The sequence below is a fragment of the Mesorhizobium vachelliae genome, from assembly GCF_033977325.1.
Classification (GTDB): domain Bacteria; phylum Pseudomonadota; class Alphaproteobacteria; order Rhizobiales; family Rhizobiaceae; genus Mesorhizobium; species Mesorhizobium vachelliae.
On the sequence record NZ_JAVIIR010000010.1, the window covers coordinates 54428 to 110732 of the forward strand.

Annotated in this window: 52 protein-coding genes and 1 pseudogene (2 of these 53 cut by a window edge); 32 read left to right on the forward strand and 21 right to left on the reverse strand. The window is 64.3% G+C overall.

Annotated features, from left to right (window positions below; all coding sequences use genetic code 11):
* Positions 1 to 215, forward strand: partial view of a PRC-barrel domain-containing protein gene (locus RFM41_RS21075; protein WP_320250714.1) — the 3' portion only. The gene continues 1144 nt to the left of window position 1, outside the view; the window shows 215 of its 1359 coding nt (coding positions 1145-1359); its start codon lies beyond the left edge, outside the window; it ends in the stop codon at positions 213 to 215.
* Between the two features lie 108 nt (positions 216 to 323).
* On the opposite strand, the gene RFM41_RS21080 is transcribed toward RFM41_RS21075, so the two are convergent.
* The gene (locus RFM41_RS21080; protein ID WP_320250715.1) at positions 324 to 1886 is read right to left on the reverse strand and encodes an alkaline phosphatase family protein; all 1563 of its coding nucleotides are present in this window, start codon (positions 1884 to 1886) and stop codon (positions 324 to 326) included.
* Between the two features lie 213 nt (positions 1887 to 2099).
* Between RFM41_RS21080 and RFM41_RS21085 the strand changes: the two genes are divergently transcribed.
* The 4 genes from RFM41_RS21085 to RFM41_RS21100 all read left to right on the forward strand — a co-directional run bounded on the left by RFM41_RS21085 (position 2100) and on the right by RFM41_RS21100 (position 5317).
* A complete protein-coding gene (locus tag RFM41_RS21085) occupies positions 2100 to 3032 on the forward strand; it encodes a VOC family protein (RefSeq protein ID WP_320250717.1) in 933 nt (310 codons plus the stop codon).
* A 4-nt stretch (positions 3033 to 3036) separates the two neighbouring features.
* Entirely contained in the window at positions 3037 to 3654 is a 618-nt protein-coding gene (locus tag RFM41_RS21090; RefSeq protein ID WP_320250719.1) for an alpha/beta hydrolase, read from the forward strand.
* A gap of 13 nt (positions 3655 to 3667) precedes the next feature.
* Positions 3668 to 3967 carry a GNAT family N-acetyltransferase gene (locus RFM41_RS21095; protein WP_320250721.1) on the forward strand — a complete coding sequence of 100 codons (300 nt, stop codon included), beginning with the start codon at positions 3668 to 3670 and terminating at the stop codon, positions 3965 to 3967.
* A gap of 291 nt (positions 3968 to 4258) precedes the next feature.
* Entirely contained in the window at positions 4259 to 5317 is a 1059-nt protein-coding gene (locus tag RFM41_RS21100; RefSeq protein ID WP_320250722.1) for a dipeptidase, read from the forward strand.
* A 6-nt stretch (positions 5318 to 5323) separates the two neighbouring features.
* Here RFM41_RS21100 and RFM41_RS21105 read toward each other — a convergent pair whose 3' ends face one another.
* From RFM41_RS21105 to RFM41_RS21120, 4 genes are all read right to left on the reverse strand, one after another.
* Positions 5324 to 5581 carry a hypothetical protein gene (locus RFM41_RS21105; RefSeq protein WP_320250724.1) on the reverse strand — a complete coding sequence of 86 codons (258 nt, stop codon included), beginning with the start codon at positions 5579 to 5581 and terminating at the stop codon, positions 5324 to 5326.
* Positions 5582 to 5583: 2 nt separating this feature from the next.
* Positions 5584 to 6822 carry an aminomethyl transferase family protein gene (locus RFM41_RS21110; protein ID WP_320250725.1) on the reverse strand — a complete coding sequence of 413 codons (1239 nt, stop codon included), beginning with the start codon at positions 6820 to 6822 and terminating at the stop codon, positions 5584 to 5586.
* 211 nt (positions 6823 to 7033) lie between these two features.
* Positions 7034 to 8608, reverse strand: coding sequence for a phytoene desaturase family protein (locus tag RFM41_RS21115; RefSeq protein ID WP_320250727.1), 1575 nt, complete (start codon positions 8606 to 8608; stop codon positions 7034 to 7036).
* Positions 8595 to 10214, reverse strand: a complete 1620-nt coding sequence (locus tag RFM41_RS21120) for a phytoene desaturase family protein (RefSeq protein ID WP_320250728.1) — start codon at positions 10212 to 10214, stop codon at positions 8595 to 8597. Before RFM41_RS21120 ends, RFM41_RS21115 begins: the two co-directional genes overlap by 14 nt.
* A 257-nt stretch (positions 10215 to 10471) precedes the next feature.
* Here RFM41_RS21120 and RFM41_RS21125 point away from each other — a divergent pair, with 257 nt between their 5' ends.
* The 5 genes from RFM41_RS21125 (at position 10472) to RFM41_RS21145 (ending at position 15642) form a co-directional block, all read left to right on the forward strand.
* Complete coding sequence (locus tag RFM41_RS21125; RefSeq protein WP_320250729.1) at positions 10472 to 11266, forward strand: class I SAM-dependent methyltransferase; 795 nt, start codon at positions 10472 to 10474, stop codon at positions 11264 to 11266.
* A gap of 6 nt (positions 11267 to 11272) precedes the next feature.
* Positions 11273 to 11959 carry a transcriptional regulator BetI gene (gene betI / locus RFM41_RS21130; RefSeq protein ID WP_320250730.1) on the forward strand — a complete coding sequence of 229 codons (687 nt, stop codon included), beginning with the start codon at positions 11273 to 11275 and terminating at the stop codon, positions 11957 to 11959.
* 111 nt (positions 11960 to 12070) lie between these two features.
* Positions 12071 to 13153: an ABC transporter substrate-binding protein gene (locus RFM41_RS21135; RefSeq protein WP_320250731.1), complete on the forward strand. Its 1083-nt coding sequence runs from the start codon at positions 12071 to 12073 to the stop codon at positions 13151 to 13153.
* A 117-nt stretch (positions 13154 to 13270) separates the two neighbouring features.
* Positions 13271 to 14347, forward strand: a complete 1077-nt coding sequence (locus RFM41_RS21140; protein WP_320250733.1) for an extracellular solute-binding protein — start codon at positions 13271 to 13273, stop codon at positions 14345 to 14347.
* Positions 14344 to 15642: a flavin monoamine oxidase family protein gene (locus RFM41_RS21145; protein WP_320250735.1), complete on the forward strand. Its 1299-nt coding sequence runs from the start codon at positions 14344 to 14346 to the stop codon at positions 15640 to 15642. Before RFM41_RS21140 ends, RFM41_RS21145 begins: the two co-directional genes overlap by 4 nt.
* On the opposite strand, the gene RFM41_RS21150 is transcribed toward RFM41_RS21145, so the two are convergent.
* The 3 genes from RFM41_RS21150 to RFM41_RS21160 are packed head-to-tail and all read right to left on the reverse strand — an operon-like array spanning position 15606 to position 18452.
* Positions 15606 to 16679, reverse strand: coding sequence for an ABC transporter ATP-binding protein (locus RFM41_RS21150; protein WP_320251041.1), 1074 nt, complete (start codon positions 16677 to 16679; stop codon positions 15606 to 15608). The two genes, RFM41_RS21145 and RFM41_RS21150, sit on opposite strands and share 37 nt — an antisense overlap.
* Positions 16680 to 16716: 37 nt before the next feature.
* On the reverse strand, positions 16717 to 17538 hold the full coding sequence (locus RFM41_RS21155; RefSeq protein WP_320250736.1) for an ABC transporter permease: 822 nt from the start codon (positions 17536 to 17538) through the stop codon (positions 16717 to 16719).
* Complete coding sequence (locus tag RFM41_RS21160) at positions 17535 to 18452, reverse strand: ABC transporter permease (RefSeq protein ID WP_320250737.1); 918 nt, start codon at positions 18450 to 18452, stop codon at positions 17535 to 17537. The genes RFM41_RS21155 and RFM41_RS21160 overlap by 4 nt, the downstream gene beginning before the upstream one ends.
* Before the next feature lie 290 nt (positions 18453 to 18742).
* On the opposite strand from RFM41_RS21160, the gene RFM41_RS21165 reads away from it, so the two are divergent.
* Positions 18743 to 20161, forward strand: a complete 1419-nt coding sequence (locus RFM41_RS21165; RefSeq protein WP_320250738.1) for an aminotransferase — start codon at positions 18743 to 18745, stop codon at positions 20159 to 20161.
* 167 nt (positions 20162 to 20328) lie between these two features.
* On the opposite strand, the gene RFM41_RS21170 is transcribed toward RFM41_RS21165, so the two are convergent.
* Positions 20329 to 21531 carry an aromatic ring-hydroxylating oxygenase subunit alpha gene (locus RFM41_RS21170; RefSeq protein ID WP_320250739.1) on the reverse strand — a complete coding sequence of 401 codons (1203 nt, stop codon included), beginning with the start codon at positions 21529 to 21531 and terminating at the stop codon, positions 20329 to 20331.
* Positions 21532 to 22010: 479 nt separating this feature from the next.
* On the opposite strand from RFM41_RS21170, the gene RFM41_RS21175 reads away from it, so the two are divergent.
* Positions 22011 to 22421, forward strand: coding sequence for a hypothetical protein (locus tag RFM41_RS21175; protein ID WP_320250740.1), 411 nt, complete (start codon positions 22011 to 22013; stop codon positions 22419 to 22421).
* A gap of 331 nt (positions 22422 to 22752) precedes the next feature.
* Here RFM41_RS21175 and RFM41_RS21180 read toward each other — a convergent pair whose 3' ends face one another.
* Both RFM41_RS21180 and RFM41_RS21185 read right to left on the reverse strand, forming a co-directional pair.
* Entirely contained in the window at positions 22753 to 24855 is a 2103-nt protein-coding gene (locus RFM41_RS21180) for an ATP-binding protein (RefSeq protein WP_320250741.1), read from the reverse strand.
* A gap of 252 nt (positions 24856 to 25107) precedes the next feature.
* Complete coding sequence (locus RFM41_RS21185; RefSeq protein ID WP_320250742.1) at positions 25108 to 25836, reverse strand: response regulator; 729 nt, start codon at positions 25834 to 25836, stop codon at positions 25108 to 25110.
* A gap of 93 nt (positions 25837 to 25929) precedes the next feature.
* On the opposite strand from RFM41_RS21185, the gene RFM41_RS21190 reads away from it, so the two are divergent.
* Positions 25930 to 26631, forward strand: coding sequence for a winged helix-turn-helix domain-containing protein (locus tag RFM41_RS21190; protein WP_320250743.1), 702 nt, complete (start codon positions 25930 to 25932; stop codon positions 26629 to 26631).
* Positions 26632 to 26703: 72 nt separating this feature from the next.
* On the opposite strand, the gene RFM41_RS21195 is transcribed toward RFM41_RS21190, so the two are convergent.
* Positions 26704 to 26868 carry a hypothetical protein gene (locus tag RFM41_RS21195; RefSeq protein WP_320250744.1) on the reverse strand — a complete coding sequence of 55 codons (165 nt, stop codon included), beginning with the start codon at positions 26866 to 26868 and terminating at the stop codon, positions 26704 to 26706.
* A gap of 32 nt (positions 26869 to 26900) precedes the next feature.
* Positions 26901 to 27233 (reverse strand): hypothetical protein, encoded by a 333-nt coding sequence (locus tag RFM41_RS21200; protein ID WP_320250745.1) that lies wholly within the window; start codon positions 27231 to 27233, stop codon positions 26901 to 26903.
* Positions 27234 to 27572: 339 nt separating this feature from the next.
* Here RFM41_RS21200 and RFM41_RS21205 point away from each other — a divergent pair, with 339 nt between their 5' ends.
* Positions 27573 to 28028 (forward strand): L,D-transpeptidase, encoded by a 456-nt coding sequence (locus RFM41_RS21205; protein WP_320250746.1) that lies wholly within the window; start codon positions 27573 to 27575, stop codon positions 28026 to 28028.
* A 184-nt stretch (positions 28029 to 28212) separates the two neighbouring features.
* On the opposite strand, the gene RFM41_RS21210 is transcribed toward RFM41_RS21205, so the two are convergent.
* Positions 28213 to 31296, reverse strand: coding sequence for an efflux RND transporter permease subunit (locus RFM41_RS21210; RefSeq protein WP_320250747.1), 3084 nt, complete (start codon positions 31294 to 31296; stop codon positions 28213 to 28215).
* Positions 31293 to 32576 (reverse strand): efflux RND transporter periplasmic adaptor subunit, encoded by a 1284-nt coding sequence (locus RFM41_RS21215; RefSeq protein WP_320250748.1) that lies wholly within the window; start codon positions 32574 to 32576, stop codon positions 31293 to 31295. The genes RFM41_RS21210 and RFM41_RS21215 overlap by 4 nt, the downstream gene beginning before the upstream one ends.
* A 148-nt stretch (positions 32577 to 32724) precedes the next feature.
* On the opposite strand from RFM41_RS21215, the gene RFM41_RS21220 reads away from it, so the two are divergent.
* Both RFM41_RS21220 and RFM41_RS21225 read left to right on the forward strand, forming a co-directional pair.
* A complete protein-coding gene (locus tag RFM41_RS21220) occupies positions 32725 to 33258 on the forward strand; it encodes a TetR/AcrR family transcriptional regulator (RefSeq protein ID WP_320250749.1) in 534 nt (177 codons plus the stop codon).
* 111 nt (positions 33259 to 33369) lie between these two features.
* Complete coding sequence (locus RFM41_RS21225; RefSeq protein ID WP_320250750.1) at positions 33370 to 34971, forward strand: inorganic phosphate transporter; 1602 nt, start codon at positions 33370 to 33372, stop codon at positions 34969 to 34971.
* 58 nt (positions 34972 to 35029) lie between these two features.
* Here RFM41_RS21225 and RFM41_RS21230 read toward each other — a convergent pair whose 3' ends face one another.
* The 3 genes from RFM41_RS21230 to RFM41_RS21240 all read right to left on the reverse strand — a co-directional run bounded on the left by RFM41_RS21230 (position 35030) and on the right by RFM41_RS21240 (position 38334).
* Positions 35030 to 35881, reverse strand: a complete 852-nt coding sequence (locus RFM41_RS21230) for a DUF8737 domain-containing protein (RefSeq protein WP_320250752.1) — start codon at positions 35879 to 35881, stop codon at positions 35030 to 35032.
* Positions 35882 to 36392: 511 nt separating this feature from the next.
* A complete protein-coding gene (locus RFM41_RS21235; protein WP_320250754.1) occupies positions 36393 to 37553 on the reverse strand; it encodes a patatin-like phospholipase family protein in 1161 nt (386 codons plus the stop codon).
* Positions 37546 to 38334 carry an acetoacetate decarboxylase gene (locus RFM41_RS21240; protein WP_320250755.1) on the reverse strand — a complete coding sequence of 263 codons (789 nt, stop codon included), beginning with the start codon at positions 38332 to 38334 and terminating at the stop codon, positions 37546 to 37548. The genes RFM41_RS21235 and RFM41_RS21240 overlap by 8 nt, the downstream gene beginning before the upstream one ends.
* Before the next feature lie 240 nt (positions 38335 to 38574).
* Between RFM41_RS21240 and RFM41_RS21245 the strand changes: the two genes are divergently transcribed.
* From RFM41_RS21245 to RFM41_RS21275, 7 genes are all read left to right on the forward strand, one after another.
* On the forward strand, positions 38575 to 39363 hold the full coding sequence (locus RFM41_RS21245; RefSeq protein ID WP_320250757.1) for a 3-hydroxybutyrate dehydrogenase: 789 nt from the start codon (positions 38575 to 38577) through the stop codon (positions 39361 to 39363).
* A gap of 178 nt (positions 39364 to 39541) precedes the next feature.
* Positions 39542 to 40360, forward strand: coding sequence for a chromate resistance protein ChrB domain-containing protein (locus tag RFM41_RS21250; protein ID WP_320250758.1), 819 nt, complete (start codon positions 39542 to 39544; stop codon positions 40358 to 40360).
* A complete protein-coding gene (gene chrA, locus RFM41_RS21255) occupies positions 40357 to 41745 on the forward strand; it encodes a chromate efflux transporter (RefSeq protein WP_320250760.1) in 1389 nt (462 codons plus the stop codon). The genes RFM41_RS21250 and chrA overlap by 4 nt, the downstream gene beginning before the upstream one ends.
* A 248-nt stretch (positions 41746 to 41993) precedes the next feature.
* On the forward strand, positions 41994 to 42203 hold the full coding sequence (locus tag RFM41_RS21260) for a hypothetical protein (RefSeq protein ID WP_320250762.1): 210 nt from the start codon (positions 41994 to 41996) through the stop codon (positions 42201 to 42203).
* Positions 42204 to 42219: 16 nt separating this feature from the next.
* Positions 42220 to 42792 (forward strand): sigma-70 family RNA polymerase sigma factor, encoded by a 573-nt coding sequence (locus RFM41_RS21265; protein ID WP_320250763.1) that lies wholly within the window; start codon positions 42220 to 42222, stop codon positions 42790 to 42792.
* A 67-nt stretch (positions 42793 to 42859) separates the two neighbouring features.
* Positions 42860 to 43726, forward strand: coding sequence for an anti-sigma factor (locus RFM41_RS21270; RefSeq protein ID WP_320319295.1), 867 nt, complete (start codon positions 42860 to 42862; stop codon positions 43724 to 43726).
* A gap of 95 nt (positions 43727 to 43821) precedes the next feature.
* Positions 43822 to 44712, forward strand: coding sequence for an adenylate/guanylate cyclase domain-containing protein (locus RFM41_RS21275; protein WP_320250767.1), 891 nt, complete (start codon positions 43822 to 43824; stop codon positions 44710 to 44712).
* Between the two features lie 41 nt (positions 44713 to 44753).
* Here RFM41_RS21275 and RFM41_RS21280 read toward each other — a convergent pair whose 3' ends face one another.
* A complete protein-coding gene (locus RFM41_RS21280) occupies positions 44754 to 45857 on the reverse strand; it encodes an ROK family transcriptional regulator (protein ID WP_320250769.1) in 1104 nt (367 codons plus the stop codon).
* A 47-nt stretch (positions 45858 to 45904) separates the two neighbouring features.
* Complete coding sequence (locus RFM41_RS21285) at positions 45905 to 46555, reverse strand: SGNH/GDSL hydrolase family protein (protein ID WP_320250771.1); 651 nt, start codon at positions 46553 to 46555, stop codon at positions 45905 to 45907.
* A gap of 440 nt (positions 46556 to 46995) precedes the next feature.
* On the opposite strand from RFM41_RS21285, the gene RFM41_RS21290 reads away from it, so the two are divergent.
* The 6 genes from RFM41_RS21290 to msuE all read left to right on the forward strand — a co-directional run bounded on the left by RFM41_RS21290 (position 46996) and on the right by msuE (position 53084).
* Entirely contained in the window at positions 46996 to 48021 is a 1026-nt protein-coding gene (locus RFM41_RS21290) for an ABC transporter substrate-binding protein (RefSeq protein ID WP_430691549.1), read from the forward strand.
* Between the two features lie 79 nt (positions 48022 to 48100).
* Positions 48101 to 49630, forward strand: a complete 1530-nt coding sequence (locus tag RFM41_RS21295; RefSeq protein ID WP_320250775.1) for a sugar ABC transporter ATP-binding protein — start codon at positions 48101 to 48103, stop codon at positions 49628 to 49630.
* Positions 49627 to 50589 (forward strand): ABC transporter permease, encoded by a 963-nt coding sequence (locus tag RFM41_RS21300; protein ID WP_320250776.1) that lies wholly within the window; start codon positions 49627 to 49629, stop codon positions 50587 to 50589. The genes RFM41_RS21295 and RFM41_RS21300 overlap by 4 nt, the downstream gene beginning before the upstream one ends.
* Positions 50590 to 51543, forward strand: coding sequence for an ABC transporter permease (locus tag RFM41_RS21305; RefSeq protein WP_320250777.1), 954 nt, complete (start codon positions 50590 to 50592; stop codon positions 51541 to 51543).
* 55 nt (positions 51544 to 51598) lie between these two features.
* The gene (locus RFM41_RS21310; protein ID WP_320250779.1) at positions 51599 to 52279 is read left to right on the forward strand and encodes an SGNH/GDSL hydrolase family protein; all 681 of its coding nucleotides are present in this window, start codon (positions 51599 to 51601) and stop codon (positions 52277 to 52279) included.
* Positions 52280 to 52520: 241 nt separating this feature from the next.
* On the forward strand, positions 52521 to 53084 hold the full coding sequence (msuE, locus tag RFM41_RS21315; RefSeq protein WP_320250781.1) for an FMN reductase: 564 nt from the start codon (positions 52521 to 52523) through the stop codon (positions 53082 to 53084).
* A gap of 31 nt (positions 53085 to 53115) precedes the next feature.
* Here the strand turns inward: msuE and RFM41_RS21320 are convergent.
* Positions 53116 to 53304, reverse strand: a pseudogene (locus RFM41_RS21320) (aldehyde dehydrogenase family protein); the annotation flags it as partial.
* Between the two features lie 136 nt (positions 53305 to 53440).
* Here RFM41_RS21320 and RFM41_RS21325 point away from each other — a divergent pair.
* From RFM41_RS21325 to dhaL, 3 genes are all read left to right on the forward strand, one after another.
* Positions 53441 to 54847 (forward strand): NAD(P)-dependent oxidoreductase, encoded by a 1407-nt coding sequence (locus RFM41_RS21325; protein WP_320250785.1) that lies wholly within the window; start codon positions 53441 to 53443, stop codon positions 54845 to 54847.
* Positions 54848 to 55081: 234 nt separating this feature from the next.
* On the forward strand, positions 55082 to 56089 hold the full coding sequence (locus tag RFM41_RS21330; RefSeq protein ID WP_320250787.1) for a dihydroxyacetone kinase subunit DhaK: 1008 nt from the start codon (positions 55082 to 55084) through the stop codon (positions 56087 to 56089).
* A 5-nt stretch (positions 56090 to 56094) separates the two neighbouring features.
* Positions 56095 to 56305, forward strand: the 5' portion of a protein-coding gene (gene dhaL / locus RFM41_RS21335; RefSeq protein WP_320250789.1) for a dihydroxyacetone kinase subunit DhaL. 398 nt of this gene lie beyond the right edge of the window; the window shows 211 of its 609 coding nt (coding positions 1-211); its start codon is at positions 56095 to 56097; its stop codon lies beyond the right edge, outside the window.

Consider the following 56305-nt stretch of genomic DNA (forward strand, 5'->3'; position numbering starts at 1 on the left):
AGCCGGACGCGGTCATCGTCGATGTCGGCGGCTTCCTCGGCATCGGCGCCAAGCAAGTGGCGGTCGGGATGGACAAGCTCAAATTCATGACCGACAAGAACGGCAAGAAGTACCTCTACACCAACTTCACCAAGGAACAGCTGCAGGCGCAGACGGCCTATGACAAGAGCAGTTATGCCGCCAACCGCGACCAGCAGCGGATGATGTTGAAGTAAGGGAATAGGGGAGTAAGGGAATAGGGGAGTAGGAAAAGGAAGCTGGCAAGGAAACGGCCGCTGTATTTATTTTCCCCTACTCCCCTACTCCCCTACTCCCCTACTCCCCTACTCCCCTACTCCCCTACTCACGTATCCCACCACGCCATCCTCCGTCAGCTCCGCCAGCGCCAGCGACTGGTCGAGATGCGCGGCGCGCCAGGCGAGCATCCTTTCCGCGAATTCCAGCCGTACCGGCAGATAGGCCGGGTCGTTCGCCACGTTGTTCAGCTCGCCCGGGTCCTTCGACAGGTCGAACAGAAGCGGCGACAGGCCGCCGCCGAAATGGACGTATTTGAACTCCGTCGTGCGGATGACGGCGAGGTTGCAAGCGCTGGATCCGATACCGAAATGGCGCTCGGCTTCGCCCTTAGCGACCGTGCGGAAATCAAACTCCCAATGCGCCGCGTCGCGCCAGGCCTTCGGCTCCTTGCCGTCTATCCAGGGCGCGAGCGAGCGGCCGTCGAGATGGCGCTGCGGCGCGGCGCCGATCAGGTCGAGCAAGGTCGGCAAGATGTCGACGGCCTCGGTGAAACGGTCCACCGACGAGCCGGCCGCAGCACTCCGGCGCGGATCGCGGACGATCAGCGGAATGTGGTAGCTGGCGTCGAAGAAGCCGCCTTTGCCGAGCATGAAATGGTCGCCCATCATCTCGGCGTGGTCGGAGGTCAGCACGACCACGGTGTCGTCCCAGGCGCCCGCCGATTTGATCGCTTGCCAGACGCGGCCGAGCTGGGCGTCGACCTCGGAGATCATGCCGTAATAGATCGCGCGGATGCGGCGGAAGTTCTCCTCGCTCCAGTCCGGCACCGTGCCTTCGATGCCGGGAACGAATTTCGTCCGCTTCTGCCGGTCTAGATCGTAAGCGATATAGGGATGGCTTTCCGCCTCGGCCTGCCAGTTTGCAGCGCGGCTGAAGGCAGGGCCTTCAGCCGGATCGTACATGCTGTTGTAGGGTTCGGGCACGATGAAGGGCGGGTGCGGGCTGATGAAGGAGATATGCGCGAACCATGGCGCGCTCTTCTCCTGCTCGCCAAGCCAACGGATGAATTCGCCGGCTAGGAAAGCGGTCGGCGTCTGGTCCTTGGAGTAGACCGGCGGCGCGTTGGTCACGTCGTGTTCCACTTGCCCTTTGGCCGGACGGTGGATGTCAGGGCTTCCGGCGCTTGTGTCGATGCCTTGCGCGCGCAGCCATGACAGCCACTGTTTTTGGTGTTCAGGCAGAGCCTGCCGGACAGTGAAGCCCGGCAGCACGCCCTCATAGCTGCGCAGCCGCGGATCCCCGGGCGAGAGTTGCCGGGGATCGAGCGAGACATCGGTGTAGCCGAACAGGGTGGGATCGTAGCCCGCCGCACGCGCCGAAAGCGCGATGTTGCCATGGCGCGCGTCGAGCGGCGTGCCGTTGCGGCAGACACGATTGTTCATCTGATAGAGCCCGGTATAAAGGCACGCGCGGGCGGGAGAACAGGGTGCTGCCCCGCCATAGTGGCGCCGGAAAAGCACGCCTTCGGCGGCGAGCGCATCCACATTCGGCGTCTTCACCACCGGATGGCCGGCGGCCGACAGGCAATCGCCGCGCCACTGGTCGCAGGTGATGAGGAGAACATTCGGGCGGCTCGTCGGATTGTCCAAGATCGTCTCCCTATGGAAGCGCCCAGATGGAACGGAAATCACTGGCGTTGCAAGCCAATGGCGGTGATGGATTGGTGAACATATTTCGAGCATTCGTTCACTTTTATGACACAGTCCATTCTGTGTTTGCCCACTTTGTCGCCGGCCCGCCTATCCTCATATTGGCGTGGACAGCGGCGAGGGCCGCACAAGAACAAGGGAAGGAGCACGATCATGCTCAATCAGATACAGGGGCTGCATCACGTCACCTCGATGGCGAGCGACGCACGCCGCAACAATGAGTTCTTCACGAAAAAGCTCGGCCTGCGCCGGGTGAAGAAGACCGTGAATTTCGACGCGCCGGACGTCTACCATCTCTACTATGCCGACGAGATCGGGACGCCGGGTTCGGTCATGACCTATTTCCCGTTCCCCGATATCGCCAAGGGTCGGCACGGTGTCGGCGAGGTCGGCACGACGGTGTTCTCAGTGCCGGAAGGCACGTTGGCCTATTGGGAAAAACGCTTCGCCGACGAGGGCGTGGGCAATGTCGCCCGCACGGATAGTTTCGGCGAGAAGCGGCTGACCTTCACCGGTCCCGACGGCGACAGCTTCGCCCTCGTCGAGGACAAGGCCGACAAGAGAGCGCCCTGGGTCAAGGGCGGCGTTCCCGGCGACGAGGCGATACGCGGCTTTCACTCGGTCTCGCTCCGGCTGAAAGATGGCGGCGCCACCGAGGAGCTCTTGAAGTTCATGGGCTATGAGGAGGTCGACAAGTCCGGCAATATCCGCCGGCTGGCAATCAAGAACGGCAACGGCGCCGATGTCGTCGACATCGAATCGCTGCCCACTGCCGGCTTCGCCAATCTCGGCGCCGGCTCCGTGCACCACGTCGCTTTCGCGGTCGAGGATCGCGCCAAGCAGCTGGAAGTGCGCAAGGCGCTTGTCGACACGGGCTATGGCGTGACGCCGGTCATCGATCGCGACTACTTCTGGGCGATCTATTTCCGCACGCCTGGCGGCGTGCTGTTCGAGGTGGCGACCAACGAGCCGGGCTTCGATCGCGACGAGGACACCGCGCATCTCGGCGAGGCGCTGAAGCTGCCGACGCAGCACCAGCATCTGCGGCCTTACCTCGAAGAGCACCTGCAGAAGCTGGAGGACTGAAGCCATGAGCAAGGACGCTTACATCCACAAGGTGCTGCCCGGTTCGCCGGGCAGCCCGCTGCTCTTCGTCTTCCACGGCACCGGCGCGGATGAGGACCAGCTGCTGACCTTCGGCCGCGAGTTGTTGCCCGGCGCGACGATCATCTCGCCGCGAGGCGATGTGTCGGAGCATGGTGCTGCCCGTTTCTTCCGCCGCACCGGCGAGGGCGTCTACGACATGGACGACCTGGCGCGCGCGACCGCGAAGATGGCGGGCTTCGTCAAGGCGCATGTCGAGGCGGCAAAGCCGTCGGCGGTGCTCGGCCTCGGCTATTCCAACGGCGCCAATGTCCTGGCTTCGGTGGTGTTTGCCGAGCCCAGCCTGTTCGACGCCGTGGCGCTGATGCATCCGCTGATCCCGTTCGAGCCCCAGGTGCGGGGCAGCCTTGCCGGCCGCCATATATTGATCACGGCCGGCAGGCGCGACCCGATCTGTCCGCCCAATCTGACGTCGCGGCTCGAGGCCTATTTGCGCGCCGACGGCGCCGATGTCACTGTGGAATGGCACGACGGCGGGCATGAGGTTCGGCCGAATGAAATCGACGCGGCGCGGCGGCTTTTCGCGCCAGCGCCGGCTGCCTGAAGGAGGCAAACAAATGGCTGACCAACTGCCCGAGATCGAACTGGAAGACCACGGCTCCAAGGGGCGCTATGTGCTGCGCGGCCCCGGCGGCGCCGAGGCCGAGATGACCTTCACCAAGATCGGCGAGCATCAGCTCATCATCGACCATACGGAGGTGCCGGATGTGTTTCGCGGCCAGGGCGCCGGGCTTCGGCTTGTCACCCGCGCTGTCGAGGATGCCCGTGCCGCCAACAAGAAGATCATCCCGCTCTGCCCCTTCGCCAATGCCCAGTTCCGGCGTCATCCGGAATGGGCGGATGTGCTGAAGCAGTGAACATTTTTCCCTTCCCCCCTTGTGGGGGAAGGTGGCCGCAAAGCGGCCGGATGAGGGGGGGCTCCAGGGAATGCCAGCGTCTCACTCCGCTGGAACACCCCTCAACCGTCTCGGCGCTAGCACGCCGATTCACCGCCCGGGGGCGAGCCACGTGTCTCGCCCCGTCCTTCGGACCCCACAAGGGGAGAAGGGAAAGAGCTATTTGCACCGCCCGGTCATCTTGCCTAAGTTGACGGTTCGCTCGGACGAAACCCGTCGTCCCGCCCGTCACCGATTTGAATGGCTCCCCTGATGACCGATACCGACCTGATCCCCGTTTTCGACGGACATAACGACACGCTGCTTCGGCTCTACCAGTCGAAGGAAGCCGACGTCGAAAAGCTGTTCATCGAGGGGACGCCGGGCGGGCATATCGACCTGCCGCGCGCCCGGAAGGGCGGCTTTGCCGGCGGCATGTTCGCGATCTTTCCGCCGCCGGTCGAAAAGTCGAAGCGCAGCGCCGTGCCGCCCGCGCCGAGCGACAACGAGCCGCTGCCGCCGGAACTGCCGCAGGCCGAGGCGATCACCTCGACCATCGGCATGGCCTCGATCCTGTTCCGGCTGGAGCGCGCCGGCGCGCTCACCGTCTGCCGCAGCGCCGGCGATGTGCGGGACGCCATGGCCAAGGGCTCGATCGCCGCGGTTTTCCACATCGAAGGTGTCGAGGCGATCGATCCCGGCCTTGCCATGCTCGACGTGCTGCATGCCGCCGGCCTGCGCTCGCTGGGCATCGTCTGGAGCCGTCCCAACGCCTTCGGCAACGGCGTGCCGTTCCGCTTCCCCTCCTCGCCCGACACCGGACCTGGCCTCACCGATGCCGGCAAGGCGCTGGTCAAGGCCTGCAATCAGCTCAGGATCATGATCGACCTCTCGCATCTCAACGAGAAGGGTTTTCGCGACGTGGCCGAGCTCAGCGATGCGCCGCTGGTCGCCACCCATTCCAACGTGCATGCGATTTGCGGCCATTCGCGCAATTTGACTGACTGGCAGCTCGGCGCGATCCGCGAGTCTGGCGGCATGGTCGGCCTAAACTTCGCCACCGGCTTCCTGCGCGAGGACGGCCGCATGAATGCCGACACCAGCCTCGACATCATGGTGCGCCATATCGATTCACTGCTGCAGGCGCTGGGCGAGGACGGCGTGGGTCTCGGCTCCGATTTCGACGGCGCCATGATCCCGGCCCCCATCGGCGACGTCGCCGGCCTGCCCAAGCTCATTGAGGCGCTGGCGGCTCGCGGTTTCGGCCGCGCTCTGATCGAGAAGATCGCTTATCGGAACTGGTTGAGCGTGCTGGAACGCACAATAGGTTAAGCGCGGCTACTGGCCGTAGCCGATGCGCTTCAGCCATTCCTTGCCGGCGCCGCGATCGCGGATGATCGGCAAGGGATTTTCCGCGTCGAGTCGGGCGCAGATGCGGTAGACCTCCAGGGTCTCGGCATTCATCTCGCCGCACTTGAAGAAGAACATCGCCGCCGCGTAGCGGGTACGGCCGGACCACATCTCGCCGAGCGGCGTGTTGACCAGCTGCCACTGTTCGGCCGCCTCGGCTTCCAGGTCTTCTGCTTCGCCTGCCATCGTCAGAAATCCGCCGGCGGGTTGGCGGTGCGGCGGTCGAGCTTGATGAAGGGCCGCGGCACCACCTTCGCCTTCTTCATCAGCTTCTGGTACTGCAGCTCGCGCATGGCGTAGATCTCGACCCAGAGGTCGTCGACGATCGTGTCGCCATAGGGCCGCTGCAGCGAGGCGAGCGCGATGTTGCGCTTGGCCATGGGCGACCACATCGCCGCGCTGACCAGCCCGACTTCCTGGCTCTTGCGATAATAGACGATGGCGTGCTCGGCCGGGATATTGCCTTCGATTTCCAGCCCGACCAACACATGTCTGAGCTTCTTCTTCGCCCGCGCTTCGAGGATGGCGCGGCGGCCGTTGAAATGGCCCTTGTCCGGATCGACCATGAAGCCGAGGCCGATCTCGTCGGGCATGCGCAAGCGGTCAGCGCGGATGGCGTGCTCGGCGGTGGTGAAGTCGGCATTGGCGACGATCAGCCCGGCTTCGAGTCGGGCCCGGTTCAGCGCCGCATAGCCGATGGCGCGGATGCCGCGCAGCTCACCCGCCGTCATAAGCCGGTCCCAAAGGCTCAGCGCCTTGTCCGCCGGCACGAACAATTCGTAGCCGAGATCGCCAGTGAATCCGGTGCGCGAGATGGTGACGGTTCCGCCGTCATGCGCGAATTCGGCAAGGTCGAAGACCTTCAGCCGCTCGACGCCAGCAAAGCCTGCATCGCGCAGGATGGCGAAGGATGTCGGGCCTTGCAGCGCGAGCCCGGCGACGGACTCGGTCTCCTCTTCGACACTGACCTCGTAGCCGATCGCGCTGTCCAGCAGCCAGGGCAGATGCCGCTCCTGCGAGCACAGCCGGAAGCGCGTCGGCGAGAGCCTGAACAACGTGCCGTCATCGAGCACGAAACCCTCGTCGTCGCACCAGGCGGTGTAATGGACGCGGCCGGGCTTGAGTTTTGTGACGCCGCGCAGCGTGACGCGATCGAGATAGGCTTCAGCGTCCGCGCCCTCGATGCGGTATTTGGTCATCGGCGAGATGTCGAACAGCGCCGCCTGGCTGCGGATGGCGAAATATTCCAGTTCCTCATCCCACAGCGAATGCGGGGCGCGGTAGCCGGCCCAATTGTACCAGTCGTTCGTCAGCGCCAGCGCGTCGATGCGCGGCTGGAAGGGTGTGCCGAGCCTGAGCGTGCGGAAGTGGGATTGCGCGAGCGCGCGGGCGTCGGTTGACGGCTTGAAGGTGGCATGATGGTTCATCACGGCGTTCCTTCGCGCCCCCCTCTGTCCTGCCGGACATCTCCCCCTCTTGGGGGGAGATCGGCTGTCGCCGGCCATTTCGCCAATCTTCGACGTTGCAGGAAAGGCGCCGAGCGAGCGAACTGCTGATCTCCCCCCAAGAGGGGGAGATGCCCGGCAGGGCAGAGGGGGGCGCCGTAGAGCGCTGTGCTAACGATTTGCAAAACCATTCCTATGCCCTCATCGCAATAATACGACGCGCGGCGTTGAGGCCGGGCGCGCCGGAGATGCCGCCGCCCGGATGCGAGCCGGCGCCGGCAAGGAACAGCCCCCCGAGCGGCGTGTCGTAACCAGACCAGCCTGAGACCGGCCGAGAAATCAGCATCTGGTCGGCCTGCAACTCGCCATGGTGCCAGTGGCCGCCAGGCATGCGGTAGCGTGTCTCGATATCGGCGGGCGTCAGAAGCTCGGCGTGACGCACTGTCGCCTCGATGCCGGGCGCGTAGGTTTCCAGCTGCGCCATGATCGCCTTGAGGAATTGCGGCTTGCCGGCGGTCCAGCCCTCTTTCAGCGCATAGGGCGCGTATTGCACCACGGCCGAAAGCACGCAGGCGCCGGACGGCGCGAGCGAGGGATCGGCGAGGCTGGGCAGCGTGATCTCCATCACCGGCTCGGGCGAGAACTCGCCATATTTCGACGGGTTGAAGGCGCGCTCGACATGGTTGGGCGAGGGCGCGATGACGAGGCGGCCCTTGTGGCCGGCGGCGTCGACGCCGGTGAATTGCGGCGGCCGGTCGAGGGCCAGATGGAGCTTCGCCGCATCGCCCTTCATGCGAATGTTCCTGACCTTGCGCACGAAGCCGGTGTCGACCTCGCGCGGCCCGACGAGGTCGAGGATCGTGGTTGCGGGGTTGATGGCCGAGACGACCGCCTTTGCACGCAGCGTTTCGCCGTTCTGCGTGACGACGCCGACGGCGCGGCCCTTCTCGACGATCACCTTGGCGACCATTGACGCCTGACGGATCGAAACGCCGGCCTTTTCCGCGGCCGAGTGGATGGCGGCGACGACGGCACCCATGCCGCCCTTGGGCTGCATCTGCGCGCCGGCAAGGCCGCCGATCTCGCCGGCAAGCCTATAGTAAAGGCCGAGCAGCGAGGTCGGCGAGCGCGGGCCGAGATGACTGCCGAGCGTGGCGTCGAAAGCAAGCAGGCCCTTCAGCCGGTCGTCCGAAAGCTGCTCGTCGAGCAGGTCGTAGACATTCATCAAAAGCACGCGCAGGAAATCGCGCATGTCTTCCTTGCCGAGCCGCTTCAGCGCCAGCGCGGTCTGGCCGAGCCCGGTCATCTCGGCGAGCGACATGTTGCCGAGGTCCGGCGGCCGGCGCGACAGGAACGGCTTCAGCACGCCGGCGTAGCGCAGCAATTGCGCGCGCAGTTCTTTCCAGGCGGATTGCTCCGAAGGGCTGGCGCCGGTCAGCACCTCGCCATAGGCGCCGTTCAGTACCAGCGGACCGTCCGTGGACAGCGCGACCGAGGGCACGAAATCGCCGCGCTCGACCGTCAGCCCGTGCCGCTCCAGCTCCAGCGTCTTCACCACATCGGGATGCAGGCGGTTGAGCAGATGCGCGACCGCCGAAACGCGAAAACCCGGCGCGAATTCCTCGGTGCGCGCGGCGCCGCCGACCTCGGTACCGGCCTCGAGCAGCAGCACCTTGCGGCCGGACTTCGCCAGCGCGGCGGCAGCGACGAGGCCGTTGTGTCCGCCGCCGATGACGATGGCGTCCCAGTTCAAATCAGATGACGTCATGGGCCGGGCTCATATGCAGGGTTGGCTTGGCGAGATCGCGCAGGATCTCGGCGGCGGCGTTGCGTCCGGGCGCGCCCATCACGCCGCCGCCCGGATGGGTGGAGGAGCCGCACATATAGAGCCCGCCGACCGGCGAGCGGTATTGCGCGTAGCCCGGCACCGGCCGGTTGAAGAGCAACTGGTCGAAGGTGAGCTCGCCCTGGAAGATGTTGCCCTCGGTGAGGCCGACCTCGGCCTCGATCTCGCGCGGCGTGCGCACTTCCATGTGGACGATACGGTCGCGGAAGCCGGGCGAATAATCGGCGATCTGGGAAATCACGCTTTCGGCGAAGCCATCGCGGTCGGCGTCGGTCCAGTCGCGCCCGTCCATCTTGGGCGGCGCGTATTGCACGAAGCAGCTCATGAAATGTTTTCCCGGCGGCGCCATGGTCGGGTCGAGCGTGGTCGGGATCATCATGTCGAGGAAGGGATCGGCCGACCAGCGCCCGGCCTTCCAGTCGTCATAGGCGCGCTCCATGCGCTGGATGGAATCGGTGAAATGCATGTCGGCGCGATAGACCGGCGAGTCCTTCGGCAGGGCCGGGAACTCGGGTAGCGAATCCAGCGCGATGTTGACCTTGCCGGACGAGCCGCGGATTTTGAAATTCCTGACGCGGCGCAAGAAGATGTCGGGCAATTCCTTTTCCTCGACCAGCTTCAGGAAGGTGCGCTTGACGTCGGCATTGGAGATGACGAGCTTGCCGTAGATCTCTTCGCCGCCGGCGAGCACCACGCCCTTGGCCTTGCCGTTCCTGATCAGCACATGGTCGACCTCGGCACCGGTGCGGATGGTGCCGCCGCTCGCCTTGAAGGAGGCGGCCAGCGCCCTGGTGACGGCGCCCATGCCGCCGCGCGCATAGCCCCAGGCGCCGACCGAACCATCGACCTCGCCCATATAGTGGTGCAACAAGACGTAAGCCGTGCCGGGCGACATCGGCCCAAGCGCGGTGCCGATGATGCCGGACAGCGCGAAATTGGCCTTGATGACGTCGGTCTCGAAATACTCGTCGAGGAAGTCGGAGATCGACATTGTCCAGAAACGCAGGGTCAGCGCCATCTCTTCAGCCGAGAGGCCGGCGAATTTCTTGCCGAGATAGAGCAACTCGCCGAGGTCGCGCGGCTTGAGGCTGGTCGGATCGGGCGCGGTGCGCATCAGAAGCGGCTGGATGAAGCGGCACTGTCTGGTGACGTCGCGCGAATAGCGGTCATAGGCCTCGGCGTCGCGCATCGAGAAGCGGGCGAACTCGCGGCGATGCGCGTCGTGGTCGCGGTAGTTGGCAAGATAGTCGCCGTCGCGGGTGAACACCGCGCCGCCTTCGTAGGAGATCACCTGCAGGCCGAAGCGCGGCAGTTCCAGGTCGCGCATGATCTCGGGCCGGAACAGCGAGCAGACATAGGAGCAGTTGGAATAGAGGAAGCCCGGCGTCAGCTCGCGGCTGGTGGCCGCGCCGCCGACCCAGTCGTTTTTCTCGACCACCAGCACGTCCAGGCCGGCGCGCTGCAGATAGCAGGCGTTGACCAGGCCGTTATGGCCGCCGCCGATGACGATCGCGTCCCATGCCTTCATGCGCGCAGAACCTCCATCCGGTTGCTCTATCTTCTTGTTTTTGCGCAATTCCGGACGGAAAACCGCGTCACGCTTTTCCCGGAATTGCTCGGTGCTTTTTGTTCCCTGATTGCGCGAATTTGGCACGGATCACAGATTTTTGTCCAGCCATTTTGAATGAATGTTCAACAAATGATATTGCGTTTTCCCGTTGATGCGCTAGGCTTTGCCTTGATTTCTGGACTGATCCACATCGGCATTTGGGGTTGAAAGATCCGATGATCGAAACGGCTGACGCCGAGCCGGAATATGACGACACCGCCATCCGCTTCCTCGAAGCGCTTTGGGGCGAGGGCTACCTGTCACCGGGCGGTCCGGACGAGGTCGACCGTGTGGTTGAAGGCCTCTCGCTCAAGGGCAAGACGATCCTCGATATCGGCTGCGGCGCCGGCGGCATCACGCTGCATCTGGTGGCAACGCATGGCGCGGCTCGAGCCACCGGATTCGACGTCGAAAGGCCGGTGATCGAGACGGCAAGGCGAAGTGCGGCAGCGCAAGGTCTCGAGGATCGCGTCCGCTTCGTCCAGGCGCCGCCCGGGCCGTTGCCTTTCACCGATGCCTCCTTCGACGTCGTCTTCTCCAAGGACGCGCTGCTGCATGTGTCGGACAAGGAGGCGCTGTTCGCCGAGATTTTCCGCGTGCTGAAGCCGGGCGGGGTGTTTGCCGCGTCGAACTGGATGATCGGGCATGACGGCGAGCCGTCCCCTCAGATGAAGGCCTATGTCGCGGCCGAGGGGCTCTCCTTCGCCATGGCCTCGCCGGCGCGCTATGCCGAAGCGATGCGGCGCGCCGGCTTCACCGACATCATGATACGCGACCGCAATCCATGGTACCGCGAGGTCGCGCGCGAGGAGCTTTCGCGGCTCAAGGGGCCGCTCTACGCGCAGGCCGCAGCGGCGGTCGGCGCGGCCTATGTCGACAAGAACATCAAGACCTGGGAGGCGATGCAGAAGGTGCTTGACAGTGGCGAGCACCGCCCCACTCATCTGCGCGGTTGGAAGCCGGTCGGATAGCCGGCGATGCTGGAGACCGTCACACCCATGAAGACTGAAGAGGCGAGCGATGCTCTCCCCGAAACGGCGCGGAAGGGCGATGCCGAAAAGCGCGGCCGCAAGGCCTCGAAAGAGGTCAGGCAGCTGCAGCTGATCGAGGCGACGATCGATTCACTGGCCAAGCGCGGCTATGCCGAAACGACGATGGCTGATGTGGCCGATGGCGCCGGCCTGTCGCGGGGCATCGTCAACTTCCATTTCGAGAGCAAGGAAAAGCTGCTGATCGCCACGCTGCAGCACATGTATGACGAGTATTCGGCGCATTGGCGCACGGCGTTGCAGAAAGCGGGGGACGATCCGGCGCGGCAGCTGCAGCAGCTGGTGTGGGCCGATTTCGACCGCTCGATCTGCAACAAGCGCAAGCTCGCCGCCTGGCTTGCCTTCTGGGGCGAGGCCAAATCGCGGCCGACCTACCAGGCGCTGAGCAGCTCGCGCGACGCCTATTACCAGCAGGTCTTCATCGACCTCTGCACGACGCTCAAAGAGAGCGGCGGCTACACCTATGACCCCCAGGTCATCGCGCTGGCGCTCAGCGCCATGCTCGAGGGCCTGTGGTTGCGGCTGATGATGGGGACGGAGGACACCACGCGTGAGACCGCATTGCAGGCGGCGAATGCGTTCTTGGCCGCCGCCTTCCCGAAACACTTTGGCTAGCAAGAACTGGGGCTAGCAAGAACTGGGGCTAGCGAGAACTGGGGTTAGCAAAAGCCGGGGTTAGCAACAGCCGGCCAACAAGACCGGCAAACCAAAAGAGGATGGAACAGCATGAAGAAACTCAGCCGACGCCTGACATTGACCCTGGCGCTTGGCAGCGCGCTTGCCGCTTCCGCGGTAGCGTTCGCCGTCGCCGCCGACAAGGACCTGATCGTATTCGACTGGTCCGGCTATGAAGATCCGAGCTTCCACGGTAAATATGTCGAGAAGAACGGCGACTCGCCGACCTTCGCCTTCTTCGGCGACGAGGACGAGGCGTTCGAAAAGATCCGCTCCGGCTTCAAGTCCGATATCGGCCATCCCTGCTCGCAAAGCGTGGTGAAGTGGCGCGAAGCGGGGCTGCTGCAGCCGCTCGACACCTCGAAGATCGCCGGCTGGAAAGATCTCAATCCCGGCATCATGGCGATGAAGAATCTCGCCACCACTCCCGACGGCAAGGCCTGGTTCATGCCGTGGGATTGGGGCGATACCCAGCTCACCTACAATTCCGACAAGATCGCCGAAAAGGACGTGCAGTCGCTGAGGGTGTTCGCCGATCCGAAATACAAGGGCAGGGTTTCGATCGGCGACAATGTCGACGACGCCTACGCGCTGGCCAGCCTCGCCATTGGGCTCAAGGACTGGACCAAGATGACGGACGACCAGTTCAAGCAGGCGTCCGACTTCCTGCGCCAGGTGCACAAGAATGTCCGCTCCTACTGGACCGACACCACCGACATCGTGCAGCTTTTGAGCGGCGGCGAGGTGGATCTCGCCTGGGCTTGGAACGACGCGACGGTGCAGTCGGTCAAGGCCGGCGTGCCGATCAAGTCCAAGAAGGACACCGACGAAGGCATGTCGACCTGGGTGTGCGGCTACGTGCTGTTCAAGGATGCGCCAGGCAACATCGACAAGGCCTATGACTACCTCAACGCCGTCAACGATCCCGAAGTCGCCAAGACGCTGGTCAAGGACTGGGGCTATGGCCAGGCCAATGCCAAGGGCATGGCGGGCGTCGATCCGGCGGTCCTGAAGGAAAAGGGCTACGACAACGTCGAAAAGTGGGTCGACAAGACACTGTTCCAGCAGCCGCTGCCTTCGGATCTCAAGCTGAAGATGATCGCCGAATTCGAGAAGATCAAAGCCGGCTATTGAGCTTTGACCCAAGAGCCGCCTGCTTCCCTTCGAACCGAAGCAGGCGGGCTCGCCAAAGCTTTTCAATTCTCCTAACTTTCTTCCAAGCACATTTGCGATTGGGGGAGTTCTCGCGCCATGAAAACCATGCTTCACCGCCTCGCGCTCGCCGCCGTCCTCACCGTCGGCGCAGGCTCCGCCCATGCGCTTGCGGAAGGCGGCGGCGACCTCGTCGTCTTTGACTGGTCGGGATACGAGGATCCGCTGTTGCATCCGGCCTACACCGCCAAACGCGGCGCCGAGCCGACTTTCTCCTTCTTCGGCGACGAGGACGAGGCTTTCGAGAAGATGCGCGCCGGCTTCAAGGCCGATATCGCGCATCCCTGCTCGCAAAGCGTGGTGAAATGGCGCGAGGCCGGGTTGCTGCAGCCGCTCGACACCTCGAAGATCGCCGGCTGGAAGGATCTCAATCCCGGCATCATGGCGATGAAGGACCTCGCCACCACCGCCGACGGCAAGGCCTGGTTCATGCCTTTCGACTGGGGCAATACCTCGCTGCTCTATCGCACCGACAAGGTGACGGCGGACGAAGCGCAGTCGCTGAAAATCTTCGCCGATCCGAAGTTCAAGGGCCGCGTCACCATCGGCGACAATGTCGACGACGCCTATGCGCTGGCGAGCCTGGTCATCGGGCTCAAGGACTGGGCCAAGATGACGGACGAGCAGTTCAAACAGGCCTCCGCCTTCCTGCGCGACGTGCACAAGAATGTCCGCTTCTACTGGACCGACGACACCGACCTCAACCAGGCTTTCACGGGCAATGAAGTCGACCTGGTCTGGGGCTGGAACGAGACCTATGTGACGTTGAAAGGCCAGGGCATGCCGATCGCCATGAACCGCGACACCAAGGAAGGCATCTCGACCTGGGTGTGCGGCTATGTGCTGCTCAAGGATGCGCCGGGCAAGCTCGACGAGGCCTATGATTTCCTGAGCGCCGTCAACGCGCCGGACGTTTCGGAGTATATGGTGAAGACCTTCGGCTACGGCCACGGCAACAGCGCGGGCATGGCAGCGATGGACCAGAAGCTGCTCAGCGACCGCGGCTTCGACAATCTCGACAAGTTCCTCGACAGGACGCTCTTCCAGCAGCCGGTGGCGCCGGACCTGAAGCAGCGCATGGTCGCCGAGTTCGAGAAGATCAAGGCCGGCTATTGAAGAGCAGCATTGAAAGAACCGATGTCGTCATCGTCGGCGCCGGCTTTACCGGGCTATGCGCCGCGCTCGACCTTCAGCGCGCCGGCATCGATTTCCTTTTGCTGGAGGCGCGCGACCGGGTCGGTGGCAGGGTGGAAGCCGTGCGCAATGGGCTCGGCGAGGTGATCGACAGCGGCGGCCAGTTCCTGTGCGTGGACATGCCCGAAGTGATGGCGCTGGCCAAGGCCTACGGCAAGACCTTCGTCGAGACCTATGTCGATGGCGAATTCATCACCCTTCCGTCGATGACGCCGGCGCGGGCGGAGCGCACCTATCATGTCTCGATGGCGATCCGCGAGCGCATGAACAGAATTGATCCGGACGATCCGTCGATTGCCGGGCTGACGGTCGCCGATTGGCTGGAGCGCCAGCGCGATGAGGCCGACGCCAAGGCCGCTTTCCGCTCGCTGGTCGAGGGTCTGTGGTGCCTGGCGGCGGACAAGGTGCCGCTCTGGTACCTGATCGACAACGATCGCCGCATCACCAACGAGGTGTTCGAGCTGCAGTATTTTCTGGGCGACACCATGCAATCGCTGGCCGAGGATCTTGCCGCCGAGCTCGGCAGCCGGCTGCGCCTGAACGAAGCGGTGACGCGTGTCGAGCGGGGATCGCAAGGCGTCCGCATCAGCACGGGCTCCGGCATGATCGATGCGCCAGGCGTGCTGATCGCGTTGCCACCGGCGACGGCCGCGAAGCTCGATTTCGCACCGGCTTTGCCGACCGACCTGGCAAAGGCGTTGGGCGTCTGGGAAAGCGGCGCGGTGATCAAGATCCTGGTGCGCTACGCAAAGCCGTTCTGGCGCGAGCGGGGCCTGTGCGGCATGGTGATGTGGCGCGATCAGCCGGGCCTGTTTGCCTGCGACGCCAGCAAGGATATCGACCACGCCGCGCTCGTCGTTTTTGTCGGCGGGCCGCTCGCGCTGCGCTGGCATCGGCTCGGCGAGGCGGCGTTGCAGGCGGAAATCACTGCGCGGCTTGTCCAGGCGCTCGGGCCAGAGGCCGCCGACTTCGTCGATTTCAGCGCGCGCGACTGGACGCATGAACGCTGGAGCGGCGGCGCCTATAGCGACCTCATTATCGACGTGACGGCGCGCAATGCCGAGCGTGTGATCCTTGCCGGCGCGCCGCCGGTCTATTTCGCCGCTTCGGAAATGTCGCCGTCTTTCCCGGGTTATGTCGAGGGCGCGATCGTTGCCGGCCGCATCGCGGCTGCAAAGATTCAGTCGGCCATCGCCACCAAGGCTTCAGGATCGTAGGCGAGGCGGATCGGTGCGCCGACCGGAATGTCGTCGGCCCCGAAATCGTTGGTCTCGGTCACCGAGAGCGGCTTTTCGAGCCCCGGTATCTCGACGATCAGATGCGTGATCTCGCCGAAATAGTGGCGCTCGACGACCTTGCCGGCGACCTCGAATTTTGCCGACGCATTGTCCCACAAAACGCGCAGGCGCTCGGGCCGGATGCCAAGCGTCGCCGCGCCGCCATTACGCACGAAGGCCTTCGGCTTGTCCGTCCTGACGCGGCCGAAGCCCAGCGTGTCGAGCACCAGCGAAGCGCCGTTCTCCTCGACGATCTCGGCCTTGACGAAATTCATGCCGCCGAGGAAATCGGCCACCTGGCGGTTGACCGGCCGCTGGTAGATCTCCTTTGGCGAGGCGACCTGCGCGATGCGGCCGCCGAACATCACCGCGATGCGGTCGGACATGGCGAGCGCCTCATACTGGTCGTGCGTGACCAGCACGAAGGTGATGCCGACCGCCTGCTGCAGGCGGCGCAGCTCGACCTGCATCTGCTCGCGCAGCTTCTTGTCGAGCGCCGAGAGCGGCTCGTCGAGCAGCAACACCTTGGGCCGCATGACCAGCGCGCGGGCCAAGGCCACGCGCTGGCGCTGGCCGCCGGACAGCTCGGTGGCGCGCCGCTTGCCGAGGCCCGTCAGCGATACCTGCGCCAGCGCTTCCTCGACGCGGCGCTTCTCCTCGCCGGCGTCGAGCTTCAGCCGCTTCAGCCCATAGGCGACATTCTGCTCGACATTGAGATGTGGGAAGATCGCATAGCTCTGGAAGACCATGTTGGTCGGCCGGCGGTTGGCGGGGATGCCGTCCATCGGCTGGCCGTCGACGGCGATGGAGCCGCTGGTCGGCGTGTCGAAGCCGGCGATCATGCGCAACAGCGTGGTCTTGCCGCAGCCGGAGGGCCCAAGCAGCGAGAAGAACTCGCCTTCGCGGATCGCCAGCGAGGCATTGTCCAGCGCCTTGAAGGCGCCGTAGCTGCGGGTGACGTCGCGGATCTCGATCATGGTGCGATCCGATTGCGTGCGCTCGGATTGGACTCGCTCAAGCATAGAGGCCTCCCCCGTTCTGGGTGCGTCTCGCCGCGCGGCGGCGCAGGATTTCGGCAATCGTCATCAGCACGAAGGACGCGAAGAGCAGCAAGGTGCCGAGCGCCAGCACGCCGGGGAGCTTGGCCGCGAAGCGCAACTGGCCCCAGATGTAGATCGGCAGCGTTGCCTCGGTGCCGGTGAGGAAAAAGGCGATGATGAATTCATCGAGCGAGATGGTGAAGCAGACGAGCAGGCTGGAGATGATCGCCGGCGCGACCATGGGCAGCGTCACCCGCCGGAAGGTGCCGAAGGCGCTCTCGCCGAGATCGGCGGAGGCCTCCTCCAGGCTGCGGTCGAAACCCTCGAAACCCGAGGTCAGCACGGTCATCGAATAGGGAATGCAGACCAGCACATGGCCGAGCACCACGGTGAATAGCGACAGGCTGAGGCCCAGCTGCAGCATGACCAGCAGCATGGAGATGGCGACGATCACCTCCGGCAGCACCAGCGGCGCCATGATCAGGCCGTTGATGGCGCGGCGGCCGGGATAACGGTAGCGGGTGATCGAGCGGGCCGCGAGAATGCCCAGCACCGTCGACAGGATCGCGGCGGAGACGCCGACGATCAGGCTGTTCCAGGTGGCGTCGATCAGCGCCGGCGTGCGCGGCAGGTCCTCGTACCAGTGCAGCGTGACGCCCGAGAGCGGGAATTTGGGCGTCGCCGCCGTGTTGATCGAGAAGATCGGCAGGAAGATCACCGGCAGATAAAGGAACAGCAGATAGAGAACGGCGTAGCTCGACAGCCAGCCGGGCAGGAAACGTCTTATCGCCGTCATCGTGCCAGCCTCTGCAGGGCGCGTATGACCAGCACCGTGGCCCCGGCCATCAGCGAGACGATGATCATGGTGGTGACGGAGAGTGCGGCGCCCAGCGGCCAGTTCGACGCCTTGCCGAACTGCGCCTGGATGGCGTTGGCGATCATGACGCCGTCCTTGCCGCCGACGAGCTTGGGCGTCACGTAGTCGCCGACGGTCGGGATCATGACGATCAGCGCGGCCGAGATGACACCAGGCGCCGACAGCGGCAGGGTCACGCGCAGGAAGGAGCGCAGCGGCCCGTCGCCGAGGTCGGTCGCCGCTTCGACAAGGGTCCGGTCGACCTTCTCCAGCGAAACGAAGATCGGCAGGATGGCGAAGGTCGCCCAGGCATGGGTGAGCGTGATGATGACGGCGCTGGAATTGTAAAGCAGCGCCGTCGACGGCTCGTCGATGATGCCGAGGCCCATCAGGCCGGAATTGAGCACGCCACTATAGCCGAGGATCACCTTCCACGACATCACGCGCAGCAGGTAGCTGGTCCAGAACGGGATGGTGATGAGGAACAGCCACAGGCTCTTGTGGCGGCCGCCATGGAAGGAAATGAAATAGGCGATCGGATAGGCAAGCGCCACCGTCAGCAGGCTGACCGTCAGCGAGATGTAGAGCGAGCGCCAGAGCAGGTCGCGGTAGATCGGCTCGGTCAGCGCGATCCGGTAGTTCTCCAGCGTGAAGGTGTGGTCGATGGTGAGATAGTTCTGCGTCCAGAAGGAATGCGCGATGACGACCAGGATCGGCAGGACGAGGAGAATAAGGGCGTAGACGAAGGTGGGACTGATCAGGGCAAAGCCCTGGACGGCTTCCGATTGCAGAAGGGGACTTCGTCTCGATCCCGCCATGCGCAGCGGGGGCGACCCTTCCGCAGCAACCGTCATTGCGGTGCTCCGGGCGTGATTTCGGTAGCTGGCTCGGACTGTCCCGCCATGCGGCCTTCCCATTGTAGCGCCGGCCGCCTGTTCCCGATTTATGCTTGGAGCGCGATCGCTCCCTGGCTTGCCGGCTTTCTTTCATCATGAGCGCATCCGCCGATTGAAATCAAGCGCTATTTCTGCGATATTGATTGAATGGATATTCAAAATCAAGTGATGAAAAGCCCAATTTCCATGGCTTTCCGCGTCGTTTGATATCCGATGAAAATTCGACAACCTGGCGATGCGAGGCGAAAATGGCGGCTCAAAGCAAGATCAAGGCAAGCGAACTCGTCGATGCCGACGATGACGACGCGGTCGAGCTAGCCAAGCGCCATCTCGTGCAGCCCTGGCCCTATGCCGGCTCGGTCGGCAACGAGGCGCGCGCGCTGATCGGCGAGGGCGACGGCATCTACATCACCGACGGCTCCGGCAAGCGCCTGATCGACGGCCCGGCCGGCATGTGGTGCATCAATGTCGGCCATCGCCGCGAGGAACTGGCCAAGGTCATGTACGACCAGGCGATGGCGCTCTCCTACAACACGCCCTGGTACACGATGAATGCGCCCTCGGCCGAGCTTGCCCGGCGCATCGCCGATGCGGCACCCGCCGATCTCAGCCACACTTTCTTCACCACCGGCGGCTCGTCGGCGGTGGAGACGGCGCTGCGCTTCATGCAGTTCTACAACAATGTGCGGGGACGGCCGGAGAAGAAGCTGATCCTCAGCCGCGGTGGCGCTTATCACGGCTCGACCTATCTGTCGGCCTCGCTCAACGGCCGGCCGCGCGACCGCGACTGGATGGACGGCGCCGACGATCTGGTGGTGAAGCTGTCCTCGCCCGACCCGTTCCGGCGGCCGAAGGAGATGAGCATCGCCGCCTTCACCGATTTCCTGGTCGATCAGTTCCGCGACACGATCGCGCGTGTCGGCGCGGAGCGCATCGGAGCCTTTGTCGGCGAGCCGGTGCAGGCTTCCGGCGGCGTCGTCGTGCCGCCGGACGGCTATCTGAAGCGTATCCGCGAGATCTGCCGCGAGAACGGCATCCTCTATATCTCGGACGAGGTGGTGACCGGCTTCGGGCGGCTCGGCCATGTCTTTGCCTCCGGCGACGTGTTCGGCATCGATCCGGACATGATCACCTTCGCCAAGGGCGTCACATCGGGTTATTTCCCGCTCGGCGGCGTCATCATATCGGAGCGGCTGCTTGAGGATCTGCGCCGTTCCAACCACCCGGATGCGCTGTTCGGTCATGGCCTCACCTACACCAGCCATCCGATCGGCTGCGCGGTGGCGCTGAAGAATCTCGACCTGCTGGAAGAGGGCGTGCTCGCCCACACGCGCGAGATTGCGCCCTATTTCCAGGCGCAGCTGAAGACGCTGGAAGAGCTGCCGCTGGTCGGCGAGGTGCGCGGCGTCGGCCTGATGGCTTGCGTCGAATGTGTCGCCGATCGCGAGAGCAAGGACCCGCTGCAGCTCGACAAGGATGTCGGAAAACGCATCGACGCGCATTGCCACGAGCTCGGCCTGCTGGTGCGGCCGCTGATCAACATGTGCGTGATGTCGCCGCCGCTGATCATCACCAAAGAGCAGGTCGACGACATGGTGGCGATCCTGCACGAAGGCATTTCGCGGACCATGGATGATCTGAGGAAGGAAGGGGTCTGGCGGGGTTGAGCGCCAATCTCCCCCCTTGAGGGGGAGATGGCCGCAAAGCGACCAGAGGGGGCGCTGCGCGTGGGGCGCCGACGTCTAGCGTCGCGGAAGGCGCAGGCGCTCAATGTGAGACGACCCCCTTTGTCGCCTTCGGCGACATCTCCCCCGAGGGGGAAGATCACCAGCTCCTACCCCCTCGACCGCAGCGCGTCGTTCAAGCCCCACATGTCCTTTTCCTCGGGCGCCGTCTCCAGGTTCAGCACCGGAACCTGCCTGCGCAGATGGTCGTGGTGGGTGCGCACGCCATATTCGAGGTCGGAGAGATAAAAGCCCTCGAAGGCTTCCGACAGCATGGATTCGTTCGACCACACTGAAAGCTGGACGTCCTCGTTCATCGTGTCGCGGTCGATGCGATAAGCGAGGTAGCGCGCCGCCGCCTGTTCCCTGGTCTCGTCCTTGTAGCGATAGATGGCGCCGCGCAGCAGCGTCTCGCCGGTCGACAGCGGGAACTCCTGATAGAACTGGACGGATTCCGGCATGATCGACAGCGCGTTGTTGGGGAAGATGCCGTAATAGATCCAGGCCTTGCGCAGATGCTCCGGCAGATGCGTCGCCTCGGGCGCGAGCTTGATGTACTCGCGGACGCTCCAGCGCCGGCCGGCATGCGGATTGTAGGTGGCGAAGGAGCGCGACACGCCGTTGATGAAGGGTTCGTCGAAATAGGTCGCGCCATAGAGATCCTGCAGCGCCGGATGCGCCATGGCGACGTGGTAGCCTTCATTGTCGACGTCGCGGACCGACTTCCAGTTGACCGGCGATTTCTGAGTCCAGATGCCCCAGGACGGGACCATGTCGGCGATATTGTAGTGCGCCATCTCGGCTTCGATCGGCTTCAGGAGCTCGGCCACTGAAGGCTGCGGGCCGCCCTTGCGGAAACGGATGAAGATGAAGCCCATCCAGATTTCGAGGTCGAGCGGCATCAGGCCGAACTCGGTCTTGTCGAGCTCGGGGAAGGAGCGCGGACGGGCAGCACCGCGCAGCGTGCCGTCGAGATTGTAGACCCAGCCATGGAACGGGCACACCAGCGCGTTCTTGCAGGAGCCCTGGCTGTCGGCGACGACGCGGCTGCCTCGGTGCCGGCACATGTTGTTGAAGGCGCGCACGACGCCGTCCTTGCCGCGCACGATCAGCGCACGTTCGCCGATGACATCCATGGTCAGATAGTCGCCAGGGTTCGGCACGTCCGAGACATGGCCGGCGATCTGCCAGTGATTGCGGAAGACATGTTCCTTCTCGAGCTCGAGAAGGGCGTTGGAATGGTAGCTCCACCCGGGCAAACCCCGCCGGTCCCAATCGTTGGGGATCGCCACGTCACGGAGGTGCGGGTTCATGGGCATGCTCTTCTTTTTGTTGAATACTCATTCAATATAGGCATATTTCTTATTGAAATGCAATGGTTTGCGGAAATTCGGAGATTTCGTGGCGACGCGCTCGGCCTCATCTGAGCCGGAAAAATCCCGGAAAATCCGGATGTTAATCGAGGAAGCGGAACAGCGGTTGTGAGCGCCGATGGCTGCCTTGAAGAGGGCATGTTTCGATTGATGCCGAGCGTACGGCAGACGGCGGCGATGCGCTTGAATTCAGGCATTGCTGTGTGAGGCTGTTTACAGTCGGCCGAGCACGGCAAGCGCATATCTGCGCCGACCGCTTCGATGGCCAGCCGAATGGTTGCCGCGGATTGGAAATGCTGCCTTGTCCGGCGCCTGTTTCAATCCTGTTACACAGGCAACCGCCGTCGATCATCCGGCTGTTACCTGGTGCGATTATGTTCGTTTCATAGCCAAAAGAAAGATAACGAAGGGAGCAACCGATGTTTGCGAAAGTTCGCGTCGCTGATACCGATCGCCGCCTGAATGGGCCGGAGCGCAATGACCGCCGGCCGAAGCTTGCGCTACGCCAGCGCGCCAGCGATCATCCGATGGCGATGTTCATGCTGATCGGCGCCTGCGTCTTCATCGGCATGCTGGCGGCACCTGCTTCAGGCCCGGCTTTCGCTTCGATCCACCCGCCGGCCAATGTCGTCGAGGGCGCGCAAACCACGCTCAAGACCGCCCGCCTGCCGGAACCCACGATCGACTTTGCCTGCAAGGGCCAGAACTGGGGCGCCGAGAGCATCGAGTGCCTGCGCGCCATCGCCGAGCAGTCCGGTCAGCACAGGGAGCGCGCGGTGCGCATGATCGCCAACGCCGCGCCGCTCACCAACACGCCGAACATTTTTTAAGACCTCCCCTGAGCGCGCCCTCCTGCGCTCGAGTCAGGCTCCCGCCGCTACGTCGGTCGGGAGCCTCTTTTTTTGGCTCGGTCGATATTCAGGTGAGGCCGGCCTGCGAAGAGCGGTTTCCTGCGCTTCCGGCCTTCGCCGGCCGAAGCACTCACGAGTAGCGTAGCCGTGAATTAAGGCTACGGCCGGCGTAGGCCGGTGCTCACGTACTGAAGTACGCTCCGCTCCGGTTCTCGGAATCCACTCTTCTCGGCTCGGCCTGACCTGAATCTCGACCGAGCCTACAGCGGTGCGAGCTCAAGCTCGGCCACGGCCCGGTTGCGATCTCGGCTCAGATGTGGGCGCCGTTGTCGGCGGCGGCTTCGTCGGCGACGGTCGATAGGATGCCGCGGACGTCGAGCGTCGAGAAAGGCTTTTCCAGGATATGCGGGCGCTGCTGCGGCGGCAGCGCTTCGATCTCGGCCTTGGCGCCGATCATGTCGCCGGTCACCAGCACGAAGCGCTTGGCGAGCGGGGGCTGCTGCGCAAGCAGCTCGCGGTAGATGGCAATGCCGCTGGTGCCCGGCATGCGCAGATCGGAAAAGACGATGTCCGGCGGCATATAACCGTTCAACACGTCGGCTGCCGATGTCCAGCTTGCCGCGACGCGTGACTTCACGCCCATCAGCTCGAGTATGTCGGACAATGAGGCGGCGACGTCCGGCTCGTCGTCGATCACCAGCGCATGGCGCAGCCCGCTCGAACGCGCCGGGCCTTCGCCGGGCGCGGCACTGCCGGCCGCGATCGCCGGCAATTGCACGACGAAGCGCGCGCCGTTCGGCTGCACTTCCTCGAACCGGATGCTGCCGTGGTGGCGCTCGACGATCGATTTCGAGATGGACAGGCCGATGCCGGTGCCGACGCCGACCGGCTTGGTGGTGAAATAGGACTCGAAGATGCGCGCGCGGATCGCCTCGGGAATGCCCGGACCGTTGTCCTCGACGGAGAAGCCCGGATTGCCGTGCTCGTTGCGGAAGGTCCGCACCTTGATGTGCCGTTCGTCCATGACGCCGGCCAGCGCATGCTGGCTGTTGATGAGGAAGTTGGCAGCCACCTGCGTGATGTGGTCGGCGTCGGCCAAGGCAAGCAGCGGCCCGTCGGCAAAGTCGGTGTCGATGATGATGCCGCTGGAGCGCGCGCCATAGGCGGTGACTTCAAGCGCCGAGCGCATCACCTGGTTGAGATCCGTCTCGGCCTGCTCGGTCGGGTGCAGCCGCACCATCGACAGGAAGCTCTTGACAATGCGGCCGCATCGCTCGGCGGCGGCGCGCACCTTCTCGGCACGCACCTTGGTCTGCGGGTCGCCGGCGAATTCATGCAGCAGCGTCGACTGCGCTACCACCACCGCCAGCGGGTTGTTGAGCTCATGCGAGACGCCGGCAAGCAGCGAGCCCATCGCCGCCATCTTCTCGTTCTGGTGCAGCTTCTCGCGCTGGCGGTTGATCTCTTCCTCGGCCTGCAGCTTTTCGCGCAGGTCGCGGATCGAGCCGAAGATCAGGCGGCGGTCGGCAACGCGCATCTCGGTCGCCGTCAGCTCGATCGGGAAGATCTCGCCCGCGGCATTCTGCGTGACCGTCTCCAGCCGCTGGCCGACCATCGGCGCGCCACGGCCGGCCATGTATTCGGCGCCCGAGGCATAGCCTTTGCGGTAATATACCGGAACGATGGTATTGAGCAGATCCTTGCCGAGGATGGCGCTGCGCTGGAAGCCGAACATCTTCTCGGCGGCTGGATTGAACTCGATGATCGAACCCGTCTCGTCGATGACGATGATGGCGTCGAGCGAGGCCTGCAGCATGGTGCGGCGGATCACTTCACTGGCATGCGCCTCGGATGGCGAGCGCTCGATGGCGTCGCCGATGGCCAAGGCGATGATGTGCAGCGTCGCCTCTTCCTCATCCGTCCATTCGCGCTCGGCGACGCAATCGTTGACGGCCAGCGTGCCCCAAAGGTGGCCATGCGCGAAAACGGAGACGGACAGGAACGACTTGATGCTCTGCTTCTCGAAGTCGGCCCGCAGGAAGCCGTCGAGATCGCGCGTGTGGCCGGAGAAGATCTTGCCTTGCCGCTCGTCTTCCTGCAGCCGCTCCAGCAAGGAATCCGAGTTGATGATCGACTGCGCGATCACGGTGGGCGAGGCCAGCTCGCCGCCGAAATCCGGGTCGATCCAATAGGCGGCGACAGACTGGGCGAAGCCTTCGCCCGGCAACTCACGCAGGCGGAAGAGGATGCCGCGCTGGCAATCCATCTTGCGGCACATCGTCCCCAATATGTCGTCCATCTCGCGCTGCCAGTCGCCTGCCTCGCGCAGGCGGCGCACGACATGGACAGCCGCCATCGCGGCACCGCCGGGACGCGAGCCATGCATATCGGTGCGCGCTGCATCAGCAGTCATGTCATTCCAGCCCGGACGTCGGTCGTTCAGAGCATCCCTCCGCTCCACGGAAACGGCGAACCGCTCTATCGCTTGTTTTGACGCAATTCCGGACGGAAGGCTATGGCCAAGGCGCCAAGCCCGGCCGTTTCACGGCATTCCCGGAATTGCTCTCGTGCGTTTCACCGTTTCACGGAAACGGTGAAACGCCCTATCTCTTTGTTTTGACGCAATTCCGGACGGAAAACCGCTCACACTTTTCCTGGAATTGCTCTAGTTGGCGTCGCCGCTCGGCAGCGAGAAGATATAGCCTTCGCCGCGCACCGTGCGCAGGAATTTCGGATTGGCGGGGTCGGCCTCGATCTTCTTTCGCAACCGCATGATGCGGATGTCGACCGCGCGCGAGGATTCCGGGTCCTCGACGAAGCCGATGGCTTCCGAAATCGCCGCCCGCGTCAGAAGCCGGTTGGCGCGGGTGAGGAAAACTTCGAGCACGTCGAACTCGCTCTTGGCCATCTCGATGACGGCGCCATTGGCGCCGATGACCAGGCGGCCATCGAAATCGGCCTGGAAGCCGCCGAAATTCATGAAGCGGCGATTGCCGGTTTCGGCCTTCTGCGCCTGCGGCTCGGCCGGCTGCGGCACGCGGCGCAAAACGCTTCGCACCCGCGCCAGCACCTCGCGCAATTCGTACGGCTTGACGATGTAATCGTCGGCGCCGAGCTCCAGTCCGACGATGCGGTCGAGCGCGGTGCCGGCCGCGGTGGCGTAGATGATGCCGATCTGGGTTTTGGAGCGCAGCCAGCGGCCGAGCGACAGCCCGTCCTCGCCGGGCATGGCGATGTCGAGGATGGCGAGGTGGAAGGACTGCGCCTCGAACAGCGCGCGCGCCGCCACCGCATTCTCGGCCGTCACGACGTCATAGCCGCTGGCGCCGAGATACTCGGCCACGGCCTCCCTCAGATCCGGTTCGTCCTCGACGACGATGATGCGTGCCTTCACGACGCGCTCGCTCCCGCTTTCAGCGGAAAGTAGATTGGGTATAAACATGATGTCCAGCACTCATCTCGAGTTGTCTGTGGCGGGGTGGAGAAAATGGCCGCACGATCCGTCATTGCGCTTGTGTCCGTCGCCGAGGTGGTGGCGGGCGATCTCGCCGACCATCTCGAGCGGCGCGGGCACGACGTGCGCCAAGCGCGCCAGCCCTGGGAGGCGGAGACGCTGCTTTCGGCCGGCGGCATCGATGTCGTGGTGGTCGGAGACGAGGTCACCCAGGCCGAGGGGCGCGAGCTGCTCAGGCGCTACAGCAGCCAGGGCGGGGGTGGCGAGGGTGGTCCTGATTTCATCCTGATCTGCCGGCCGCGCGACCTCGTCGACAAGGTGCTGGCGCTGGAGCTCGGTGCCGCCGACGTGATCGAAAGCCCGCTCAACGTGCGCGAGCTTGCCGCGCGCATCGGCGGCCTGCTGGTGAGACGCGGCAGGGCCGCCGGGGAATTGATCGTGCTGGAAAACGCCACCGTCGACCTGCGGTCGGCCATGGTGATGCATCGCTCGGGCGCGGAGGAGCAGCTTTCTCCCGGGCAGGTGGCGCTGCTCAAACTGTTCCTGGCCAGCCCGCGCAAGGTGCTGACGCGCGACGACATCATTGCCGCTGCGCCTGCCGAGAACGCCGACGCTTTCGACCGCTCGATCGATTCGCGCATCGTGCGGCTGCGCCGCAAGCTCGACACCGAGACCATCACCACCATCCGCGGCGCCGGCTATCGTTTCGATCCGCCGCTCTCGCGCAACGAGTGAGTTCAGATCGGCGAGGCTGTCGAGCATCGGACTCCCCAAAGCGGTGGTCATTTTGGGTCCGGTGTCCGGCGCTCAGCGCACCACGACGACCGAGGGTCCGGTTGGAACGTTGGCGCTGACGGTTATCCCGACCGGGGCGCGGTCCTTCAGCAGCACCGTCGCCAGCGCGGCGAAGCCGAGCAGGCCCTGTGCGTAAAGAAGCGCGGAAAGCACCGACGCGGCAATGTTCGTCTTCATGTCCTATCCCCAATCTCGATATCGTCGGCGCTTCAGGAAACTCCCGAAGCGCCCGCGCCGCTGACGGAGCCCCCCGCTGCGGCGCGGGCCTTCGGTCCTCTCGGCAGCAAGTAGCCGGAGGGGCCGCGCGTCCTCATCAGCCGAAGGCCGACCCGCCAGAAGGTCTTCAGCCGGTGGACGCGCAGTCTGGAAACAATCCAGACCGTGGCGATGAACAGAGCCATGTGCAGCGTCGAAACCTCACCGGAACTCATTGCCGCCGGCGCCGTCGCCGGGTTGCTGGCCACCGAGCCGGCGGCGCCGAGCACGATGGCCGCGACGTTGATCCTGAGAAGCCAGGCGCGGAGTTTCGATTTCCTGCCCATTTTCGTTTGCAGATGTCTGTTCCCGTTTCGCCAAATCTGCCGCCGGCCTGTATCCAAATCATGCCGCCGAAGCAGCGCTTTGTTGCAGATTGGTTTCGAAAGTGGCTTTGCATCTTTCATATATGGGTGAAATGAACTTTCGTTTCTGACCCGTGCTCGTTATGCGGCGACTGTCGCCGCGCCCCGAAAAGGTTCTGCAGTGTCGTTCGGCTGATCTTGTAGAAACCAATTCGAAACAGAAACGAGCATCAAGCGAAATAGGTCTGAAACGGACGAACACGATAAGAGCCCCATCGAATTGAAGCCGGCGCGACCGGGAAGAAACAGAGAGGGATCGTCATGCACACCGCTATTTCAGCCAAGCTCATCAATATCACCGCCGCCGCGCTCACGGGCGCTGCGCTGCTCTTCGGCGCCGGCAACGCCGCGCATGCCAACCAGATCGTCGCCAAGGTCTCGCTGTCGCAGCAGATCATGGAAGTCACGGTCGACGGCCGCCCGACCTACACCTGGAAGGTGTCGACCGGTGACAGGAGGCACATCACGCCGACCGGCTCGTTCAAGCCGACCCGCATGCATGAGATGTGGTATTCGAAGAAATACGACAACGCGCCGATGCCGCATTCGGTGTTCTTCAGCGGTGGCTACGCCGTCCACGCCACCTACGCCATCAGCCGTCTCGGCCGTCCCGCCTCGCATGGCTGCGTGCGGCTTCATCCCGACGCGGCGGCTGATTTCTATCAGTTGGTCGAGGCCTTCGGCCCCGGCAACACCAGCATCGTGATCGTCAAGTAACGGGACGGGCAAAGTAGCAGGCCGGTTGCCGCCTTCCGCTGATCGCGAAGCCGTGGGGCAGCCGCCAAAAAAAGAGGCCGGAATTTTCCGGCCTCTTTTGTTTTTCGCTTCGTTTGCCGTCTAGTACGGTTCATTTTTACGCAATTCCGTACGGAAAACCGCTCACACTTTTCCTGGAATTGCTCTAGCTCGGCAGCGCCGGCATCAGCTTCGGATCAGGCTTCTCGGCGAGATGCGGCAGGTCCTTGCTGGCGATGAAGGTGTAGAACATCGGCACGACGAAGAGCGTGAACATGGTGCCGACCAGGATGCCGGTGAAGATGACCAGGCCCATCGAGTAGCGCGCGGCTGCGCCCGCGCCGCTCGAGATGATCAGAGGCACGACGCCGAGCGCCATGGCCGCCGTTGTCATCAGGATCGGCCGCAGGCGCACCTTGGCCGAAGCGATGATGGCGTCGCGTCGCCGCATGCCATGGATCTCACGCTGCTGGTTGGCGAATTCCACCAGCAGAATGCCGTGCTTGGTGATCAGGCCGATCAGCGTGATCAGGCCGACCTGGGTGTAGATGTTGAGCGTCCCCAGGCCGATATTGAGCGGCACGATGGCGCCGAAGATCGACAGCGGCACCGCCATCATGATGATCAGCGGGTCGCGGAAGCTCTCGAACTGGGCCGCCAGCACCAGGTAGATCACGATCACGGCGGCCGCGAAGGCGATCAGGATGGTGTTGCCCTGTTCCTTCTCCTGCCGCGACTGGCCGGAATAGTCGACGAAGAAGGTGTCAGGCAGTGTCTCCTTGGCGAGATCCTCCAGAACCTTCAGGCCGTCGCCGGTGGTCACGCCGGGCAGGGGCAGGGCCGAGATGGTCGAGGAGTTCAACTGGTTGAACTGCTCGATGGCCGCGGGCGAGGCGTTGGTCGAAATCTTCACGACCGCCGACAGCGGCACCATCTTGCCGTCGACGCTGCGGACGAAATATTCGCCGAGCTTCTCGGGATTATCGCGGAATTCCTGCGGCACCTGCGGGATGATGTCGTAGCTGTTGGAATCACGATCGAACTGCGCCACCTCCGCGCCGCCGACCAGCAGCGTCAACGTGTTGCCGATATCGGCGATCGGCAGGTTCAACGCCGCCGCGCGCTCGCGGTCGATGGTGACGGTCACCTGCGGCGCATCGTAGGCCATCGAGTTCTGCACTACGATGAAGCGGCCCGAGGCCTGTGCCTTGTTCTTGATCTTCTCCGCCTGGTCGAAGACCTCGGAAGGATCGCCGGTGGAGCGCACGACCATGGAAATCGGCAGACCGCCGCCGGAGCCGGGCAGCGTCGGCGGCGCGAAGACGAAGGCCTCGGCGCCGGCGACCTTGGAGATGCGTCCCTGGATGTCGGCCTGAAGCTGCTTGGAGTTGCGCTTGCGTTCCGCCCAGTCCTTGAAGGCGAAGCCGACAAAGGCGCTGTTGGTGGCGCCGCCGAAGGCAACGGCCGAGAACTGCGCCCTGGTCTCGGGAATATCCTTCACCAGGCCGAGGATCTGGTTGACGTAGGTCTCGGTGTAATCCGACGTCGCATAGCGCGGCGCGGTCACCAGCGACAGCAGGAAGCCCTGGTCTTCTTCCGGCGCGAGCTCGGTCGAGGTCTTGGTGAACATGAAGCCGGTAAGGGCGACCAGCGCGACGACGATGATCAGCGTCACCGGCCGGTTCCTGAGCGAAGCGGTGACCGCCCGCTCATAGACGTGCTCGACGCGGGTGAACGTGCCGTCGACGATGCGCTGGAAGCGGCCGTGCTGGCCGGCCTTCAGCAAACGCGCCGACATCATCGGCGTGATGGTGATGGCTATAAGACCCGACAGCACGACCGAGCCCGCGAGGGTGACGGCGAATTCGCGGAACAGCGCGCCGGTCAGACCGCCGGTGAAGGCGAGCGGCGCGAAGACCGCGGCCAGCGTCATCGTCATGGCGATGATGGCGGTCGCGATCTCGCGCATGCCGTTGAATGCCGCCTGCATCGGCGACATGTGGTCCTCCTCCATGTGGCGATGGATGTTCTCCACCACCACGATGGCGTCGTCGACGACAAGGCCGATCGCCAGCACCATGGCCAGCAGCGACAGAAGGTTGATCGAGTAGCCGACCGCGAACAAGAGGAAGCAGACGCCGATCAGCGACAGCGGGATGGTGACGATAGGCATCATCACCGAGCGGAACGAGCCCAGGAACAGGAGGATGACCACGACGACGATGGCGACGGCCTCGCCGATGGTCTTGAACACCTCCTCGATCGAGGCGCTGATCTGGCCGGTGGCATCGTAGACGATCTCGATCGTCATGCCTTTCGGCAGCGTGTCCTGGATCTGCGGCACCAGCTTGGTGAGCGCCGCCGCCGTCGTCAGCGGGTTCGCCGCCGGCGTCGGGAAGATGGCCAGGAAGGTTCCCGGCTTGCCGTTGAAGCTCACCCTGGTGTCGGTGTTCTTGGCGCCGAGCTCGACACGCGCGACATCGCGCAGCCGCACCACCTGGCCATCCGTCGAGCGGATCGGGAGCTGGGCGAAGGCCTCGGGCGTCTGCAAGGTCGAGTGCACGGTGATCGAGGAGACCACATATTCGTTCTCGGTGTTGCCGGGCGCCGACAGGAAGTTCGAGTTGTTGATCGCGGTCAGCACGTCCACGGCCGTGGCGCCGCGCGCGGCGAGCCGGATCGGGTCGATCCAGATGCGCATGGAATATTCCTGGGCGCCAAAGATCTGGACGTCGGCGACACCTTCCACGGTCGAGATGCGAGGCCGGATGACGCGCTCGATATATTCGGTGAGCTGCTCCTTCGTCATGTTCGGGTTCTGCATCGAGATGTACATCATCGCGAACTGCTGGCCGGTGCCCTTGACGATCACCGGATCCTTCGAGGCGGTCGGCAAAGTGCCGCGCACGCCCTGGACCTTGGACAGCACTTCGGCCAGCGCCACGTCCGGATTGGAGCCGAGCTTCATCTGCACCGTCACAGTGCTGGTGGAGGGGCGGCTCGACGAAGTCACGTAGTCGATGTTTTCCGTCGAGGCGACGGCGCGTGCGATCGGGGCGGAGATGAAGCCCTGGATCAGGTCGGCGCTGGCGCCAGGATAGGCCGTGGTGATGGTGATCGCCGTCTCGTCAACCTTCGGATACTGGCGGATCGACAAGCCGAAGATGCCCTGGAAGCCCAGAAGCAGGATCATGCAAGCCAGCACCGTCGAGAGCACCGGCCGGCGGATGAAGAGGTCGGAAAAGCTCATTGCTGAACCTGCTTGTTCGCCGATTTGCTGGGGTCGATGGTGTTGTCGACGGCAACCGACATGCCGTTGAAGAGCCGGTTCTGGCCGGCCGTGACGACCTGGTCGCCGTCCTTGAGGCCCTCGACGATCTCGACCATGCCGTTGTTGCGGCGGCCGAGCTTCACGAACACCTGCGAGATGGTATGCGCCTGCTGCGCGGCCTCGGCCGGTTTGGCTGCGTCGCTATCCGCCTTGTCGGCCGGCTTCGTGTCAGCCGGCTTCGCGGCGCCGTCGGCGGGCTTGGCGGCTTCGCCGGACGCCTTGTCGGCGCTGGCCTTCTGCTCATCCGGCTTTGCCGGCGCGGCAGCGGCACCCTGGGCGGGCTTCGCCGGCTCGACGACGAAGACATAATCGCCGTAGAGGCTGGTGGTCACCGCCGTCTGCGGCACGGAAATGACATTGTTCTCCTGCGGCAGCTCGACACGGATCTGGACGAACTGGCCAGGGGTCAGCTTGCCTTCCGGATTGGCGACCTCGCCGCGGATCGAAACCAGCCGGCTAGCCGGGTCGATCTTCGGGTCGATGCCGCGGATCGAGCCGGCAAAGGACATGTCGGCGAGACTAGTGCCGAGCTTGATGGTCTGACCGATCTTGAGCAGCGGCAGCTGTTGTTCCGGAACCGTGAAGTCGACCCGCATCGTGTCGAGGTCCTGGATCGTCACCACCGAGTTGCCGGGGGCCAGATACTGGCCGATATCGATCTTCGGAATGCCGACCGTACCGCCGAAGGGCGCGGACAACTGCTTCTGGTCGAGCACGGCCTGCAGCTTGTTGACCTGCGCGGCCGAGGCGTCCGCAGCGGCGCGCGCGGCGTCGAGCGTCGCGTCCGTGCCGACGCCGCGCCGCTGCAATTCGATCGCGCGGGTCAGCGCCGCCTGATCCGAGGCGGCCTGCGCCTTTTGCGCCACCAGATCGGCCTTCTCGACAGCGTCATCCAGCTGCAGGAGCACCGCGTCGGCGGCAACCTTCTGGTTGGCGTGGAAGAGGATGTCCTTGACGATGCCGCTGGTCTCGACGGTAAGGTCGACGCCGCGCACGGCATTGACGGTGCCGATGGCCTCGACGCCGGGGGTCCATTCCGATGGCTTGACTGTCACTGTCGAAACCGTCGCGGCCGGCGGCTTCATGGTGGCGAAAAACTGCTTGATGCCGGCGTCGCGCATGAAGTTGAAGCCAACGATGCCGACGCACACCAAGGCGAGCAGCAGCAAGAATCCGGCGATGATGAAAAAGCGCTTCACGGATGGAACCCCTCGAGCCGGCAACCGGCAAATCAATCGATGCCGGGACACATATCGACGACAGGTCCCGATTTCAAATGGCGCGCCTTACTGTACCGGCTGGACGGTCTTGTCAATTCCGCCTAGGCTAATGTAGGGGGGAAGCGCGATGAGACTACCCAGGGCCAACTCACGCGAAAAGATACTTGCCGCCGCCGCCGACGTCGCGCGCGAGGCAGGCCCGGGAAGCCTGTCGCTCGAGGCGGTCGCCAGCCGCGCCGGGGTGTCGAAAGGCGGCCTGCTCTACAATTTCCCGACCAAGGCCAAGCTGATGCAGGGGTTGGTCGAAAGCTATCTCAGCGATTTCCAGAAGGCATTGGAAGAGCGTGCCGCCGCGGCCGACCATGAAAGCGTGCTCTCGGCCTATATCAAGCTGTCGGCCGACGACTGCGAGCGGCCGAAACCCTCGGCGTCCTGGATGTTCTCGGCGATCGCGGAGGATCCTGATTTCCTGACGCCGATAAAGGCCTTCAAGCACCAGCTGTTCGAACGGCTGAAGGCGGAGACGGAGGACCTCGGCTCGCTGCTCGTCTGCTTTCTCGCCATCGAGGGGATGCGCAGCATGAATTTGTTTGATTCAGACGTGCTTTCCGAAGACGAGCGCAAGTTGTTGGTGTCTTCGCTCCTGAAGATAGCCGGATAGGTGACCAAACGGTTTGGTGGTGACCAAACGGTTAAGAGCGTCACACCAGCTTCATCCTGGCGACATAGCGTCCATCCCGGTTCTTTGCTGCAATGCAAATGGAGTGGGACAATGGTGGACGTAGTTTCCAGTGAGGCGGGGATCCCGAGACCGGATCATCCGCTTGAACAATCGAGCGGGGCCAAATGGTTCATGCCGGCTTTCGGCGTGCTGGTGCTCGTCGGCATCATCTATGTCGGCTACGCGCTGAGCCAGGATCTAGCCGAAGCCAAGACGGTGCCCTGGATCCTGCTTGGCATCGCCCTTCTGATTGCTCTGGGCTTCGAGTTCGTCAACGGCTTCCACGACACCGCCAACGCCGTGGCGACCGTGATCTACACCCGCTCGCTGCCGGCCGAATTCGCCGTCATGTGGTCGGGCGTCTTCAACTTCCTTGGGGTTCTCACGTCCAGCGGCGCGGTGGCCTTCGGCATCCTGTCGTTGCTGCCCGTCGAGCTCATCCTGCAGGTCGGCTCGTCGTCCGGTTTTGCGATGGTGTTCGCCCTGCTGGTCGCAGCCATCCTGTGGAATCTCGGCACCTGGTTCCTCGGCCTGCCGGCTTCGAGCTCGCACACGATGGTTGGCTCGATCATCGGCGTCGGCCTCGCCAACCAGTTCATGGCACCGGCCGGAAGCGCCACCAGCGGCGTCGACTGGTCGCAGGCAACCAATGTCGGCGTGACCCTGCTGGTCTCGCCGATCGTCGGCTTCTTCGCGGCCGCCCTGCTGCTTTATGTCATGAAGCTTCTGGTTCGCAATCCGGCGCTCTATTCGGCGCCGACGGGCAGCGCGCCGCCGCCGTGGTGGATCCGCGCGCTTTTGATCTTCACCTGCACTGGCGTCAGCTTCGCGCATGGCTCCAATGACGGTCAGAAGGGCATGGGCCTGATCATGCTGATCCTGATCGGCGTGGTGCCAACCGCTTTTGCACTCAACCGCACGCCCGATATCAACTATCTGGAGGCCTACAAGTCGGCTTCCGTCGCCGTCGAGCAGGCGCTCGGCAGATACATCAAGCCGGAAGTCACTGTCGCGGACGCCAAGGCGACGGTTCAGGAAGCCGTGCGGAGCAGATTGTGGAGCGACCAGACGACGGTGGCGCTGCAGAAATTCATCCACGACACGACTGCCGGGCTGCAGCCCTACGCGACGGTTGACAAGGTGCCGACCGATCTGGTCAGCAATGCCCGCAACGACATTTACCTGATCGGCGAGGCGCTGAAGCTGATCGACAAGAAGCAGCTGCTGCCGATGCAGGCCGATGACCTCAAGGCGGTCACCAACTATCACAAGGCGGTCGACAACGCGACGAAGTTCATCCCGCTGTGGGTGAAGGTCGCCGTGGCGCTGGCGCTCGGCCTCGGCACCATGGTTGGCTGGAAGCGCATCGTCGTCACCGTCGGTGAGAAGATCGGCAAGAGCCACCTGACCTATGGCCAAGGCGCCGCCGCCGAGCTGGTGGCGATGGTCACCATCGGCATGGCCGATCGCTTCGGCCTGCCGGTGTCGACCACCCATGTGCTGTCGTCCGGCGTCGCCGGCACGATGGCCGCCAACGGCTCCGGCCTGCAGTGGTCGACGGTGCGCAACCTGGCGCTTGCCTGGGTTCTCACGCTGCCGTGCTCGATAGCGCTGGCCTTCGTGCTGTTCGTGATCCTGCGCCACATTTTCTGAGGCGCAACAACCTCAAAAGTAACGGCGCCGTTGGAGGCGCCGTTACTTTTTGTTGCCTTCACGATCTATCGCCGGCAACCTCCGCCCTGTTGCGACGGCGCAACTGGCGCAGCGACAACACATGCAGCAGGATTGAGCTCGGCACCACGAAAGCGGGGGTCAGCACACCCGGATAATCGCCGGCGCCGATGCTCTGCACATCAGGAACGATCAACTGCCATGGGCCTGGGGAAGTGATCATGCCCATGGTGATCGCTACGGCGAAGTCGGCAAGGCCGAGGATGTTCCATAGAGTTGCTGCCGTGCGGCCTTCGGCTGTGCCCGTCGCCAATGCGATCGCCGCCGGTAATGCGAAAAGCCCGGTCAACGTATCGCCGATGCCTGCCGGCACTGCGAACACGCCGGGTAGTGCGCCGTGCAGCCATGCCGCGAGCGCCCAAATGCCGAATATGCGGTAGAGCTGAAGCGCGACAAGCCAGCTCGCTGGCATCGCATCGAGCACCTGCCCGATCCGCTTGGAGAACAGCACAAGCGGCGCGCCGATGATCACTGGCAGAAAGATCGCCAACGGCAACGCCGGCAAAGACGTGGTGTCCGGGTGGAAGACGCCATTGATCGCAGCGCTCCAGGCTGCCGCGAGCCACAGTGTGTCCGGGATCATGACCGCCAGCCAGGTCGCGCGGCGTTGACCTCGCGTCAGGCTTGTGTGCTCGAGGCCTCGCCATAAACCCAGCGCAATGAGTCCGTGAGCTGCGATTTGGTGGGCCGTGGTCGGAACGCCACTGGCCGGGATCGTCGGCCAACTGTAGATCAACAGTAACCACAGCGCCGTGAGCGGCGCAAACCATCCCAGGCCGCTCCAGGCGGCACGCGACGGAATGATAGCAGAGGAAGCAGCTTCGGCGGCCATCCGCGGTGCTCCATTGTGCCTAGTGCATTTGCTTAGCCCGGATGTACGCGCGCTTCTCGCAAGCGGCTATTCGCGATAATGTTGATAGGCTATGAAGGGGAACTTCACAGTCTGCAAAGAGTGCTAGGCGGAACGGAGGCATTTCCAACCGTTGCCCCTGCACAGCAGTTTTCGGCGGGCCGCCGCGGAACTCGGGTGACTCCATCGGATCAGCCAAGCGGTGCGCGTGCTTGAGGCGCGCGCCGGTACAGCGTTCGCGATGCGTATGGTGTCAGCGTTGTTCCGGCCCAGACCGGCGAAGGATACCTTCCGGACGGAAGGCCGCCCTCCGAGGCGTTCGTCGCCGCAAGCGAGTCGCGCGTGAACTCGGATAGTGGCCGGCCGGGCCGCGCTTAGCGCGTTTCACCGTTTCACGGAAACGGCGAACCGCTCTATCTCTTTGTTTTTGGCGCAATTCCAGACGGAAAACCGCTTACACTATACCTGGAATTGCTCTAGCCGGCTGCAAGTCTCAAGTCGGGTCTTCGCGGTGCAGGTCGTGGATGGTGACGCCTTCGGCATTCTCGGGCAGCATCAGCCATTTCTTGTGGCGCAGCGTGCGCTCGGTGTCTTCCAGGCCCATCTCCCAGTGTTCGCGCATCGAGGTGCCGGAAAACTCGTAGTCCTTGGCGTGGCCTTCATAGCCTTTGTGCTGGTAGATCAGGTGGACGATGTTGACGACGCCGGCGTCGGAATAGTCGGCCATCAATTCCTTCTCGCCGTCCTTGAGCTGGTCCGGCGGCACGCGCTTCAGCGCGTCGAGAAGCTTCATCTTCAAGGCATGGATGCGCTGGAAATTGTCGGTGTTCTGGCGCGTGCGGCTGGAATACATGATGTCCTTGTGGCGCGACAGGACGTCGGCCATGCCGCGCGGCAGCACGCCGCGCGCGCTGAACAGATCGACCTGGAAAACCAGCGAGGAGCGGTCCTCTTCCTGGTCGAGCAGATATTGCAGCGGCGTGTTGGAAACGATGCCGCCGTCCCAGTAATACTCGCCCTCGATGCGGATCGAGGGGAAGGCCGGCGGCAGCGCGCCGCTCGCCATGATGTGCTCCGGTCCGATGCGCACCTTGTCGGTGTCGAAATAGACGAAATTGCCGGTCCTGACATTGACCGCGCCGACGCTTAAGCGCTTCTTGCCGTCGTTCAGCACGTCGAAGTCGATCAGGCTTTCCAGCGTGTCCTTGAGCTCGGCGGTGTCGTAGAAGCTGGTGGCGCCTTCCGCTCCCGCCAGTTGGAACCAGGGGTTGGGGCTGCGCGGCTTGAAGAAGCCGGGCTGGCCCATGGTCATGGTCATCAACGACGAAGTCTGGTTGCGGATGTCGCGATAGATGTCGCCTTCGGGCGTATAGGCCCAGATCTTGCGGCCCGAGATCGTTTGCCAGAACTGCTCCAGCCGCTGCAGGCGGCGGCTCGGCTCGTTGCCGGCGATGATCGAGGCGTTGATGGCGCCGATCGAGACGCCGGACAGCCAGGTCGGCTCGCAGCCGGCATCGGCAAGCGCCTGATAGACACCCGCCTGATAGGCGCCGAGCGCGCCGCCGCCCTGGAAGACCAAAGCGATGCGGTCATATTGCGCGGTGATTTCCTGGATGGTGGCGGCAACCGCCTTGCTGCGGTTACGCTCAAGCACCGGCTTTCTCCAGCTCCTTCGCACCGGCCGCCGATCGGCCGTGGTCGGCGAGGTAATCATGCACCACTTCGCCCAAGCCGAGCGTCAGGTCGGCGGTGAAATGAACGGCCGAGACGATGTCCAGCACCGGCAGCTTGGCGACGTCCGCCATGACATGCGGGCGAAGGTCGAGCGCGGCGGGCGCCGTCCAGGCCTCCTTCAGCGTGACGTCGGTGAGGTAGTAGCGGACCAGCTCGCAGATGCGCGGGCTGCCGTCGACATGCGGGATGATCTTGATGAGGAAATTGGGCGCGGCGAGCGAGGCCAGCACCTGGTCGTGATCGGCCTCGCGGTGCTTATAGCCCATGGTGCCGGTGGCGCACAGAACGCTGCCGTAATGCAGGGTGCCGACCACCACCTCGCCTTCATGCACGATCTTGGGGCTGGCGAGCTTTTTCGGGAACCCCCAGAGCTCGCGGCCGCCGGCGATCGGCGCGTCGTCGTCGAGATACATGGAATGCACGTAGCCGCCATGCTGGCCTTTGTAGCGCACAGGGATGACCTGGCCGGTCTCGGTGTAGTCGCCGAAGCCAGTCGAATCCGGCATGCGGATGAACTCGTATTTCACCAGCGGCTCCTCGATCTCGAGTGGCGCCGGCACGACGGCCTCGAGCGCTTCGCGCGTCGTGCGGTAGGTGATGATGATGTATTCGCGGTCGAAGAAACGATAAGGGCCGGGCGGGAAGGACGGGTTGGTGAGCGGCATCGCATAGGCGCGCTTCACGACGTCGGCGATTTCCATGGCTGGTGCCCCAAACAGGTTTGAAATGACCCCGCGCGAATGCGCTGGCAAATATGTTGCACGGCAGCATGACAGTGCCGTGTCAACGCCAAGACGGCGCTTTCGGGAACCGGCAAACGCCCTTGCGGAGCTGTAATAGCGCCGACATATGGGTGTGGCATTGTGATGCTGCGGCGCACAAATCGTGTGCCTTCCCGATTGTCGGCCCCGATACTCTTCCCTCCTGTCGCGAGATTTCCCATGGGTTCCCTGTCTTCGAAGAATTCGCTCGTCACCGGCTCGACCAGCGGCATCGGCCTCGCAATCGCGCGTGCCTTCGCCGCCGAGGGCGCCAATGTCACCATCAACGGCCTGGGCGATGCCGCTGCGATCGAGCAGGAGCGGGCCGGCATCGAGAAGGATTTCGGCGTCAAGTGCCGCTACTCGGGCGCCAACATGATGGATGGTGCTGCCGTCACCGCCATGATCCGCGAGGCCGAGGAGGCGTTCGGCAGCCTCGACATCCTAGTCAACAATGCGGGCATCCAGCATGTTGCGCCGATCGAGGAGTTTCCCGACGACAAGTGGGAAGCCATCATCCGCATCAACCTTCTGGCAGCCTTCTACGCGATCAAGGCGGCGGTGCCCGGCATGAAGAGCCGCAAATGGGGCCGCATCATCAACACGGCTTCGGCGCATGCGCTGGTCGCCTCGCCGTTCAAGTCGGCCTATGTCTCGGCCAAGCACGGCATCGCCGGCCTGACCAAGACGGTTGCGCTGGAGGTCGCGCAGAACGGGATCACCGTCAATGCGATCGCGCCCGGATATGTCTGGACGCCGCTGGTCGAGAAGCAGATCCCCGATACGATGAAAGCGCGCGGCATGACCGAGGAGCAGGTCAAGCACGACGTGCTTCTGGCCGCGCAGCCTACCAAGGAGTTCGTCACCGTCGAGGAGCTTGCCGCGCTTGCGCTGTTCCTGTGCACGGATGCGGCCAAGCAGATCACCGGCACGACCCTGCCGATGGATGGCGGCTGGACGGCGCAGTAAGGCCACCGGCCGTTTCAGTTTAGGGGCGGGGCGGAGATACTGCCTTTCCCGCAATTTGAATTCTTGACAATCGCGGGGGACCGTTCCAGCATTCCCGCAAGGGGTTCCCCGCGACGACCCCGTGAGGCGTCAGCCCAACGATCGCGTCCAGACTCTCTCTGTTCAGGAGGTGGACGCCATGCCATCAACAACCGCAATTACCGTTCCGCAGCTTGCCCGTCTCGTCGGCCTGCCCGACGCGCCTTGCCTGGTCGATGTGCGCACCGACGAGGATTATGAAGCCGATCCGCGCCTGTTGCCGGCCTCATGCCGGCGCGATTTCCGGACGGTCCCGACCTGGGCAGCGGAATTTTCCGGACGCAAGGTCGTCGTGATCTGCCAGAGCGGGCAGAAGCTCTCGCAAGGCGTTGCCGCATGGTTGCGTCATGAAGGCATTCCGGCGGAGTCGCTTGAAGGCGGCTTCGAGGCCTGGGTCGCCGCCAAGGCTTCGTTGGTCAGCGCCGGCGCGATCCCGCCGCGCGACGAAAAGGGGCGTACGGTCTGGGTCACGCGTTCGCGGCCGAAGGTCGACCGCATCGCATGCCCCTGGCTGATCCGCCGCTTCGTCGATCCGAAGGCGGTGTTCCTGTTCGTCGATCCGGCCGAGGTGCCCTTGGTGGCCGATCGGTTCGCAGCGGTTCCGTTCGACATCGAAGGCGTGTTCTGGAGCCATCGCGACGATCGCTGCACATTCGATACGATGATCGAGGAATTCGGCCTGTGCGTCGAAGCGCTCGATCGCCTGGCGCTGATCGTGCGCGGGGCGGACACGGCGCGCCTCGACCTCGTGCCGCAGGCGGCGGGGTTCCTCGCCGCCTCGCTCGGCCTGTCGCGCATGTTCCGCGACGACCTCGAGCAGCTCGAGGCCGGCATGCTACTCTACGACGCCTTCTTCCGCTGGTGCCGCGACGCCGCGGACGAGACGCATAACTGGCCGGCGGGAGGCAAGGCGCAATGACCGCGCTCGCCAAGAACGACGCCGCGCGGCCGGTCGAGGCTCCGGCCAAGCCGAGCTTCCGCGAGGCGACGCGGCTCTGGGCAAAGATCGGCGTGCTCTCCTTCGGCGGGCCGGCCGGGCAGATCGCGCTGATGCACAGGGAGCTGGTCGAGGAGCGCCGCTGGATCGGCGAGGAGCGTTTCCTGCACGCGCTCAATTACTGCATGCTCCTGCCCGGGCCCGAAGCGCAGCAGCTTGCCGTCTATATCGGCTGGCTGCTGCACCGGACGGCGGGCGGCCTCGTCGCGGGCATCCTGTTCGTGCTGCCAGGTGCGCTGGTCATGCTGGGCCTGAGCAGCTTCTATATGCTCTATAACGACGCGCCGGTCGTCGAAGCGCTGTTCTTCGGAATCAAGGCGGCGGTGCTTGCCGTCGTCGTCGAGGCGGTGATCCGCATCGGCAAGCGGGCGCTGAAGAACCGCGCGATGGTGGCGATCGCCGTGGCGGCCTTCCTCGCTATCTACGTCGCCAAGGTGCCGTTCCCGCTGATCGTGCTTGCAGCGGGGCTCATCGGCTGGGCCGGCAACCGCTTCGCGCCAAGGCTTTTTTCCGGCTCGGCGCATGGCAAGGGCAGCGCCACCGCTGACAGAAGAGGCGTGGTCGATCTGATGTTCGAGCGCGGCGAGCTTGGCCACGCCGTGCCGTCACGAGGGCATGCTCTCCGCACCGTCGCCATCTGGTTGCCGCTATGGCTGGGGCCAGTGGCGCTGATCGCCGTGCTGGCGGGGCCAGGCAGCGTCTGGGCGCAGATCGGCGGCTTCTTCAGCCTGATGGCCGTCGTCACCTTCGGCGGCGCCTATGCGGTGCTCGCCTATGTCGCGCAGGCTGCGGTCACCTCGTTCGGCTGGCTCTCGCCGGGCCAGATGGTCGACGGGCTGGGACTTGCCGAAACGACGCCCGGACCGCTGATCCTGGTGCTGCAATTCGTCGGCTTCGCCGCGGCCTATCGCCATGCCGGCGCGATCAATCCCTTGCTTGCCGGATCGCTCGGGTCGGCGCTGACGCTTTGGGCCACCTTCGTCCCTTGCTTCTTCTGGATATTCCTGGGCGCGCCCTACATCGAGCAGCTCAGGCAGAACAAGGCGCTGGCGGCGGCGCTGGGCGCGATCACCGCGGCGGTCGTCGGTGTCATCATGAACCTTGCGCTGTGGTTCGCGCTGCATGTCGTCTTCGGCAAGGTCGCAAGCGTCGGCTGGGGCGTGGAGGTTCCGGTCCTGTCCTCGCTCGACTGGCGCGCCGCGCTGCTGTCGGTGGCGGCGATGGTCGCCATGTTCAGGCTGAAACTCGGCATGCTGCCGACGCTGGGGGCCTCGGCTCTGGCGGGACTTGCGCTGCTGGCGCTGTAGGCCGTACGCCATCGCGATCACATTAGCGTGAACGAAAAAGCTTACCGGCCGGGAATAAACGGCCCGGTCCGCCGGTCTCCAGGGCATGCGCCCTTTGTGCGCAACAAAAGGAGACCATCATGAAGCGGCACGAAGACAAATACGCACGGGCTGATGAGGGCGAAGGTGTCAGCCGCCGTCGTCCCCTGGAGCGTTGCAGCTGGGCGCATCTGTTCTGGGCGATACCGCCCCGCCGCCGGCCCTGACCCGTGTCGATCGCAACCATCAAGATCCACGACCATGACGGCAAGCACCCCGTTGCAGCCAGCGATGCGCCGTCCCCTGCCGAGGCGCCCCTTGCTTCCGAGACACTTGACTCCGGTGACACCAATGCCTTCTCCTCCCTCGAAGCAGGCGCCATCGCCTGCGGTCGCGATCTTCACCCGCACGAGCAGGGACAGATCGTCGCCTCCCGCTGAGGGCGGCGGCAGACCCATGGCGGGAGCGCCCGACGGCGGAACGGTGTTGAGCGAAAAGATGCTGGCCGCGCGTTTTGCCGAAGTGGTGCTGCCGCACCTTGGCGATGCGTTGTCGCTTGCCCGCTGGATGACCGGCAACACGGCCGATGCCGAGGATGTCGTGCAGGAGGCCTGCCTCAAGGCGCATGCGGGCATTGCCGGCTTTGCCGGCGGCAATGCCCGCGCCTGGCTGCTCACCATCGTGCGCAACGCCTCCTATACATGGATGGCGAAGAACCGTCCGCGCAGCGTGGTTGCCGTCGGCGACCTCGCCGATCTCGACGACGTGTCGCCGCCGCCCGACTCCGATGCCGACAGCCCGGAGGCGGCGCTGATCGCCAAGGCGAATTCGGCGGCGGTGGAAGCGGCGATCGCAAGGCTGCCGCAAGCCTTCCGCGAAACGCTGGTGCTGCGCGACATAAACGGTCTCAGCTACCGCGAGATCGCCACCATGCTCGGCGTGCCGCAAGGCACGGTGATGTCGCGGCTGGCGAGAGCCCGCGGCCTCTTGATGACGGAACTTGGAGGGCGCCGCCATGAGCCCGCATGAAAATCGCCCGCGTGAGGATGGCCCCCGTGAGGATGGATTGCCGCAAGACCCGCAGGATATGAAGCTGATGATCCACGCCCTTGTCGATGGCGAGCTCGACGCCGCGGCCGCCTTGGCGGTCGAGCGCCGCATGGCCGCCGATCCGGAGCTTTCCGCCGAATATGCGCGCCTGATGGCGCTGCGCGGCGCTGTCGCCAACGTGCCGCGCCCGGCCGTCAGCGACGATTTCCTGGCGCGCATCGCGGCCATCGCCGAGGTGAAGGATCCCGGGGCCGCGGAGGTCGCGCAGTCTGAGCCCGTAAAGGCGGAAGCGCAGCCGTCCGTTCAACCGCAACAGCAGCAGGGCAATGTCGTCGAGATGCGGCCGCGCGCGGCACGCTGGTTCAACTCCTTCGACTGGCGCCAGATGGCGGCCTCGATCGCGCTCACGGCTGTTCTCGCCAGTGGCGCCACGCAGTGGCTGACGACGGCGGACAATGGCTCCGACAGCTTCGCGGTCGCCGTCGCCAACGGCCATCGCCGCAGCCTGCTCGCGGCGACCCCGGTCGACATCGTCTCGTCCGACCGCCACACCGTGAAGCCGTGGCTCGATGGCCGCATCGGCGTGTCGCCGGCGGCGCCCGACATGACCAAGGACGGCTACGCGCTGCTTGGCGGCCGCGTCGAGGTGATCGGTGACAGGCCGATGCCGGCGCTGGTCTACCGCCATCACGAGCATCTGATCACGCTGGTGGCCGCACCCCGGCAGAACGAAGCCAAATCGGTGCCGGTGGCGGACGACCTGTCGGCGGGCGGCTTCCTCCTGGTCCACTGGACCGACGACGCCTTCTCCTACTGGGCGATCTCGGACGCCGAGCGCCCGGCGCTGGACGATTTCGTCGCCCGCTTCCGGGCGGCGATCATCGCCAATCCGGCGGCGGGAAGCCCGGGTTAGCCCCGTCGCGCCGGCGCCTTTGGCGTGCACGTAGATAAGTCAAAGTCGACTTTGGTATGCTATACACGCCGCGTTCTCGGGGCGGATACGAGTCGATGGATCAGGAAAGACTTCTGGCCGCAGTCCTCCTAGCTGATGTCGTGGGCAGCACGCCGCTCTATGAGCGCATCGGCGACGATGCGGCCCTACAGCAGGTCTCGGATTGCCTCGACGCGATACGCGAGATTGTCGCCCGGCATGGCGGTGATTTCATTTACTCGAAGGGCGATGACGTGCTCAGCCTGTTCGAGAGGCCGGAGGCGGCACTGGGAGCCGTCTGCCAAATCAGCAGCCAACTGACGAAAGGGCCGTTGAGCGCCCGTATCGGATTGCATTTCGGGGCGGTCATTCGCGCGCGCGGCGCGCTATTCGGCGACGTGGTCAATGTCACCGCGAGGTTGTCCGCCACGGCCAATCCCGGGGAGGTGCTGATCAGCCAGAGCTTCTTCGAAGCCCTTTCCTCGGGCAGCCGCGATGCCTTGCGGCTCCTCGACAAAATGGCCTTCAAGGGGAAGCAGGAACTCTTCGACGTCTATACCCTGGGAAGCGACGATGCGGCCCCCAACACGCATATCGCCAGCCAGGGCACCTTTGTCGACAGGCGCTCCGCGCCGCCGCCGCGGGTCAATCTGGTCATCCGCTATGAAGATCAGTTGCGATCCTGCCGAAACAACGAATTCGTGACGATCGGCCGATCGCCGGAATGCAATATCGTCGTCCAGCGGCCGTGGGTCTCAAGGCACCACGCGACCTTCACCATTTCGAATGGCAAGGCCCGGCTCGTCGAGCGAAGCTCGTCGGGCACATTTGTGTCGATGGGACCCGGCGATGAAGTATTCGTACGCCGCGAAGATATTGTCCTCTTCGGCTCCGGCGTCATCTCGCCTGGCCGCAGATCGTCCCTCGGCGACGCCCAGATTCTTCACTACGAAATTATCTCAGGCTGACCCGGCGTCGCCCCGTCGGCAGCCTTCGACCGTTGTAAACTTCACTCCACCATGAACCGCGAGCTGAAAGGAAGGCCCGCCGCTCCCACTGCCTTGGGCGAACGCTCGATGTTGCCGGCTATGGCGGCTATGCCCGGCATGGCCTGCTCGAGTTCCCGGCAGATCGCCTTGCAGACCGCCTGGGGCGCGTAGGAGGACAGGACGACCGAGGTGATCGGAACGAACTGCTTCAGAGCCGAGATCGACGACTTCATTTGCCCTACCAGCTCGCGCTGCCACGCGATCTCGGCCTCGCCAAATGACGGCCAGCCCGCGCCTCTTTCCCAGAGCTCGGACGTCTGCCTTCCTTGTCTGGTGATCTCTTGTTCGAGCCGCAGGATACCGACATCGAAGCTCACCGCGCCGGTGGTGTTGTAGATCTGGTGGTTGAGGACAAGGCGGCTGTGCAGGCGCGCGCCGAGATAGAAGAAAAGATAGTCCGAAAGGTGCTTGGCGACGCCGAACATGCTTTCACCGCCGGCCGCCGCCGTGATGTCGTTCTGGACGTAGACGGGGTAACCGATCTCCCGCTCGACCTCTTCCTGCAAGGCGTCGAACCGCTCGCGGGCCGCCTTGGGTGTCAGCTCGAGCTCCACCTCGTCGCCCGGCAGGGCAAGGCCGATGCCGGCGATGCGTGAATGAAGGTGCTGCGGCAAATCGGCGATGGCCTTGGCGACAGCGCTCATGAATTGCGGATGGTTGGTGTCCTGCGCGGCAGCCGAGAACGGCAGCACCGCATGGGAGCGGATCGAGCCGACAAAATCGACGAGCACGACCTCCACCTGCCGGTGCCCGACGCTGATGCCGACGGAATAGGCGCCTTCGGGATTGAGCGATAGCGGCACCGTCGGCGGCCCGACGCGCCCGCGCTGGGCTTCGCCCTTCGCGATCAACCCCTCCTGCTCAAGCGATCGGACGATGACGGATACCGTCTGTGCCGACAGGCCGGTCCGCTCGCCGATCTCGAGGCGAGTGATATCCTTGCTCTGGAGCAGGAGCGACAGCACGAGGCGCTCGTTGTAGCTGCGCACGCTGACGGCGTTGAGGCCGCTGGCGCGGTCCGCAATCCGCAGCGGGTTAGGCGGCGCGAAGCGCATGTCAGGCATGGTGCGTCCTCTCGCAATCGGTCGTGCGGGACACCCGTATGCCGCGTTTATTTCTCATCCGGCCACCCGATTGCTTCGACTTCGCGGGCCAGCGCACGGCCAAGCGAGGCATGCGCCTGTCCGTTGATGTGGAATCCGTCGAGCGGATCGCAGGTGACGACCGAGCCCGCGTCGAAGAAATGCACTTCGAGCGAATCGGCGATGATCTCGAATTCGAGCGCCAGCTGCCGCGACTTCGCCGGCGCGCCGGCGAAGATCGACCGCCATTCCTTGATGTCATCCAGCATCGGTGGCGGAGACACGATCATGATCTCGGGCACGCTACCGCCCGGACCGGGCTTCAGCTCTTTGATGTCGTAGACAAGGCAGCCCATGGCCATCGCCACTTCCGAGGCCGGCTGGTTGAAACGCGCCTTGAGGTCGTTGGTGCCCAGCATGATGATGACGAGATCGAGAACGGCATGGCTCTGCAGGCATGGCCTGAGGTAAGTGCGCCCGTTCTTGTGGGCACCCTCGATCGGATCATCGCGCACCGTCGTGCGGCCGCTGAGACCTTCCTCGATGACATGCCAGCCGACGCCCAGCTCCCTTGCCATGACACCGGGCCAGCGTTCGGCCGGGCCGTAGCGGTCAAGCGGCGTGCCGCCGGGGACCTGCCCGTGTGTGTTGGAGTCGCCGTAGCACAAGACCGATCGCATGCTCCTCCCCGATCCAGCCAAGGTTCCGATTTGCAGGGGTTATCGGACGAGAGTCGGCCGTCCGCGTCCCGCGACCCTGCCATCTGGCGGAAAGGTAGCGCAAGCCGCAAAGATAATCCATCACTCTGAATAATTATTGACAGCCCGCCGGATCGATGATTGAAGTGAGCCTGGGAGGAATGCCCCGAAACTTTTGCGCCGACCGGCTGCCATGATCCATGGCGGCAACGCTGGACCTTTGTCTCCAGCAGCCATGCGCGCGGGTTGAGCGTTGAACTGAAGCAGTGCCGGCTCGCCCGGCAGGTGCGGTGTTTGGCCATGGCCGGACGCCGATGGGGAAGTCGTGGCCCTGGTCGCCAGGGTTCGTGGAGCTTGAGAAGGAGGATGGCTCAGTGAGACGGATTATCCAATCAATCGCAGCGGCAGTGATCGCGACCACCATGTGGTGCGCTCCCTCGTTCGCCGACGACGTATCGCTGCTCGACGGGGTTACCGCCCGTGCCGGCGACAACCCGACGGTCGAGGCCGGGAAGTTCAAGAAAGATCCGCCGTGGGTCATCGGCATGAGCGATTTCGGCGTCAATGCCAACACCTGGACGGTGCAAGTTGCACATGAGGCCGAGGCGGCCGCGGCCAAGGACAAGCGCATCGCCAAGTTCATCCTGCTCGATGCCGGCTTCGACCAGAAGAAGCAGGTCGCCGACATCGAGGACCTGATTGCCCAGAAGGTCGACGCCATCATCGTCCAGCCGGTCACCTCGACCTCGGCGGACGCCAGCATCGCCAAGGCCGTGGCGGCGGGCATTCCCGTCATCGTGCATACCGGTCGCATCGAGAGCGACGCCTTCACCACCGAAATCCAGGGCGGCGCCGAGCATTTCGGCAAGGTAATGGGCGACTTCCTGGTCAAGGAGCTTGGCGGCAAGGGCAATATCTGGGTGCTGCGCGGGCTCGCCGGCCATCCTGAAGACACCAACCGCTACAACGGCCTGCTGCAGGCGCTGAAGGGGACCGACGTCAAGATCATCGCCGAGGAGCATGGCGACTGGCAGTACGACAAGGCCAAGAAGCTCTGCGAGACGCTCTACCTCAACAATCCCGAGGTCGGCGGCATCTGGTCTTCCGGCGCCGACATGACGCGCGCCTGCGTTGACGTCTTCAAGCAGTTCGGCGCCAAGATTCCGCCGATCACCGGCGAGGGCAACAACGGCTTCTTCGGCCAGTGGATCGCCGACGGCTTCAAGTCGATCTCGGCGGAATACAGCCCAGCCCAGGGCGCCGCCGGCATCCGGGCCGCGGTCGCCCTGCTCGAAGGCAAGGAGTTGAAGAAGCACTATGACTACAACCCGCCCGGCTGGGATATCGAGAAGGTCAAGAAATACTACCGCGATGATCTCTCGGCCAATGTCTGGTGGCCATCGGAGCTGCCTGAAGACAAGCTGAAGGAGTTCTACGCCAAGAAATAAAGGGTGGCGCCATCGTGGCGCGGGCGGCAGCGACGCTGCCCGCGCCACCGAATTCCCTGAATGCAGCGGTGCTTGTTTCGTGAAAACCCTTGTCGAAATGTCGGATATCCGGAAGGCGTTCGCCGGCACGGCGGCGCTGAAGGGAGTCTCGATCACACTCCAGTCAGGCTCCGTGCATGCGCTGATGGGCGAGAACGGTGCCGGCAAATCGACGCTGATGAAGATACTCGCCGGCGTCCACCAGCCCGATAGCGGCGCCATACTGCGCGACGGGCGCCAGGTCGTCTTCCACAAGCCGAAGGACGCGTTGGAAGCCGGCATCTCCACCGTGTTCCAGGAATTGTCGCTGCTGCCCAATTTGACGATCGCCGAAAACATGTTTCTCGGCCGGGAGCCGGCCACCGCTTTCGGCGGCGTTGACCATCGCCGCATGCGGCGCGAGGCGGGCAAGGCGCTTGCCGAACTCGGCCTCGCGCTCGATCCGGGCACACTGGTCTCGAGGCTCAGCATCGCTGAGCGGCAATTCGTCGAGATCGCGCACGGCATCATGACCGACGCCAGCGTGTTCATCCTCGACGAGCCGACGGCGGCGCTCAATGCCGCCGATGTCGAAGTGTTGAATCGCCACATCCGCAGGCTGAAGGATGAGGGCAAGGCGGTGGTCTACATTTCGCACCGCATGGACGAGATCTTCGCCATTTGCGATACCGTCACGGTGCTCAAGGACGGCGAATTCGTCGGCACCAGAGCAATCGCCGAGATGACGCCGGCGTCGCTGATCGCGATGATGGTCGGCCGCGAGCTTGCCGACCTCTTTCCCAGGCGCGGCGATGCCCCTGGCCCCGCCATGCTTTCGGTCGAGGATTTCCGTATCACCGAGCGCTCCAGGCCGTTTTCGCTGGAGCTGCGCCGCGGCGAGATCGTCGCGCTGGCCGGGCTGGAAGGACAGGGCCAGCAGCGCTTCCTGCGCTCGCTGGTCGGCCAATACCACCCCTTCGCCGGCCGTGTGACGATCAAGGGCAAGTTACTGCCCTTGCCGGTGTCGCCTGGTGGCGGCGTGCGCAGGCTGCAGGCGATGGGCGTCGGCTTCGTGCCGGAAGATCGCAAGGAAGACGGGCTCTTCCTCGGCCTTTCCGTGGCGCACAACATTGCCGCCGCGCTCCATTCAAAACGGTCGGAACTGGCGCTGGCCGCCGGCTATCAGCGGCGGATCGCCGACACGATGTCGAGCCTTGCCGTGAAAGCCAGCGGTCCAGGCGCCATCGTCGGCACGCTGTCCGGCGGCAACCAGCAGAAGGTGCTGCTTGGCCGCTACCTTGCCGCCGACATCGACATCCTGCTCGTCGAAGAGCCGACGCGCGGCGTCGACATCGGCGCAAAGTCCGAGATCTACCGGCTGCTGCGCGACTTTGCGCGCAAGGGCGGCGCGGTGCTGGTGCTGTCGCGCGAGACGGTCGAGCTGATCGGGCTCTGCGACCGCATCTGCGTCGTCCACGACGACACGGTCGTGAAGGAAATGCCGGCGGCCGACGCCACGGAGCACAATATCCTCGACGCCGCGCTCAGCGCCAACGGGGACGCCAACGGGGCGAGAGGTGAGCGCCGATGACAGCCATCAGCAGACGCCTGACGGGCGCGAGAGGATCGCGCCAGGGCATGTGGGTGCTGCCCTTGCTGATCGCGCTGGCCATCGCGCTCTGGCTCAGCCTCGAGACGGCGCAGTTCCTGAACGGGGAAAACCTGCTCAATCTGGTGCCGCAGGCGATGCCGCTCGTCATCACCGCGGTCGGCCAGATGTTCGTCATCCTGCTTGGCGGGCTCGACCTTTCGGTCGGCTCGATGATCAGCTTCACGACGGCGGTGCTCGCCCTCGGCGGACCAGCCTGGGTGCTGATCCCGGCGGTGTTCGCGCTGGCCGCGCTTGTCGGCTTCTGCAACGGCCTCATCATCACCCGCTTCAACGTGCACCCGATCATCGCGACGCTGTCGACGCAATACATCCTGCTCGGGATCACGCGGGTGCTGCGGCCGGTTTCGGGCGGCACGGTGCCGGATATCGTCATCAGCGCCGTGGCCGGGTCCTTCCTTGGTGTACCCATGCCGGTGTTCTGGGGGGTATTCACCCTCCTGGTCGCCTGGAAGCTGCTCTACGGCTCCCGCTTCGGGCTGCATCTTTTCGCGATCGGCGGCGGCGTGTCGTCCGGCGTTGAGGATGCGGCGCACAATTTCGGCATCGCCGACCGGCGCAACATCGTGCTTGCCTATGTGATCTGCGCCTGCTTCGCGGCGCTTGCCGGCATCTTCCTCGCCGGGCGCATCGTCTCGGGCGACCCGAATGTCGGGCTGTTGTTCGAGCTCGACGCGATCACGGCCGTGGCCATCGGCGGCACCCAGCTTTCCGGTGGCATCGGCAGCCTGCACGGCACCATCATCGGCGCGCTCGTCATGGCGCTGCTCGCCAACGGCATGAACCTGACGAACGTGTCGCCTTTCATCCAGACCACCATCAAGGGGGCGATCCTGCTTCTGGTGGTCGCCCTGCAGTCGCGCAAGAAGATGGGGTTGTAAGTGGCAGCCGCGCTCGCCAATCCCGTCTTGCGCCGCCTGCTGCGCGTCCCGCCGGCCTATTACGTCTTTGCCGTGCTGCTCGTGGTTCTGTGGATCGCGCGGCCGAACATGCTCAATCTCAACATCATGGGCATATTCGTGCGCCAGATCGTGCCGCTCGGCATATTGGTGCTCGGCCAGCTTCTGGTCATGCGGGTGCGAAGCATCGACCTGTCGGGCGGCGGCGTCATCCTGCTCATCAACTACACGATCTCGTCCGGCGTCTTCCCCGGCGCGTCCATGGCCTTCTTTGTCGTCCTGGCGCTCGGCATCGGCCTCGCGGTCGGGTTGTTCAACGGCCTGATGGTTGGGGTGAGGCGGGTCTCGGCCGTCATCGTGACGCTCGCGGTCGGCATCGTCCTGGTCGGGATCGTGCAATATCTGTCCAGCGGCAAGCCGCCCGGCGATGTGCCCGGCATGTTCGCCGACATCTACAACACCAAGCTCGGTCCGGCGCCGACGCCGGTGATCTTCTGGGTTGCGGTTTCGGCGGCGCTGTCGCTGTTCCTGTCGCGCACGGTCTTCGGCCGCTATGTGACCTCGGTGGGCGAGAACGCGCAGGCGGCACATTTCTCCGGCGTCCCGGTCGCCCGCACGGTCGTGCTTGCCCATACGCTCGCTGGTCTGTTCGCGGGTATTGCCGCGCTGGTCCAGACGGCTTCGATCGCCGTCGGCAGCGTCAGGGTCGGCCTCGATCTGCCCATCCTGGCGGTCGCCGCGACCATCCTCGGCGGCGTCGTCTTCGGCCGCGGGGAGGGCGGTGTCTGGGGGCCGTTCTTCGGCGTGCTGTCGTTCGCGCTGCTGTTCGTGGTGATGACGACCTTCGGCGTCGACGAGCCAGGCAAGCTGATCGCGCAGGGCCTCATCATCCTGCTCGCGGCGATCTTCTACGGCATCAGGCAAAGGTCGAGCTGAGCGGGCAAGTCCGGAACGGCCAACAGTCAATCGCATAGGGAAATGGATTGGAGACATGACCAAAAGATCGATCTTGTGTTTTGGAGATTCGCTGACCTGGGGCTGGATTCCGGTCATCGAGGGATCGCCGACGCATCGCTACGCCTATGAGGACCGCTGGACGGGTGCGATGGCCTCGCATCTCGGCGACGGGTACCATGTGATCGAGGAGGGTTTGAGCGCCCGCACCACCAGCCTCGACGACCCCAACGATCCGCGCCTCAACGGCAGCGCCTACCTGCCCTCGGCCATCGCCAGCCACCTGCCGCTCGACCTCGTCATCGTGATGCTCGGTACCAATGACACCAAGTCGTTCTTCCGCCGCACACCCTATGAGATCGCCAACGGCATGGCCAAGCTCGTCGGCCAGATCCTCACCAGCGCCGGTGGTGTCGGTACACCCTATCCGGCTCCCCAGGCGCTGGTGGTCGCGCCGCCGCCGCTGACCCCGATGCCGCATCCCTTCTTCCAAGGCATGTTCGCGGGCGGCCATGAGAAGACGGCGGCGCTCGCGGCCGAATATCGCGCCATGGCGGATTTCGCGAAGGTCGATTTCCTCAATGCCGGTGACTTCATCACGACCGACGGCTGCGACGGAATCCACTTCACGGCGCAGAACAACCGCGACCTCGGCAAGTCGATAGCGGACAAGGTCCAGGAGATCTTCGCGCGCCAGCCCGATCGCAAAGTTGCCTGAGGATTCAAATATTGCCGTGCATCGGCCCCTCCAGACCGTTGCGCGATCGCGGGACCGGCGCGGCACCGCCGGCCCGCAACTTCGGCAAGCTGCTCGACCATGGAAACCATGAACCGACCGATCCATGGAAAAATTGTTCGGGGAGACGCCCTCGAAAGGCGGATCGTTCCTTCTAAGGCAGGCTAGAGTCTATAAAAATTATAGACATTAGATCCAGCGCCGGCGTTCGAGGGAAATGAGCATGCCCAATCCAACCGTTGTCGGTTTCTCCGGAAATTTCACCCGGCCGTCGAAGACGCGCGGTTTCGTCGAGCAGGTGGTCAGGGACATCGCGGCCCGCAATAATCTGTCTGCCAGCACCTTTGATATAGAGGACGTCGGCGCCTCGCTCGGCAGCGCCAAATGGGCGCGCGATCTCGACCAGCAGGCCCGCGATATTCTCGACAGGGTCGTCAACGCCGATGTGCTGGTGGTCGGATCGCCGACCTACAAGGGCAGCTATACCGGTCTGTTCAAGCACTTCTTCGATCTGCTCGATCCGGCCTCGCTGAGGGGCAAGCCGGTGCTGCTGCTCGCAACGGGTGGTGGCGAGCGGCATGCGCTGATCGTCGAGCATCAATTGCGGCCGCTGTTCGGCTTCTTCGAGGCCCTGGCGCTGCCCACTGCGGTCTATGCGACGGACAAGGATTTCGCAGACGGCGTGCTGGTGTCCGAAGCGATCCGCAAGCGCGTTGCGCAGGCGGTCGACGAGGCGGGCTATGCGCTCTCCCGCCGCGTCGCCGGCCAGCGGATCGCGGCGGAATAGCCGAAGCAGCCCGCCCGGCGCTGCGGCTGCTTCAGGTCTCCGTGACGAACTTGGTTCGCAGATAAGCGTCCAATCCCTCTATTCCGGACTCCGATCCGTAACCGGACTCGTTCACGCCACCGAACGGGGTTTCCGGCGTGGACACCATCATATGGTTGACGCCGACGAGGCCGGCCTCGAGCGCAAGCTCGCTCTTTTGCGCAAGCGCCATATCGCGGGTGCTCGCCGTTCAGGGCCGACAGGTTCTAGCTTCCTGGGCCAGATCTCTCGCTTTGCGACCCGGATATGACGCTTCACGTGGTCCATCGGATAACGGATTGGAGTAGCTGGAGGCAGCCGCAGGGAAACGACGCTTCATGACATCAGCCAATATTCTGATTTGCGACTTTGTCGGCCTCCGCTTCGGTGCCGACGGCAATCCCGACCACAGCGAGGTCAAGGCCTATATCGAAGCCAAGGGTGGCGTGTTCCACCAGACAGGCATCGCCAAGGCCGGCCCTCTTGACCCCGGCAAGCTGCATTTCTTCTACCTGCCGCAATTGAGCACGCGCGACGAATTGTTGGCCGAGGCAGGCGAGGGCCGTTATGACGCCGTCATCGCCGCCGCGACCTTCATTCCGGCGGAGGCCAGGTTCCGCCTCGGCGGCGTGCGCATCGGCGCCGGCACCGGCAATATGGGTTCGGCATCCTGGGGTGCGGGCAGCGGAGAGGGCGGCGAAGCGCCGCTGATGAACACGCCTGGCATCAACAGCCGCGCCACCGCGCAAATGGCCATGAAGGCGCTGCTGAAAGTCAGGCCGGATCTTCCGGTGGACAGGCTTAACGCCCTGGTTGCCAGCGGGCAGTTCGATACGGGAAAAGACCTGCGCCATTACCCGACCGAGAAGCTCGAAGGCAAAAGACTGGCGGTGATCGGCTATGGCAATATCGGCCGGGAATTCGCCAGGCTCGGCCAGGCCTTCGGCATGCTGGTCACCATCCATGCGCGGCCCCGTCACCGGAAATGGATCGAGCTGGAAGGCTTCGACTATGCAGCAAGCATGGTGGACGCGGCTCGCGGCGCGGACGCGCTTTCGGTCCACCTCGGCCTGGGCGCTTTCGACGCCGGCCAGCAAAAATACGCCAACGCCAGACTGATCGGAGACGAGGTGCTTTCCGCCCTCAACCCAGGCGCCGTGCTCATCAACTACGATCGTGGCGAACTGGTCGACGTGTCAGCGCTGGGGCGCGCGCTGGCGTCGGGGCGCGTTTCCCATGCGGCGATCGATGCCGACCTGTTCAATGACGGCGGCACAATTTCGGGACCGATGCTGCCCTATCTCAAGCTGGTCGAGGCCCATGGCCAGCGTCTGGAACTTCTGCCTCATGCCGCGGCCGACACCGATCATCCTTCCCGCGTCGCGGGGGCCAAGCAAGCGGTCGATCAGATCTATGCCGCCGTCGTCGAGCATCGCGTCCACAATCTGAAAGGATCGCTGCCTCCGGGCTTTGTCGACATGGGCGCGAAAGTCCCGCCCGGCATCGGCGGCATCACACCCCGGCATTTGGCGGCGCTGGCCGACGATCAGGCCATTGCCGCCGATCTCGCCCGGTCGAGCGCTCTCGTCGCCGCGTTCTGGGAACGCATCCTGGCTGCGTCCGAGCAGGAACGGCAGGCATTGATCGCTTCCGGAGGCGAGGCATTCGCCGAGGCCGCGAACCGCCTCTCCACACTTATGCGCAGGCACCAGCTTTCGGGGCCGTTCACTTCGGGATCGCTCTGACCCCACCCGTGCGGCCGAAAACGCAAGGCCGCTCCATCTCTTCGTTTTGATGCGATTCCGAGCGGAAAACCGCTTCACACTTTTCCTGGAATTGCTCTAAAGCGCGTCGCGATCTTTCAGATTCGCTCCATGCGCTTTAGGCTTTTGATTTTACGCATGTCTTTATCCCGAAACCGGTTCCCAGTTTCGGGAGACATGCTCTAGTCTCGCGGTCGGAGATGCAGGGAGGTGCGGATGAGCCTGACGCAGAAGCTGATCAATGACGGCAATGCGGCCGTGGACGAAATGCTGGTTGGTATCATGGCCGCGCATCCCGAGCATCTCTGGCGCCCTGACAACGCCCCGCGCGCGGTCGTTGCCAAGCATGGTCCGCGGGCCGGCAAGGTAGCGCTGGTGGTCGGCGGCGGCTCGGGTCATGAGCCGACCTTCCTGGGCTATGTCGGCAAGGGACTGGCAGATGCCGCAGCGATCGGCAATGTCTTCGCCTCGCCCCCTCCGCAACCGGCGGTCGACGCGGCGATGGCCGCGAGCGGCGGCGCCGGCGTGCTGTTCCTATACGGCAACTATGCCGGCGACGTGATGAACTTCGACATGGCGGCCGAGCTTCTGGAGATGGAAGGCATCGAGGCGCGCACGGTGCTGACCACCGACGACATCGCGTCGGCGCCGCGCGACCAAAGGCAAAAGCGCCGTGGCGTGGCCGGCAACGTGTTCATCTTCAAGGCCGCCGGCGCGGCCGCCGACCTGATGAAGCCGCTGGACGAGGTGGAGCGGATCGCCCGTCACGCCAACGACCGCACCTTCACGATGGGCGTGGCGCTCTCGTCCTGTTCCCTGCCGCAGACAAGGCGGCCAAGCTTCGATCTCCCCGTTGGCGAGATGGAGATCGGCATGGGCATCCATGGCGAGCCCGGTGTGCGGCGCGGGCCATTGCGTTCGGCCAACGATGTCGTGGACGAAATCATGGACGCGATCCTGGCGGAAATGAAGGCGCCGGCCGGCGATCATGTCGCGGTGCTCGTCAACTCGCTCGGCGCGACGCCGCTGATGGAGCTCTACATCCTGAACGCGCGGATCGCGGAGCGCCTGCAGGCTGCCGGGCTGGTTGTCCACAAGACGCTGGTCGGTCCCTATTGCACTTCGCTCGACATGGCCGGCGCCTCGATCACCGTCATGCATCTCGACGACGAATTGCAACGCATGATCGACCATCCCTGCGACTGCGCCATGTTTCGGAGCTGAGCGAGATGGAGTTTACGACCGGGAATTTGCGAGCCCTTCTTGGCGCCTTCTCCCAGCGGATGGCCACCGAGCGCGACAGGCTCTGCGCGCTTGACGGGGTGATCGGCGACGCCGATCACGGCATTGCCATGGAACAAGGCATGAAGGCCGCGTCGGACGCAGCTCAGGTCGCCGAAGGCACGCTGCAGGACGTCTTCAATGCCGCTGCCAAAGGCT

What these genes read in the sequence shown, in the direction of transcription:
- RFM41_RS21085 (WP_320250717.1), top strand. Translation starts at nt 2,100, where the DNA reads ATGCTCAATCAGATACAGGGGCTGCATCACGTCACCTCGATGGCGAGC.
- RFM41_RS21090 (WP_320250719.1), top strand. Translation starts at nt 3,037, where the DNA reads ATGAGCAAGGACGCTTACATCCACAAGGTGCTGCCCGGTTCGCCGGGC.
- RFM41_RS21095 (WP_320250721.1), top strand. Translation starts at nt 3,668, where the DNA reads ATGGCTGACCAACTGCCCGAGATCGAACTGGAAGACCACGGCTCCAAG.
- RFM41_RS21100 (WP_320250722.1), top strand. Translation starts at nt 4,259, where the DNA reads ATGACCGATACCGACCTGATCCCCGTTTTCGACGGACATAACGACACG.
- RFM41_RS21105 (WP_320250724.1), bottom strand. Translation starts at nt 5,581, where the DNA reads ATGGCAGGCGAAGCAGAAGACCTGGAAGCCGAGGCGGCCGAACAGTGG.
- RFM41_RS21110 (WP_320250725.1), bottom strand. Translation starts at nt 6,822, where the DNA reads ATGAACCATCATGCCACCTTCAAGCCGTCAACCGACGCCCGCGCGCTC.
- RFM41_RS21115 (WP_320250727.1), bottom strand. Translation starts at nt 8,608, where the DNA reads ATGACGTCATCTGATTTGAACTGGGACGCCATCGTCATCGGCGGCGGA.
- RFM41_RS21120 (WP_320250728.1), bottom strand. Translation starts at nt 10,214, where the DNA reads ATGAAGGCATGGGACGCGATCGTCATCGGCGGCGGCCATAACGGCCTG.
- RFM41_RS21125 (WP_320250729.1), top strand. Translation starts at nt 10,472, where the DNA reads ATGATCGAAACGGCTGACGCCGAGCCGGAATATGACGACACCGCCATC.
- betI (WP_320250730.1), top strand. Translation starts at nt 11,273, where the DNA reads ATGCTGGAGACCGTCACACCCATGAAGACTGAAGAGGCGAGCGATGCT.
- RFM41_RS21135 (WP_320250731.1), top strand. Translation starts at nt 12,071, where the DNA reads ATGAAGAAACTCAGCCGACGCCTGACATTGACCCTGGCGCTTGGCAGC.
- RFM41_RS21140 (WP_320250733.1), top strand. Translation starts at nt 13,271, where the DNA reads ATGAAAACCATGCTTCACCGCCTCGCGCTCGCCGCCGTCCTCACCGTC.
- RFM41_RS21150 (WP_320251041.1), bottom strand. Translation starts at nt 16,679, where the DNA reads ATGATCGAGATCCGCGACGTCACCCGCAGCTACGGCGCCTTCAAGGCG.
- RFM41_RS21155 (WP_320250736.1), bottom strand. Translation starts at nt 17,538, where the DNA reads ATGACGGCGATAAGACGTTTCCTGCCCGGCTGGCTGTCGAGCTACGCC.
- RFM41_RS21160 (WP_320250737.1), bottom strand. Translation starts at nt 18,452, where the DNA reads ATGACGGTTGCTGCGGAAGGGTCGCCCCCGCTGCGCATGGCGGGATCG.
- RFM41_RS21165 (WP_320250738.1), top strand. Translation starts at nt 18,743, where the DNA reads ATGGCGGCTCAAAGCAAGATCAAGGCAAGCGAACTCGTCGATGCCGAC.
- RFM41_RS21170 (WP_320250739.1), bottom strand. Translation starts at nt 21,531, where the DNA reads ATGAACCCGCACCTCCGTGACGTGGCGATCCCCAACGATTGGGACCGG.
- RFM41_RS21175 (WP_320250740.1), top strand. Translation starts at nt 22,011, where the DNA reads ATGTTTGCGAAAGTTCGCGTCGCTGATACCGATCGCCGCCTGAATGGG.
- RFM41_RS21180 (WP_320250741.1), bottom strand. Translation starts at nt 24,855, where the DNA reads ATGACTGCTGATGCAGCGCGCACCGATATGCATGGCTCGCGTCCCGGC.
- RFM41_RS21190 (WP_320250743.1), top strand. Translation starts at nt 25,930, where the DNA reads ATGGCCGCACGATCCGTCATTGCGCTTGTGTCCGTCGCCGAGGTGGTG.
- RFM41_RS21195 (WP_320250744.1), bottom strand. Translation starts at nt 26,868, where the DNA reads ATGAAGACGAACATTGCCGCGTCGGTGCTTTCCGCGCTTCTTTACGCA.
- RFM41_RS21200 (WP_320250745.1), bottom strand. Translation starts at nt 27,233, where the DNA reads ATGGGCAGGAAATCGAAACTCCGCGCCTGGCTTCTCAGGATCAACGTC.
- RFM41_RS21205 (WP_320250746.1), top strand. Translation starts at nt 27,573, where the DNA reads ATGCACACCGCTATTTCAGCCAAGCTCATCAATATCACCGCCGCCGCG.
- RFM41_RS21210 (WP_320250747.1), bottom strand. Translation starts at nt 31,296, where the DNA reads ATGAGCTTTTCCGACCTCTTCATCCGCCGGCCGGTGCTCTCGACGGTG.
- RFM41_RS21220 (WP_320250749.1), top strand. Translation starts at nt 32,725, where the DNA reads ATGAGACTACCCAGGGCCAACTCACGCGAAAAGATACTTGCCGCCGCC.
- RFM41_RS21225 (WP_320250750.1), top strand. Translation starts at nt 33,370, where the DNA reads ATGGTGGACGTAGTTTCCAGTGAGGCGGGGATCCCGAGACCGGATCAT.
- RFM41_RS21230 (WP_320250752.1), bottom strand. Translation starts at nt 35,881, where the DNA reads ATGGCCGCCGAAGCTGCTTCCTCTGCTATCATTCCGTCGCGTGCCGCC.
- RFM41_RS21240 (WP_320250755.1), bottom strand. Translation starts at nt 38,334, where the DNA reads ATGGAAATCGCCGACGTCGTGAAGCGCGCCTATGCGATGCCGCTCACC.
- RFM41_RS21245 (WP_320250757.1), top strand. Translation starts at nt 38,575, where the DNA reads ATGGGTTCCCTGTCTTCGAAGAATTCGCTCGTCACCGGCTCGACCAGC.
- RFM41_RS21250 (WP_320250758.1), top strand. Translation starts at nt 39,542, where the DNA reads ATGCCATCAACAACCGCAATTACCGTTCCGCAGCTTGCCCGTCTCGTC.
- chrA (WP_320250760.1), top strand. Translation starts at nt 40,357, where the DNA reads ATGACCGCGCTCGCCAAGAACGACGCCGCGCGGCCGGTCGAGGCTCCG.
- RFM41_RS21265 (WP_320250763.1), top strand. Translation starts at nt 42,220, where the DNA reads ATGGCGGGAGCGCCCGACGGCGGAACGGTGTTGAGCGAAAAGATGCTG.
- RFM41_RS21270 (WP_320319295.1), top strand. Translation starts at nt 42,860, where the DNA reads ATGATCCACGCCCTTGTCGATGGCGAGCTCGACGCCGCGGCCGCCTTG.
- RFM41_RS21275 (WP_320250767.1), top strand. Translation starts at nt 43,822, where the DNA reads ATGGATCAGGAAAGACTTCTGGCCGCAGTCCTCCTAGCTGATGTCGTG.
- RFM41_RS21280 (WP_320250769.1), bottom strand. Translation starts at nt 45,857, where the DNA reads ATGCCTGACATGCGCTTCGCGCCGCCTAACCCGCTGCGGATTGCGGAC.
- RFM41_RS21285 (WP_320250771.1), bottom strand. Translation starts at nt 46,555, where the DNA reads ATGCGATCGGTCTTGTGCTACGGCGACTCCAACACACACGGGCAGGTC.
- RFM41_RS21290 (WP_430691549.1), top strand. Translation starts at nt 46,996, where the DNA reads ATGTGGTGCGCTCCCTCGTTCGCCGACGACGTATCGCTGCTCGACGGG.
- RFM41_RS21300 (WP_320250776.1), top strand. Translation starts at nt 49,627, where the DNA reads ATGACAGCCATCAGCAGACGCCTGACGGGCGCGAGAGGATCGCGCCAG.
- RFM41_RS21310 (WP_320250779.1), top strand. Translation starts at nt 51,599, where the DNA reads ATGACCAAAAGATCGATCTTGTGTTTTGGAGATTCGCTGACCTGGGGC.
- msuE (WP_320250781.1), top strand. Translation starts at nt 52,521, where the DNA reads ATGCCCAATCCAACCGTTGTCGGTTTCTCCGGAAATTTCACCCGGCCG.
- RFM41_RS21325 (WP_320250785.1), top strand. Translation starts at nt 53,441, where the DNA reads ATGACATCAGCCAATATTCTGATTTGCGACTTTGTCGGCCTCCGCTTC.
- RFM41_RS21330 (WP_320250787.1), top strand. Translation starts at nt 55,082, where the DNA reads ATGAGCCTGACGCAGAAGCTGATCAATGACGGCAATGCGGCCGTGGAC.